The sequence below is a fragment of the Sphingobacterium sp. JUb20 genome, assembly GCF_004342035.1.
GTDB classification, from domain to species: Bacteria; Bacteroidota; Bacteroidia; order Sphingobacteriales; family Sphingobacteriaceae; genus Sphingobacterium; species Sphingobacterium anhuiense.
In genome coordinates, this window is record NZ_SLYV01000008.1 from 1 (window position 1) to 57671 (window position 57671).

The 57671-nt window shown below is 37.9% G+C and carries 40 protein-coding genes and 1 tRNA gene (1 of these 41 running past the window's edge); 26 read left to right on the forward strand and 15 right to left on the reverse strand.

The window, feature by feature from the left end:
- Positions 1 to 117: 117 nt before the first annotated feature.
- A complete protein-coding gene (locus tag EDF66_RS14140) occupies positions 118 to 465 on the reverse strand; it encodes a phage holin family protein (RefSeq protein WP_021190846.1) in 348 nt (115 codons plus the stop codon).
- Positions 466 to 668: 203 nt separating this feature from the next.
- Here EDF66_RS14140 and EDF66_RS14145 point away from each other — a divergent pair, with 203 nt between their 5' ends.
- The 11 genes from EDF66_RS14145 (at position 669) to EDF66_RS14195 (ending at position 18415) form a co-directional block, all read left to right on the forward strand.
- Complete coding sequence (locus EDF66_RS14145; RefSeq protein ID WP_132843423.1) at positions 669 to 1097, forward strand: DUF2147 domain-containing protein; 429 nt, start codon at positions 669 to 671, stop codon at positions 1095 to 1097.
- 137 nt (positions 1098 to 1234) lie between these two features.
- On the forward strand, positions 1235 to 2482 hold the full coding sequence (locus EDF66_RS14150; protein ID WP_132843425.1) for an ABC transporter permease: 1248 nt from the start codon (positions 1235 to 1237) through the stop codon (positions 2480 to 2482).
- A 115-nt stretch (positions 2483 to 2597) separates the two neighbouring features.
- Complete coding sequence (kbl, locus tag EDF66_RS14155) at positions 2598 to 3788, forward strand: glycine C-acetyltransferase (RefSeq protein ID WP_132843427.1); 1191 nt, start codon at positions 2598 to 2600, stop codon at positions 3786 to 3788.
- Positions 3789 to 3866: 78 nt separating this feature from the next.
- On the forward strand, positions 3867 to 5666 hold the full coding sequence (typA, locus tag EDF66_RS14160; RefSeq protein ID WP_132843429.1) for a translational GTPase TypA: 1800 nt from the start codon (positions 3867 to 3869) through the stop codon (positions 5664 to 5666).
- A gap of 251 nt (positions 5667 to 5917) precedes the next feature.
- Positions 5918 to 7522 carry a M20/M25/M40 family metallo-hydrolase gene (locus EDF66_RS14165; protein ID WP_132843430.1) on the forward strand — a complete coding sequence of 535 codons (1605 nt, stop codon included), beginning with the start codon at positions 5918 to 5920 and terminating at the stop codon, positions 7520 to 7522.
- A 259-nt stretch (positions 7523 to 7781) separates the two neighbouring features.
- Positions 7782 to 9479: a GMC oxidoreductase gene (locus EDF66_RS14170; RefSeq protein WP_132843432.1), complete on the forward strand. Its 1698-nt coding sequence runs from the start codon at positions 7782 to 7784 to the stop codon at positions 9477 to 9479.
- 127 nt (positions 9480 to 9606) lie between these two features.
- Positions 9607 to 12408 (forward strand): excinuclease ABC subunit UvrA, encoded by a 2802-nt coding sequence (gene uvrA / locus EDF66_RS14175; RefSeq protein ID WP_132843434.1) that lies wholly within the window; start codon positions 9607 to 9609, stop codon positions 12406 to 12408.
- A gap of 54 nt (positions 12409 to 12462) precedes the next feature.
- Complete coding sequence (gene pafA / locus EDF66_RS14180; RefSeq protein WP_409049540.1) at positions 12463 to 14082, forward strand: alkaline phosphatase PafA; 1620 nt, start codon at positions 12463 to 12465, stop codon at positions 14080 to 14082.
- A 164-nt stretch (positions 14083 to 14246) separates the two neighbouring features.
- Positions 14247 to 14696 (forward strand): RrF2 family transcriptional regulator, encoded by a 450-nt coding sequence (locus EDF66_RS14185; protein ID WP_132843438.1) that lies wholly within the window; start codon positions 14247 to 14249, stop codon positions 14694 to 14696.
- A gap of 145 nt (positions 14697 to 14841) precedes the next feature.
- Entirely contained in the window at positions 14842 to 17622 is a 2781-nt protein-coding gene (locus EDF66_RS14190) for an outer membrane beta-barrel protein (protein WP_132843439.1), read from the forward strand.
- 1 nt (position 17623) lies between these two features.
- The gene (locus tag EDF66_RS14195) at positions 17624 to 18415 is read left to right on the forward strand and encodes a GLPGLI family protein (protein ID WP_132843441.1); all 792 of its coding nucleotides are present in this window, start codon (positions 17624 to 17626) and stop codon (positions 18413 to 18415) included.
- 47 nt (positions 18416 to 18462) lie between these two features.
- On the opposite strand, the gene metG is transcribed toward EDF66_RS14195, so the two are convergent.
- Entirely contained in the window at positions 18463 to 20532 is a 2070-nt protein-coding gene (metG, locus tag EDF66_RS14200; RefSeq protein ID WP_132843442.1) for a methionine--tRNA ligase, read from the reverse strand.
- 99 nt (positions 20533 to 20631) lie between these two features.
- Here metG and EDF66_RS14205 point away from each other — a divergent pair, with 99 nt between their 5' ends.
- Entirely contained in the window at positions 20632 to 21537 is a 906-nt protein-coding gene (locus EDF66_RS14205; protein WP_132843444.1) for an LD-carboxypeptidase, read from the forward strand.
- A 5-nt stretch (positions 21538 to 21542) separates the two neighbouring features.
- Positions 21543 to 21950 (forward strand): DoxX family protein, encoded by a 408-nt coding sequence (locus EDF66_RS14210; RefSeq protein WP_132843446.1) that lies wholly within the window; start codon positions 21543 to 21545, stop codon positions 21948 to 21950.
- 83 nt (positions 21951 to 22033) lie between these two features.
- On the opposite strand, the gene EDF66_RS14215 is transcribed toward EDF66_RS14210, so the two are convergent.
- Complete coding sequence (locus EDF66_RS14215; RefSeq protein WP_132843448.1) at positions 22034 to 24544, reverse strand: family 20 glycosylhydrolase; 2511 nt, start codon at positions 24542 to 24544, stop codon at positions 22034 to 22036.
- A gap of 126 nt (positions 24545 to 24670) precedes the next feature.
- Here EDF66_RS14215 and EDF66_RS14220 point away from each other — a divergent pair.
- The 3 genes from EDF66_RS14220 (at position 24671) to EDF66_RS14230 (ending at position 27612) form a co-directional block, all read left to right on the forward strand.
- Positions 24671 to 24742: transfer RNA gene (locus EDF66_RS14220), tRNA-Glu, on the forward strand.
- Positions 24743 to 25073: 331 nt separating this feature from the next.
- On the forward strand, positions 25074 to 27044 hold the full coding sequence (locus EDF66_RS14225) for a beta-N-acetylhexosaminidase family protein (RefSeq protein WP_132843450.1): 1971 nt from the start codon (positions 25074 to 25076) through the stop codon (positions 27042 to 27044).
- 379 nt (positions 27045 to 27423) lie between these two features.
- Positions 27424 to 27612 (forward strand): hypothetical protein, encoded by a 189-nt coding sequence (locus tag EDF66_RS14230; RefSeq protein ID WP_132843451.1) that lies wholly within the window; start codon positions 27424 to 27426, stop codon positions 27610 to 27612.
- Between the two features lie 487 nt (positions 27613 to 28099).
- On the opposite strand, the gene EDF66_RS14235 is transcribed toward EDF66_RS14230, so the two are convergent.
- The 8 genes from EDF66_RS14235 to EDF66_RS14270 form a co-directional block, all read right to left on the reverse strand.
- A complete protein-coding gene (locus EDF66_RS14235; protein ID WP_243656052.1) occupies positions 28100 to 29338 on the reverse strand; it encodes a thioredoxin family protein in 1239 nt (412 codons plus the stop codon).
- Positions 29339 to 29804: 466 nt separating this feature from the next.
- A complete protein-coding gene (locus EDF66_RS14240; RefSeq protein ID WP_132843453.1) occupies positions 29805 to 31166 on the reverse strand; it encodes a Gfo/Idh/MocA family protein in 1362 nt (453 codons plus the stop codon).
- 347 nt (positions 31167 to 31513) lie between these two features.
- Positions 31514 to 32479: a transporter gene (locus EDF66_RS14245; RefSeq protein ID WP_132843454.1), complete on the reverse strand. Its 966-nt coding sequence runs from the start codon at positions 32477 to 32479 to the stop codon at positions 31514 to 31516.
- A gap of 27 nt (positions 32480 to 32506) precedes the next feature.
- On the reverse strand, positions 32507 to 34231 hold the full coding sequence (locus tag EDF66_RS14250; RefSeq protein ID WP_132843455.1) for an amidohydrolase: 1725 nt from the start codon (positions 34229 to 34231) through the stop codon (positions 32507 to 32509).
- 241 nt (positions 34232 to 34472) lie between these two features.
- Positions 34473 to 35918, reverse strand: a complete 1446-nt coding sequence (locus EDF66_RS14255) for a TolC family protein (RefSeq protein ID WP_132843456.1) — start codon at positions 35916 to 35918, stop codon at positions 34473 to 34475.
- Positions 35911 to 39078, reverse strand: coding sequence for an efflux RND transporter permease subunit (locus EDF66_RS14260; protein WP_132843457.1), 3168 nt, complete (start codon positions 39076 to 39078; stop codon positions 35911 to 35913). Before EDF66_RS14260 ends, EDF66_RS14255 begins: the two co-directional genes overlap by 8 nt.
- 21 nt (positions 39079 to 39099) lie before the next feature.
- Positions 39100 to 40188, reverse strand: coding sequence for an efflux RND transporter periplasmic adaptor subunit (locus tag EDF66_RS14265; protein ID WP_132843458.1), 1089 nt, complete (start codon positions 40186 to 40188; stop codon positions 39100 to 39102).
- A 166-nt stretch (positions 40189 to 40354) separates the two neighbouring features.
- Positions 40355 to 40750, reverse strand: a complete 396-nt coding sequence (locus EDF66_RS14270) for a hypothetical protein (RefSeq protein WP_132843459.1) — start codon at positions 40748 to 40750, stop codon at positions 40355 to 40357.
- A gap of 338 nt (positions 40751 to 41088) precedes the next feature.
- On the opposite strand from EDF66_RS14270, the gene EDF66_RS14275 reads away from it, so the two are divergent.
- Complete coding sequence (locus EDF66_RS14275; protein WP_243656053.1) at positions 41089 to 42201, forward strand: MBL fold metallo-hydrolase; 1113 nt, start codon at positions 41089 to 41091, stop codon at positions 42199 to 42201.
- A gap of 2 nt (positions 42202 to 42203) precedes the next feature.
- On the opposite strand, the gene EDF66_RS14280 is transcribed toward EDF66_RS14275, so the two are convergent.
- Positions 42204 to 43442: a glycosyltransferase gene (locus EDF66_RS14280; RefSeq protein ID WP_132843460.1), complete on the reverse strand. Its 1239-nt coding sequence runs from the start codon at positions 43440 to 43442 to the stop codon at positions 42204 to 42206.
- 282 nt (positions 43443 to 43724) lie between these two features.
- On the opposite strand from EDF66_RS14280, the gene EDF66_RS14285 reads away from it, so the two are divergent.
- From EDF66_RS14285 to EDF66_RS14300, 4 genes are all read left to right on the forward strand, one after another.
- Positions 43725 to 46319: a phosphatidylglycerol lysyltransferase domain-containing protein gene (locus tag EDF66_RS14285; RefSeq protein WP_132771644.1), complete on the forward strand. Its 2595-nt coding sequence runs from the start codon at positions 43725 to 43727 to the stop codon at positions 46317 to 46319.
- A gap of 64 nt (positions 46320 to 46383) precedes the next feature.
- The gene (locus tag EDF66_RS14290) at positions 46384 to 47010 is read left to right on the forward strand and encodes an AcvB/VirJ family lysyl-phosphatidylglycerol hydrolase (protein WP_207898642.1); all 627 of its coding nucleotides are present in this window, start codon (positions 46384 to 46386) and stop codon (positions 47008 to 47010) included.
- Between the two features lie 299 nt (positions 47011 to 47309).
- The gene (locus tag EDF66_RS14295) at positions 47310 to 48347 is read left to right on the forward strand and encodes an LLM class flavin-dependent oxidoreductase (protein ID WP_132843462.1); all 1038 of its coding nucleotides are present in this window, start codon (positions 47310 to 47312) and stop codon (positions 48345 to 48347) included.
- An 84-nt stretch (positions 48348 to 48431) separates the two neighbouring features.
- A complete protein-coding gene (locus EDF66_RS14300; protein WP_021189384.1) occupies positions 48432 to 49013 on the forward strand; it encodes a tRNA-(ms[2]io[6]A)-hydroxylase in 582 nt (193 codons plus the stop codon).
- Positions 49014 to 49071: 58 nt separating this feature from the next.
- Here EDF66_RS14300 and EDF66_RS14305 read toward each other — a convergent pair whose 3' ends face one another.
- A complete protein-coding gene (locus tag EDF66_RS14305) occupies positions 49072 to 49554 on the reverse strand; it encodes a GNAT family N-acetyltransferase (RefSeq protein ID WP_132843463.1) in 483 nt (160 codons plus the stop codon).
- A 323-nt stretch (positions 49555 to 49877) separates the two neighbouring features.
- Here EDF66_RS14305 and rlmN point away from each other — a divergent pair, with 323 nt between their 5' ends.
- Both rlmN and EDF66_RS14315 read left to right on the forward strand, forming a co-directional pair.
- Positions 49878 to 50942: a 23S rRNA (adenine(2503)-C(2))-methyltransferase RlmN gene (gene rlmN / locus EDF66_RS14310; protein ID WP_021189386.1), complete on the forward strand. Its 1065-nt coding sequence runs from the start codon at positions 49878 to 49880 to the stop codon at positions 50940 to 50942.
- Positions 50943 to 51073: 131 nt separating this feature from the next.
- A complete protein-coding gene (locus EDF66_RS14315) occupies positions 51074 to 51769 on the forward strand; it encodes a ComF family protein (protein ID WP_132843464.1) in 696 nt (231 codons plus the stop codon).
- 72 nt (positions 51770 to 51841) lie between these two features.
- On the opposite strand, the gene EDF66_RS14320 is transcribed toward EDF66_RS14315, so the two are convergent.
- Complete coding sequence (locus EDF66_RS14320) at positions 51842 to 52225, reverse strand: VanZ family protein (protein WP_132771640.1); 384 nt, start codon at positions 52223 to 52225, stop codon at positions 51842 to 51844.
- A gap of 180 nt (positions 52226 to 52405) precedes the next feature.
- Between EDF66_RS14320 and EDF66_RS14325 the strand changes: the two genes are divergently transcribed.
- From EDF66_RS14325 to EDF66_RS14335, 3 genes are all read left to right on the forward strand, one after another.
- Positions 52406 to 52759 (forward strand): PadR family transcriptional regulator, encoded by a 354-nt coding sequence (locus EDF66_RS14325; RefSeq protein ID WP_132771639.1) that lies wholly within the window; start codon positions 52406 to 52408, stop codon positions 52757 to 52759.
- Between the two features lie 12 nt (positions 52760 to 52771).
- The gene (locus tag EDF66_RS14330; protein WP_132843466.1) at positions 52772 to 54460 is read left to right on the forward strand and encodes a PspC domain-containing protein; all 1689 of its coding nucleotides are present in this window, start codon (positions 52772 to 52774) and stop codon (positions 54458 to 54460) included.
- A gap of 123 nt (positions 54461 to 54583) precedes the next feature.
- Positions 54584 to 56983, forward strand: coding sequence for a TonB-dependent receptor domain-containing protein (locus EDF66_RS14335; protein WP_243656054.1), 2400 nt, complete (start codon positions 54584 to 54586; stop codon positions 56981 to 56983).
- A gap of 353 nt (positions 56984 to 57336) precedes the next feature.
- Here the strand turns inward: EDF66_RS14335 and EDF66_RS14340 are convergent, their stop codons facing one another.
- Positions 57337 to 57671 carry the 3' end of an MFS transporter gene (locus EDF66_RS14340; protein WP_132771636.1) on the reverse strand. The gene runs 1102 nt beyond the window's last position, so the window shows 335 of its 1437 coding nt (coding positions 1103-1437); its start codon lies off the right edge, out of view — the gene reads right to left on this strand; its stop codon occupies positions 57337 to 57339.

A 57671-nucleotide genomic window follows, 5' to 3' on the forward strand; every position in this document is an offset into this window, starting at 1 on the left:
ACACCTAGTCAAGTACATAAACAAAAAATCCTTACTTGAAATAGTCAAGTAAGGATAATTATCGTTAAATTTATATGTCAACCTATTCTAGGACGCTACATTGAAAAGAATTTTATGTTAATCTTTGCTAGGAAACATTTTTCCAATGATCATTTCTAGCACCGCTACTACAATTGCAAAGAGCGCCGCTGTCCAGAAACCGGAAACATCAAATTTAGATCCGAGTAATGAATCTGTTAATAATATCATAAGTACGGTAATGATAAAAGAAACTAGTCCCAGTGTTAACCAATTTAATGGAAAAGTGAACAATCTTAAAATTGAACCAACAGTGGCATTAACAAATCCAATAACAAGACCTGTTATGATAGCCCAAAGAAAGCTGGCAACATGTACTCCTGGAGATATGTAGGCTGCTAACGCAATCACTACACCTGTAATAAGTAGGCTAATAATGAATTTCATGATATTTATAATTTTAAGTTAATCTTACAAAATTATCATCAAATGCGGTGCCAAATTGTACTCCCAAACGATCGTTTGCTATTCGTCTCTCCCAAATTAAACTTTTGGTACTTTAATGTGTTTAATATAATTAATTGCATATATGTTATGCTTGCATAATATAAATTTTGTAAATTCACATAAACAATTATAACAGAGACAATATGAAAAAGATGATCATGACACTGATGCTGGTATTTACGTCAGTATTAATTTTTGCACAATCTGACCCTATTATTGGAAAATGGCAGAATCCCAGTGGAGAGGGTAGAATAGAAATCTACAAAAAGGGTGAAAAGTATTTTGGTAAACTATATTGGTTGAAAGAGCCAAATGATGCACAGGGAAATATTAAAAAGGACATTAAAAATCCAGATAAAAGTTTACAAAGCAGACAGGTTCAGGGCTTAGAGATTTTGACCAACTTTTCAAAAGATGGTAATGTCTATCAAGACGGTAAAATATATGATCCAAAAACAGGAAAAACCTATAGCTGTAAAATGACCTTACAGGGAACAGATAAGTTAGATATCAGGGGCTATGTGGGCGTCAGTTTATTCGGACGTACTGAATCATGGAAAAGGGTGAACTAAAGCTGTGGTTAAAAATAAAAAGCGCTACTTATTTGTAAAGGCGCTTTTTATTTTAGGGTCTTTAATTATTAAAAACATTGTAAAATTAATTTAATAGCAGTAATTTCAGCAATCTAAATATTAACGATAGAATTGCTATGGCTGTTAAAATGTCCTATTCAGAGAATATAAAACTTGCTCTCCAATCCATTGTAGGCAATAAGTTGCGCACATTTCTGACAGCACTGATTATCGCAATAGGCATTACGGCACTTATAGGTGTTTTAACATCTATAGATGCGATTAAATCGTCTTTAACAGACTCCTTTTCTTCAATGGGGTCCAATTCATTTAATATTCGAAATCGCGGTCTGAATGTCCGTATTGGAAATAGCGGTGAGCAGTCGAAGGTATATTCCTCCATTACATACCGAGAAGCGGTCAGCTTTAAGGAACAATTTAAGTTTGACGCCGTCACCTCGCTCAATGTGAATGTTTCATGGGCAGCAACAGCAAAATATAAATCAGAAAAAACAAATCCTAATATTGGTGTCATCGGATCAGATGAATCCTATTTAAAAACATCCGGATATAACTTGTCTATTGGTCGTAATTTTACGAATCAGGAAGTTTATAAAGGAAGTCCTGTTGTCATTATCGGTGATGAAATATATCAAAAATTATTTAAAGGCACGATCAATCCTATAGGTGAATTTATGACAATCGGTGGGGTGCGTTATCAAGTAATCGGAGTATTAAAAAATAAGGGATCAAGCGCTGGTATGGGCGCTGATAAAGCCTGTTTGATACCTTTGGTAAAAGCAAGAACAGTAATGGGGGGTGTTGAGCCATCTTATACCATTACGATATCGGTTAATGATCCAGTCCGCTTAGAAGCCGCAGTAGGAGAGGCTACTATTGTGTTCCGTAATATACGTGGGTTGACAGCTAAACAAACATCGGATTTTGAAATCACGAAATCTGATGCGGTTGCACAGATCTTACTTCAAAATATGGTTATCATTACAATGGGAGCAATCGTGATTGCATTAATCACATTAATAGGAGCTTCCATCGGTTTAATGAATATTATGCTGGTTTCTGTAACAGAACGGACACGTGAGATTGGAATTCGTAAGGCAATTGGAGCAACCCCTTCGGTGATACGTAAACAGTTCTTAATAGAAGCAGTTGTTATCTGTTTAATTGGTGGGGCCGCAGGAATTATATTGGGCATCGTCATCGGCAACCTGCTAGCATTACAATTGGGTGCATCATTTATTGTTCCTTGGAATTGGATCATATTAGGTTTTACAGTATGTGTTCTGGTGGGTATGCTCTCAGGCTATTATCCTGCATCAAAAGCTTCAAAATTAGATCCTGTAGAAGCATTGCGTTATGAATAGTAAAATTGTGCAAACGGTTTCACATACTTTTGAGGCATTAATAACATAAACTTCATTTATAAGTGGAGTAAATGCTCTTATAAAATCTTATTATTGTAGAAAATTTTGAATTATTATGTATAAAACTCTTCAACCTGCATTGCAGAAAGAATTAGCAGCTATCAAAGAAGCTGGTTTGTATAAAGAAGAACGCGTAATTACTACGCCTCAAGGTGCTGATATTAAAGTAAGCACTGGTGAAGAAGTCATCAATTTTTGTGCAAATAACTATTTAGGATTATCATCACATCCTAAAGTAACTGAAGCAGCAAAAAAAGCAATTGATTCACATGGATATGGAATGTCATCAGTACGTTTTATTTGTGGAACACAGGATATTCACAAAGAGTTGGAAGCAAAAATTTCTAAATTTTTAGGAACAGAAGATACTATTTTATATGCGGCTGCATTTGATGCCAATGGCGGCGTATTCGAACCTTTATTAGGTGCAGAAGATGCGATCATTTCCGACGAATTAAATCATGCATCTATTATCGATGGTGTCCGTTTGTGTAAAGCACAACGTTTCCGTTATAAAAACGCGGATATGGCAGATTTGGAAGTTCAGTTACAAGCAGCTTCTGGCGCGCGTCACCGTATTATCGTTACGGACGGAGCATTCTCTATGGACGGTTCGGTAGCTCCATTAGATCAGATCTGTGATCTAGCAGATAAATATGAAGCATTAGTGATGATCGATGAGTCACACTGTACAGGTTTTATTGGTAAAACTGGACGTGGTACACATGAATTATATAATGTAATTGATCGCGTTGATATCATTACTGGAACATTAGGTAAAGCATTAGGTGGTGCATCTGGCGGTTTTACTTCTGGTCGTAAAGAAATTATTGATATGTTACGTCAGCGTTCTCGTCCATACTTGTTCTCCAATACTTTAGCACCAGCTATCGCAGGAGCTTCTGTGGCAGTTTTAGACATGCTAAGTGAGACAACAGACTTACGTGACAAATTAGAAGCAAATACAGCTTATTTCCGTGAAAAAATGACAGCTGCAGGTTTTGATATTAAGCCGGGATTTCACCCTATTGTACCTGTTATGCTGTATGATGCAAAATTAGCACAAGAATTTGCAACCAGAATGTTGGCAGAAGGAATCTATGTAATTGGTTTCTATTACCCTGTTGTTCCACAAGGAAAAGCACGTATCCGTGTTCAGATTTCGGCAGGTCATGAGATCAGTCATTTGGATAAAGCAATAGCAGCATTCATAAAAGTTGGAAAAGATTTAGCTGTAATCAAATAAAATACACATAGTTATATGAATTTATGATGCAAAATACTTATCTTTGCACCCTGAATTTAAAACAAATTTACTTGCTGGATGCAAAATATTAGAAATATAGCGATTATCGCTCACGTCGATCACGGTAAAACTACGTTGGTAGACAAAATCTTACACTTCACAAATCTTTTTAGAGATAATGATGGTACAGGTGATTTAATTCTAGATAATAACGATCTAGAGCGTGAACGCGGTATTACAATCGTTGCTAAAAACGTTTCTGTTCAATACAAAGGTGTGAAAATCAACGTTATTGACACTCCTGGTCACGCCGATTTCGGTGGTGAGGTTGAGCGTGTCTTGAAAATGGCTGATGGTGTTGTGTTGTTAGTAGATGCTTTTGAAGGTCCTATGCCTCAAACTCGTTTCGTGACACAAAAAGCTTTAGCTTTAGGCTTGAAACCTTTGGTAGTTGTTAATAAAGTAGACAAAGAAAACTGTCGTCCTGAAGAAGTATATGAAAATGTATTTGATTTATTCTTTAGCTTAGATGCTACTGAAGAGCAATTGGCGTTTCCAGTATTATATGGTTCTTCTAAAAATGGTTGGATGTCAACAGATTGGAAAGAGCCTAAAGAAGATGTATCTGAATTGTTAGATGCAATCATCTCTCACTTCCCACCATCTCCTTTTAATGAAGGTACTTTGCAAATGCAAATCACATCTTTAGATTACTCTACTTTCGTAGGTCGTATCGCTATTGGTCGTGTTGCACGTGGAACAATCAAAGAAAACCAACCTATTTCATTGATGAAACGCGATGGTAAAATCGTTAAATCTCGTGTAAAAGAGTTACATACGTTTGAAGGTTTAGGTCGTCGTCGTGTTACAGAAGTTGCTTGTGGTGATATCTGTGCTGTAGTTGGTATCGAAGGTTTTGATATCGGTGATACTATTGCTGATTTCGAAAACCCAGAGCAATTAGAGGTTATTCATATTGATGAGCCTACAATGAACATGTTGTTCACGATTAATAACTCTCCTTTCTTTGGTAAAGAAGGTAAATTAGTTACTTCTCGTCACATCCATGATCGTTTACAAAAAGAATTAGAGAAAAACTTAGCATTACGTGTAGTTCCTACTGAATCTCCTGATGCATGGTTAGTATATGGTCGTGGTATTCTCCATTTATCTGTATTGATCGAAACAATGCGTCGCGAAGGTTACGAATTGCAAGTAGGTCAGCCACAAGTTATCTTGAAAGAAATTGACGGTAAGAAATGTGAGCCAGTCGAAGTATTGGTCGTAGATGTTCCTGCTGAAGTTTCTGGTAAAGTAATCGAATTGGTAACACAACGTAAAGGTGAGTTATTGATTATGGAGACTAAAGGTGAAATGCAACACTTAGAGTTCGAAATCCCTTCTCGTGGTATCATCGGTTTACGTAACAACGTATTGACTGCTACTGCTGGTGAAGCTGTTATGGCTCACCGTTTGAAAGGTTACGAGCCTTGGAAAGGTACAATCCCTGGACGTCAACATGGTGTATTGATCTCTTTAGATAAAGGTACTACAACAGCTTATTCTATCGATAAATTACAAGATCGTGGTAAATTCTTCGTTGATCCAGGAGTAGATATCTACGAAGGACAAATCTTAGGAGAGCATATCCGTGATAATGATTTAACAATCAATATCGTTAAAGCGAAACAATTAACGAATATGCGTGCTTCTGGTACTGATGATAATACGCGTATTGCACCAGCGATCAAATTCTCTTTAGAGGAATCAATGGAGTATATCCAAGGTGACGAATATATTGAGGTTACTCCGCAGTCTATCCGTTTACGTAAGATCTACTTAACAGAAGGTGAACGTAAAGTGAACAAAAAATTCTAAGCTTATCTTAGAATCAAAATAATTGAAAAGCCTTCGAGAAATCGGAGGCTTTTTTTTGTAATATCTTTTTTTCATACAGTCGTTGTAAATTCTCCTTTACTAATTTGACGTTGTCTTTTAGGAATTCTAGGGTGATTTACGTGAGCTATAATCTATCTTCTTTGTAATAAAATGAATGCAAAGTAGCTAATGTCAATATAAATTTCGATTTTTAATCAGCCTTATTAAAAATCCCTACATATTATATTTTTATGAAAAGAACTAATCTCACGTATATTTTATCAAAAAGAGTCTTAGGTTACGCCTTATTTTTTACCTTTTTTGCTCTAGATCATGGATTTGCACAAAATCGATCGCAGCAAGGATCGCAGGTATTAGAGCCTATTGTGCAAAAAATCGTAGCAGAAGCCAATCATAATTCTCAGCTAGAATCGCTTGCGTTTGAACTGTTAGATGTAGTTGGCCCCCGCTTAGTGGGGACTCCAGGCATGACTCGTGCAAATGAATGGGCACTTGCCAAATTTGAAAGTTGGGGCATTACAGCTCAGAATCAAAAGTTTGGCGAATGGAGAGGATGGGAGCGCGGTATTTCACATATCGATATGATCACACCCCGTGTCAAATCATTGGCCGGAACACAGCTTGCATGGAGTCCGAGTACAAAAGGGAAAAGTATACAAGCGGAAGTTATTAGCCTACCAGATGTAAAGGATTCCTTGTCATTTCATAAGTGGCTTCCTTCTGTTAAAGGTAAATTTGTGATGATTTCAATGCCGCAGCCAACCGGTCGTCCGGATCATAACTGGGAAGAGTATGGGACCAAGGAGTCCATTGAACGGATGAAAGTTTCTCGGGACTCTCTTGCAGTTTTATGGAACAACCGTATCAAAGCTTCTGGAGTATCTGCAAATTCTATCCCAGCCATGTTGGAAGATGCAGGTGCCGTAGGGATATTGACCAGCAATTGGTCAAAAGAATTTGGAGCGAATAAAATATTTGGAGCACGGTCATATAAGGCGCCATCGCTCGATATCTCCTTAGAAGATTATGGTATGTTATACCGTTTAACCGAAAAGGGAATCAGTACAAAGATCAGTGTCGAGACTGCTTCAAAGGATCTAGGAAACGTATCTTCCTTTAATACTATTGCTGAAATTAAAGGAAGTCAATTTCCGAACGAATACGTTATTCTTTCAGCTCACCTTGATTCCTGGGAGGGAGGTTCGGGAGCAACAGACAATGGAACCGGAACTATCGCTATGATGGAAGTCGCACGTATTTTGAAAAAGATATTGCCAAATCCTAAGCGAACTATACTAATCGGTTTGTGGGGAAGTGAAGAACAGGGGCTAAACGGCTCGCGTTCATTTGTCTTGGACAATCCAGAGATAATAGAAAATACACAAGCTGTTTTCAACTTAGATAATGGCACAGGCCGTGTTGAGCGAATTAATGGCTCAGGCTTTGTACATGCTTATGACTTTATATCCCGCTGGATGTCTGCTGTGCCTGCACATGTTACAAAAGATATCCAAACTGAATTCCCGGGATCACCAGGAGGTGGGGGATCAGACCACTCATCTTTCGTTGCTGCTGGAGTACCAGCTTTTATGTTAAGTTCATTGTCTTGGGGTTACTTTTCAAATACATGGCATACCAATTTGGATACTTATGATAAGTTAGTGTTTGATGATCTCAAGTATAATGTAATTCTTACTGCTGTGATGGCTTATAAAGCCTCTGAGGAAGCTAAGTTGGTTAATCGGGAGCAGCGGATACTCCCAGCGGGAAGTGACGGTAAGCCGGGTGTTTGGCCCCCTATTAGACAGCCAAGGAGAACAGGAGTTGGATATTAGGTAACGCAAGATATTGTGACCCTGCTAGGAAAAACTTTAAAACTTCAAGATTTAAAGTTTTTTTCTCTCCTTATAGGTATATGATAATACGATCTTCTTTTGAAATATAAGCTATCTATTACCTATAGTTCTTTATGGAACTCAAGTTTTTATATTCCTTTGATATACAGATTTATATTTATTCATTAGATTTGAATTTGTTTAGGATATAGTGTATAGATTATATACCTTTAGAATCAACCACAACCTAAATTTATAAATGAAAAAGAATAATTATTTTGATGCTATCGTAATTGGTTCTGGAATTTCCGGAGGATGGGCAGCAAAGGAATTCTGTGAAAAGGGATTAAAAACATTAGTATTGGAACGGGGGAGAGACGTCAAACATATTAAAGATTACCCTACCGCTTATTTGGATCCTTGGCAATTAGAGCATACCCATCAATTGTCTTTAAAAGAAAGAGAAGAAAATCCGATCGCGTCAAAATGTTATGCTTATAAAGAAGATGCGAAGCATTTTTTCACTTCAGATGATGAACAGCCATACATTCAAGAGAAGCCTTTTGATTGGATAAGAGGTTATCAGGTAGGTGGTAAATCGTTAACTTGGGCCAAGCAAACACAAAGATGGTCGGCATATGATTTTGAAGGTCCAGCGAGGGATGGTTTTGCTGTCGATTGGCCAATTCGTTATGCCGATATATCACCTTGGTATAGTTATGTCGAGAAATTTGTCGGTATTTCAGGTAATTTAGATGGAATTGATGCGATGCCAGATGGAGAGTTTTTGCCAGCATGGGAGATGAATCAGGTGGAATTAGAGATTCAACGAAACATCCAAAGTAAATATTCTGACCGTTACGTCATTGCAGGAAGATGTGCACACCTCACTAAACCAAAACAGATACATATCGATCAAGGTCGAACACAATGTCAAGCTCGAAATCTGTGTCAGCGAGGTTGTCCTTTTGGAGGATATTTTAGTTCCAATGCATCAACCTTACCTTGGGCTCAGAAGACAGGTAATCTTACTCTAAGACCCCATTCTGTTGTTGATTCAATAATTTATGATGATCAGCTAGGGAAAGCGGTGGGAGTTCGCATCATCGATTCCGAAACCAATAAAAGTCTAGAATTTTATGCTAAAGTAATCTTTGTAAATGCTTCTACTATAGCAACAAACCAAATTTTATTGAATTCTACTTCGGATAGATTCCCTCAAGGAATTGGTAATGATAGTGGTATTTTGGGTAAATATATTGCTTTCCACAACTATTTAGGATCACTTAGTGCTACTTTTGAAGGTTTTGAAGATAGCTATTATTATGGAAGAAGACCAACACAACCGATCATACCTAATTTTAGAAATGTAGTAAGACAGGAAATGGACTTTTTACGAGGATATGCTTCATTTTTCGGGGCGCATCGAGGTCGATCCCCAGCAGTTGAATTAGAAGATCAAGTTGGAGGAGTTTACAAAGATGAGTTATGCACTTTGGGGGGATGGAAAGTTGGGATGATGATGCAGGGCGAGACTATTCCACAGGAAAAAAATCATATCCGATTAAGTCTTGATAAAAAAGATAAATACGGCATCCCACAGGTCATTACGGCAATAGCATATGCTGAAAATGATTTTAAATCGCGGAATGATTTCTTTCAGCAAGGAGCAGAAATGTTAGAGGCTGGCGGAGCAAAAAATATTTTGACTCATGACAGTGGCCAGAACCCAGGGCTGGATATCCATGAAATGGGAGGAGCGAGGATGGGTTTGGATCCTAAAACCTCCATTTTAAATAAATGGAACCAAATGCATCAATGCCCTAATGTATTTGTGACCGACGGAGCCTCTATGGTGTCGACAGGCACCCAAAATCCATCATTGACTTACATGGCATTAACTGCAAGAGCAGTAAATTATGCGGTTGCACAAATGAAAAAAGGAAGCATTAAATAGATTCTTTATTAAGAATTTGTAAAATATTGGGCTTTTCTTAGTTCATGTTATTAATAAGGATTTTTAAATCCTTATTTTTGTTTTTATCTGTATGTCAGATTGAAACAAATTAGATTGGAATTTATAAATGGCGAAGACACAGGATAATAGTCCGAAAAATTATATTCAAATAAAAGGGGCAAGAGTCAATAATTTAAAGAATATTGATGTCGATATCCCTAAGAACAAACTGGTAGTTATTACAGGTATGTCAGGCTCGGGCAAATCTTCCTTAGCATTTGACACGCTCTATGCCGAGGGGCAACGTCGTTATGTCGAAAGTCTCTCGTCCTATGCCCGTCAGTTTATGGGAAGGATGAATAAACCTGAAGTTGATTACATTAAGGGTATAGCACCTGCAATAGCGATCGAACAGCGCGTTATTACAAGCAACCCACGCTCTACTGTTGGTACATCGACTGAGATTTATGATTATCTGAAACTATTATATGCACGTATAGGCAAAACCTACTCTCCCGTATCTGGACAACTTGTTACGAAAGATACAGTCTCCAGTATTGTAGATTTTGCAACAGCTTTAGAGGAGGGAACATCTATTACCATTTATGCTCCACTAATTCCTACGAACGACCGTAAGTTAAAAGAGGAACTTTCACTTTTATTACAGAAAGGTTTTGTCCGTATTAAGTATAAAGGTGAGCTACAGAAAATAGAAACGATCATCGATGACAAGAAAGTCGATAATAAAGCGATTAAAGAAGGTGAAATAGAAATCGTTACGGACCGTCTTCGTATCGACTCGGATGACGATACCTTAAATCGTCTTTCGGATTCTATTCAAACAGCTTTATTTGAAGGAAAAGGTAATTGCTCCATAGCCGTAGGAGAGGAATTACATCATTTCTCAGATCGTTTTGAGCTTGATGGAATCTTGTTTGAAGAACCAACAGCTAATTTCTTCAGTTTTAATAATCCATATGGAGCATGTCGCCGTTGTGAAGGATATGGGAAAGTGATTGGTATCGATCCAGATCTTGTTATTCCTGATAAAAGCCGATCTGTATATGATGGTGCTATCGCACCATGGCGAGGAGAGAAAATGGGCGAATGGTTACAGGCACTGATCAAAGTTTCATTAAAGTTTGACTTTCCTATCCATCGTTCCTATTCTGATCTAACAGCGGCACAAAAGAAATTGCTGTGGACGGGTAATAAGTATTTTTCAGGTTTAAATCAATTTTTTCAAGAGCTTGAAGAACAGACCTACAAAATCCAATATCGGGTCATGTTATCCCGCTATCGTGGTAAGACAGATTGTCCAGAATGTCACGGTTCCCGTCTTCGTCAGGATGCAACCTACGTTAAAGTTGGCGATAGGTCCATTACCGATATCGTGCTGATGCCTTTAGATAAAGCATTGGAGTTTTTCCAAGGGTTAGAACTAAAAGGAAATGATCTTTTAATTGCGAAGCGGTTATTATCTGAAATTGAAAGCCGGTTACAGTTTTTATGTGATGTAGGATTGAGCTATTTAACTTTAAATCGCTTATCCAACTCTCTTTCTGGAGGTGAATCGCAACGTATCAATTTAGCGACTTCTTTAGGAAGTTCGTTGGTTGGGTCAATTTATGTCTTGGACGAACCGAGTATTGGTTTACATCCTCGCGATACACAAAGACTTATAGGAGTTTTAAAATCGCTAAGGGATATTGGCAATACGGTTATTGTGGTCGAGCATGAACAGGAAATGATGGAGGCTGCCGATTATCTGATCGATATTGGCCCGGAAGCAGGAATAAATGGTGGTGAATTGGTATTTGCAGGTCACTACGATGATATCATTAAAGATAAAAAAAGTTTAACAGGTCGTTATTTAAGCGGACAAGATCAGATCGTCATTCCGGCTCAACGCCGTACATGGAACAATTCCATTACCGTTAAAGGAGCGCATGAAAATAACCTGCAGGGTATCGATGTGACTTTTCCACTCAATAATTTTACTGTTGTAACCGGTGTTTCCGGTTCTGGGAAAACATCGCTTGTAAAACGGATTTTATATCCGGCTCTGCAAAAAGCGATCGGGAATTATTCCGGTGAGCAGACAGGAGTTTACGATGGAATTGAAGGAGATATTGATCGCGTTGAACAAATTGAAATGGTTGATCAGAATCCGATCGGTCGTTCTTCACGATCCAATCCGGTTACCTATGTAAAAGCTTGGGATGAAGTTAGAGCTTTATATTCAAATTTACCGGCTGCTAAAGCTGCAGGACTAAAACCCGCTGCCTTTTCATTTAATGTGGAGGGTGGTCGCTGTGACGTATGCCAAGGCGAGGGAGAGGTCAAGATTGAGATGCAATTTATGGCCGATATTGTGCTGCCTTGTGAAGCGTGTGAAGGCAAACGTTTTAAACAGCATGTACTTGATGTCCAGTATAAAAGTAAGTCGGTTTCAGATGTTTTGGAATTGAGTGTTGATGAGGCTATTGTTTTCTTTGCTGATCAACCTAAAATCTTATCTAAACTTCAACCTTTACAAGATGTTGGACTAGGTTATGTGAAATTGGGACAATCATCGAGTACACTATCTGGTGGAGAAGCACAGCGAATCAAACTGGCTTCATTCTTAATTAAAGGAAATAACAGTAAGAAAACACTTTTTATATTTGATGAACCAACAACAGGTCTCCATTTTCATGATATTAAGAAGCTCTTGAAATCGTTTGAGGCACTGATCAATTTAGGGAATAGTATTTTGGTTATCGAACATAATATGGATATGATCAAATCGGCAGATTGGGTGATAGATATCGGTCCTGAAGGGGGAGATAAAGGAGGGAAATTAGTTTTTGCAGGACTTCCTGAAGATTTGGTCAAATGTAAAGATTCTTATACAGGGCAATATTTACAGACGCATTTAACGAATTAATTTTACATTTATAGCCTAAACAAAATAAAAGACATGATTAAAAAAATGTTAATAATGATGTGCGTAGGGTTGAGTAGTTTGATAACCTTTGCACAGTCGCCAGAACGTCCGAAATTAGTCGTGGGTCTTATGGTTGACCAGATGCGCTGGGATTACCTGTACCGATTCGCTGAACGCTATGGCGAAGGTGGTTTCAAAAGATTGTTGAATGAGGGATTTTCATGCGAAAATACGCTGATCAACTACATTCCAACGTATACTGCTATCGGCCATAGCTCTGTTTACACAGGATCAGTACCTGCTATACATGGTATTTCAGGTAATGATTGGATTATGGAGCAAACTGGTAAACCAATGTATTGTACTCAGGATGACAATGTCGTTGGGGTAGGTACAACAGAGGCTGAAGGAAAGCAGTCTCCACGCAATTTACTTGCTTCTACCATTACAGATCAATTGAAATTGGCGACCAATTTTCAATCAAAGGTTATCGGCATTGCTATTAAAGACCGTGGCGGGATTCTACCTGCAGGTCATTTTGCTGATGCAGCCTACTGGTTTGAATCTAAGTCAGGTAATTGGATTACGAGCAATTTCTACATGGATAAATTACCAAACTGGGTAACAGATTTTAATAAGAAAAAACTTGCTGAAAAATATTTAAAACAAGATTGGAAACCTTCTTATCCGTTATCGACCTATACATCAAGTATTGCTGATGATAATATTTATGAAGGAAAATTTGCGGGAGAGGCAAGTCCAACTTTACCAAGGGCAACTTCCAAATTGATGGCTAGTGAAGGGTATGAGTTGATTAAGACGACGCCTATGGGAAACACATTGACATTAGATTTAGCTAAAGCAGCTATAGAAAATGAAAAACTTGGAAATAACCCAACGAAAAGTACGGACTTTCTTTGTGTAAGCTTATCTGCTACTGACTATGTGGGGCATCGTTATTCCCTTTCTTCTGTAGAAATTGAAGATATCTATTTAAAGCTGGATCATGAACTTGCAGATCTTTTCAACTATTTAGATAAATCAGTTGGTAAAGGTAATTACACATTCTTTTTAACAGCAGATCATGCCGCATCTTATAATTCACGTTATTTCATGGACATGAAAGGGAACGGAGGATATTTTCCTGGTAGACAGATCTTAACAGCATTAAATGATAATTTGAAAGCTAAGTTTGGTCAAGAAAAAATAGTTAAAAGCTTAATGAACTACCAGGTTCATTTGGATAATGAAAAGATTGAAACTTTAAAACTAGATGAAGAAGCCATTAAAACAGATATCATCAAGTATTTGAAAAAACAGGATGGTGTTGCTTTCGTATTCGATATGTCCAAAGGTGATGTTCTTCAAGCTCCATTAGCGATTCGCGAAAAAGCTATTAATGGATATCATATGAAGCGCAGTGGTGTTATTCAGATTGTTGTTGAACCACAATGGTATGAGGGATCTCCTCGTTCTACGGGTACTACACATGGTACATGGTCGAGCTTTGACTCGCATATACCATTAGTATTTATGGGATGGGGTATCAAACATGGCGTTTCTAATAAAGCTGTAAACGTTACTGACATTGCTCCAACTTTAGCCGCGTTGTTGCATGTTATGGAGCCAAATGGTAGTATCGGTACTCCTATAGTAGAGGTTTTAGGACAGTAATATCGCTTTTAAATGCTATATTACAGGTAAAATTTGTTAGATTTCTGCTATATAAATTTACTGATTGAAGAGAAGAGGGAGGTAAAATTGTTTTATAAGCAATGCAATAAGATTGTAAATAAAACAATTTTATCTAAGTTTGTAGATAAAATTGAATAAATAATATGCTTTCTAAAAAGACAAAATATGCCATTAAAGCCTTAATGGTTTTAGGTAGGAACTACGGTAAAGATCCCATGCAGATTGTAAAAATTGCAGAGGAAGAAAACATTCCGAAGAAATTTTTAGAACAGATATTGTTGGAAATGCGTAATGCCGGGATTTTGTATAGTAAGAAAGGTGCAGGAGGTGGTTACAGTCTAAATAAAGCACCAGAAGATGTTTATTTGTCCCAGGTGATGCGATTGATCGACGGACCTATTGCCTTATTACCTTGTGTCAGTCTTAATTTCTATCGCTCATGTGATGAATGTACCACAGAGCATGCCTGTGGTATACGCGATACTTTTGTTGAGGTTCGTAATGCAATGTTACAAATACTAAACGATACGAGTGTTGCGAGTCTAATAAATAAGGAAAAACAATTAAACCTAGACACTACAGAAAATAGCTAGATAAATTAAACTTTTTACTGAAAAGGCCGAATTATTTGATTAATTCGGCCTTTTTTATTTTTAACGAAAATTTAACAAAAAGCATACGACGTTATCGTATTAAAACTATATCTTTAGTTTTTAATATCATTATAAACCGAACCTAATGGCCAAATTCTATTGGAGCATATTATTATTATGCTCATTTATGCTGACCAATGCAACACATGCACAAACAAAAGTATCGGGAGAGATTGTAGATTCGAAGGATGGGGGGAAACTTGGTAAAGCGGCTGTTGTATTATTAAATGCGAAAGATTCCGTTCTTGTCAAGTTCGTGAGAACAAATGAAAATGGATCCTTTTCCTTTCCTAAAATTGATACAGGAACTTATCGGTTCATTGTATCCTTTCCTCAATATGTGGATGTTGTCAAGGATGTTACTGTAGGTCAAGAGCCCATTGCTTTTGGAACTATTAAATTATCAAAAGCCGCATTGCTTTTGGAAGAGGCACAAGTGACAGGTAGAATCCCTGTTGTCATTAAAGGGGATACCATTGAATATGATGCAGGAAGCTTTAAAGTCGAAAAAGATGCTAAAGTGGAAGATCTTTTAAAAGTGTTGCCCGGTATGACCATGGATGCAAACGGAAAGATTACGGCTAATGGAAAAGAAGTGAAGAAAGTATTATTGGACGGAGAAGAGTTCTTTGGTGATGATCCGACGCTCATCACGAAAAATATTCGGTCGGATATGGTCAGTAAGGTACAGGTGTATGAAAAGAAATCAGACCTGGCAGACCGTACAGGTGTTGATGACGGCGAACGCACGCAGACTATTGATATCAAGTTAAAGGCCGATAGTAAGAAAGGAATGTTTGGGCAAGCTACCGTGGGTGGCGGTACTGATAACTACTATGGGGGCAAAGTGATGGTCAATAAATTTAAAGGGAGCCAGAAAATAGCTGTATACGGTATTGCAGCCAATGATGGTATGGTGGGTCTAGGCTTTGAGGATGGACAGAAGTATGGCACAGGGGGTGGTAATGTGGAAGTAATGGATGGAGGAGGGATTATGATTTCGGGTGGAGATGGTGCGGAAGGTGGGTTTGATGGCAGATATTATGGAGGGGGAGTACCCAAAGCACTCAACTTTGGGGCAAGTTACTCGGATAAAACGGCAAATGACAAACATAAGATCAATGTCAATTATAAACGTAATCAGCTGAATGTAGATAATACAAGAACTTATTTTGAACAAAATAACGTTCCTGACCAAGTTCGTATTGACAATTCAAGAACGGCTTTGGAAACTGAGAATAGGACAAATGCGGCAAACCTGAGGTATGATTACAAATTGGACTCACTGACCGATATGACTGTAAAGATGGGGCTCAATAAATCACAAGGGGATAATTTTTCAGAGACATTTGCTGACCAAAAAACTTTGGAAGGACAGGGAATCACAGAAACATATTCTAAAAACAATTCGAGAACAGATCAAGAAAAGTATAATTTAGACGTTCTACTCACCAGACGTTTTAAGAAAGTAAGAAGATCATTGACTTTGGCAGTTAATACGAATACTGATCAGAATAATGGGAAAACAAATTATTTTTCAAGCGTATATCTTTTTAAAGATGCTCGTACGGATACCATCGATCAGTTTAAAAGAAATAAAAATAAGAATACGAATATTGGAGCTTCGATGACTTTTACCGAACCTCTTTCGAAAAGATTGACGGCGGCTTTAGGTTATTCATTCCTAAATAATAAATCGGAGACACTGAATCAATCTTTCAATAGAGATTCGGTTACGGGTGAGTATACCGTTTTAGATCAGAAAGTACTTAATGATTTTGATTTTACAAGTATAAAAAATGGTCTGAATACATCTTTGAATTATAAAGACAGTAAGTTAACGGTTAATCTAAGCAATCAACTGGATTTTGAAGACGTGAAACGCAAGTATAATAATTTAGGAACTGTGCTTCAGCGTGATCAAACGTCAATTCGTCCAAGTTTATCGACTAATTATCAGATTACGAAAAGTAAAAGTATTAATTTCAGGTACTCGGGAAGGACATTGCAACCTTCATTGACGCAAATAGAACCTTTAAAACAAAACTCGCAGCAGCTGGTGACCTACCTCGATAATTTTGATTTAAAAGCTGGTTTCTCGAATAATTACAGTTTAAACTTTAATTCTTATAAGCAACTGAAGGATCAAAGTATCTATGCCTATGTAAGCGCAACACAGGGAAATAATACGATTTCGAGTAGAGTGAGGTATTATGATAACGGTACACAGGATGTTCAATCTGTTAATATTGACAAGGCGAATTGGAGCTTATATGGAGGGTCAGGATACCGCTTTGTCATTCAGAAAAAATGGGGGCTTAATATGAATTTAGGAGCTAATGCCGAATATAGTAGTCAGTATAGCTACATGTCTTTAGAGAGGGAAGAACCGCGCTTAAACCAAAATGAAAGTTGGAGCTTTTCCCCGAGTATTGGATTAAGTCGCTACAAAGCTAATAAGTTAGATTTTTATATCAGTATTAGTCCGGGGGTTGAAAATTTAAGTTCATCTTTACAGCCAGAATTAAGCAGAACAACTTTTAAAATGAATTCTTATGGCAATGTAACTTATTACCTCCCGAAAGATTTTAAAGTAGGACTTAACGTTAATCAAAGCTATCAGAGCTCGACTCAAACCCTGCAGTCTATTAATATCGTTAATATGAATGGTTATATTTCAAAGAAATTCTTTAAAGATAAATCGTTAGAGATGCAGCTTTATGTAAACGACATCTTAAATAAGAATAATGGTATTAATCGATACCAAAATGGTACATCTTTTATTCAGTCGAGTAATGATGTATTGCGCCGTTATGGTATGTTGAAGGTGATTTATAATTTTACAACAATGAAAGGAGGAAAATAAGATGAATAAATATATTGTAGTACTGTTTTTATTGGTGGGCTTTATGATGCATGCATCTGCCCAGTACGCTTTTTTTCCGAGCAGTGGAACCGTTACTTTTGAAAGGAAATTTCATTTACATAATTTTTTAAAACGCAATTTTTTGAATAAACCAGATCTGGATGGTTGGGACAAGATTAGTGTGGAGCAGGCCATGAAATCTGGTCCTGTAGAGATGATTACGCATCATAGTTTAAAATTCTTTGATGATGAAACCGTTTTTGAGACTGTGCAGGAGGATTATCCGCCGAATTATCGTAATTACTCTTGGTACAGCCCCTTTATTACTGATTCCAAAACCTATATCAATGTTAAAGAGAGCAACTTCCTAAAGTTATTGCCTTTCGGAGATGAAGAATTATTAATGAAAGATTCATTGCCCAATGTGAAGTGGAAGTATACGGATGAATATCGTAATATCGCAGGTTACGATTGTCGCCGGGCAAACGGGATTATTCAAGATTCTATTTATGTGGTGGCATTTTTTGCTGGGCAGATTCCCATTCCAACAGGTCCAGAACTTATTCATGGTTTACCTGGGATGATTTTGGGTGTATCCATTCCGAGCATGAACATTAATATTTTTGCAACAAAGGTTGAATTAACCAATACGCCAGTTTCCAATGTGCTGACCAAGAAAAAGAAAGTGGTTGCGGAGCCCAAGACCGCCATTATCGCAAAACTAAAATCTTCTGTCTACGATTGGATGGACGAAAAGGAATTTAATAAAAAGCTGAAAGCGATATTATTTTAAACAAGAAAGGGAACTCATCGTTCCCTTTCTTGTTTAAATATAGTTCTTTATCTAATGGTACTACCCGGTTTGATTGCCGAGGTTGGATTCACAAAATCCAAGCGGCCATCAGCATCCTCAGCCATTAAGATCATCCCTTGAGAGGTGATTCCTTTGATATCGCGAGGTTCCAGATTTACTAAAATAGATACCTGTTTGCCAATGATTTCTTCCGGAGAGAAGAATTCTGCAATCCCAGATACAACCGTACGTTGGTCAATACCAGTATCAATTTTGATTTTTAATAATTTCTTTGTTTTAGCAACTTTCTCTGCTTCTAAGATCGTACCCACACGAATATCAAGTTTCGTAAAATCTTCGAAAGCAATATTGGCTTTAGCCGGTTCAGTTTTTACATTTGCCGCTGCATTTGCAATTTTTGCCTGCGCCAATTTGTTCAATTGAAATTCAACCTGCTCATCCGTGATTTTTTCGAACAATAGTTGTACTTCACTCAATTGATGACCATCAGTAATTAAATCCGCTTTACCTGCATTTGTCCAATTTGTACTTGGGAAATCAAGCATTTCGAAAAGTTTTGTAGCAGTTTTCGGAAGGAAAGGCTGTGCTAATACCGCTAAGTTTGCGACTATTTGTGTGGCCACATTCAGAACCGTTTTTACACGTTCCTCATCCGTTTTAATCACTTTCCAAGGTTCTTCATCTGCTAAATACTTATTTCCTAAACGAGCAACATTCATAAACTGTGCTAATGCCTCGCGGAAACGATATTGCTGTATAGATCCGGTGATTGCATCAGGGAATTTTGCTAATTCAGCAAAAACATTTTGATCAACTTCATTTAACGGAGAACCACTAACTACTTTGCCATCAAAATATTTGTGAGAAAGTACCATGACACGGTTGACAAAGTTACCAAAGATAGCAACCAGTTCATTGTTAACTCTAGCTTGGAAATCCTTCCATGTAAATTCACTATCAGATGTTTCAGGAAGAATAGAAGTCAATACATAACGTAATTCATCTTGTCTACCCGGAAACTCTTCTAAATATTCATGTAACCAAACAGCATGATTACGAGAGGTCGATAATTTGTCGCCTTCAAGATTTAAGAATTCATTTGCTGGTACGTTATCCGGTAAAATATATTCACCATGTGCATGTAAAATCGCGGGGAAGATGATACAGTGGAATACGATATTATCTTTTCCGATGAAATGGATTAAGCAAGAGTCATCTTCAGGATTTTCTTGTTTTTTCCAATAATCTTCCCAGTTTTTACCATGATCAATAGCCCATTGCTTGGTAGCAGAAATGTAGCCTATCGGAGCATCTAACCAAACATAAAGTTTTTTACCAGCAGCCTCTTGAAGCGGAACATCTACTCCCCAGTCCAAATCGCGGGTCATCGAACGAGGTTGTAAACCCGATTTTAACCAAGATTGGCACTGACCAAAAACATTTGATTTCAAAACGTCTTTTTTACCTTCGATCAACCATTTCTCTAACCAAGGTTGGTATTTATCTAGTGGCAAGTACCAGTGTTTTGTTTTTCTTAATACCGGTGTTTTTCCGCTCAATGTCGATATTGGATTGATTAAGTCTGTTGGACTTAATGAAGTACCACATTTCTCACACTGGTCACCATACGCACCTTCGGACTTACAGTTAGGGCAGGTACCAACAATATAACGATCAGCTAAGAATTGATGAAAATCTTCATCATAGTATTGTTCCGAGAATTTCTCAACGAATTCACCTTTATCGTACAAATTCGTAAAGAATTCTTGAGACAACGCATGGTGGATAGGTTCGGAAGTGCGGTGATAGATATCAAATGCAATACCGAACTCTTCAAAGCTCTCTTTAATTTGTGAATTGTACTTATCAATAATTTGCTGTGGTGTGATACCTTCTTTTTTTGCACGGATGGTAATCGCCGCTCCATGTTCATCAGAACCACAGACATAGACAACGTCTTTATCGTTGAGACGTAAATAGCGCACGAAAATGTCGCCAGGAATATATGCGCCGGCCAAGTGACCAATATGCAAAGGACCATTAGCATAAGGCAATGCAGATGTAATGGTGTAACGTTTTTTGGATAAATTACTCAATGCTATACAGTAAATTAGTAGTTAGCGAAATAAAAAAACACTATAAATGTTTGTTTCTTTGACAAAGATAATTCAATTTGCGGTATTAAAATAAAGATTATGACGAAAATACCTGAATTTCTTAAAGCAGGCGATAAAGTCGCAATTGTCTGTCCTGCAAGTTTTATTCGTGGAAATATAGATGCTGCCTTTAAAATTTTGGAATCATGGGGCCTGGAGGTCCTTTTGGGAAAGACTGTCACAGCCGCTTACCATCAATTTGCGGGCGATGATCATGAAAGAGCTGCCGATTTGCAATGGGCTTTGGACGATGAGTCTATCAAAGCTGTTTTTGCGGCAAGAGGTGGATACGGCTGCGTGAGGATTATTGATCAACTTGATTTCTCACTTTTTCAAAAACAGCCTAAATGGCTTGTTGGATTTAGTGATATTACTGTTTTACATAGTCATATTCAACAGCAATTTGCCATTCCTACCATACATGGGCAAATGCCAAAATCTTTTGAAGCAGGTACCAAAGCATCTTTAGATACCTTGAAGGCCGCTCTCTTCGGGCAGTCGGTAGATTACAGCTATGAGCAGAAAGAATTTCCAAATAGAGTAGGAGAAGCAACAGGAATACTTGTTGGAGGAAATTTAGCTATTCTACTATCCGTACTGGCATCTGAGTCAGATGTCAATTACGATGGTAAAATCTTGTTTATCGAAGATGTCGGAGAGACTTTCTACAGTGTCGACCGTATGTTATGGGCATTGAAGCGGGCCGGGAAATTTAAAAAATTGAAAGGCCTGATTGTCGGCGGTTTTTCCGGAATGAAAGATGCTGATCCTTCATTTGGACAGTCTGTCTCTGAAATTGTGATGGACAAAGTAAGGGATGCAGATTTTCCAGTAGCATTCGCTTATCCTGCCGGCCATATTGATGATAATCATGCATTAATTTTTGGGAAGAAGGTGAAATTAAAGACCACAAAAAATAAGGTTTCATTAACATATATCGATTAAATATTATGGCACTATTTCAAAATTTAGGAAAATATAAAGATTTCGGTTTATTGATCATGCGTGTTGGTTTAGGCGTGATGATGATTGTGCATGGTTTCCCTAAAATGATGGGCGGAGTAGAGGCATGGGCTAAGCTTGGGGGGTCTATGGGAGTATTAGGCATTCATTTCTTACCCATTTTTTGGGGATTTATGGCAGCCGTTACCGAAGGAGTAGGAGGTTTGTTTTTATTGATCGGCCTTTGGACTAGACCTACTTTACTTTTTTTAGCGTTCACGATGATTGTTGCGGCTCTTGTTCATTTCGGAAAAGGAGATGGCATTAAAGGAGCCTCTCATGCCATTGAATTATGCTGTGTTTTTATTGGTCTATTATTTATCGGTCCGGGAAAGTATTCTGTTGATAAGAAATAAGACAGTTGAACTTATTGTAACAAGAGAAGAGGCTTAACACATCATGCGTTAAGCCTCTTCTTTTGTTCTGTGAACGTTCTATTTTAGTATGTCGAAACAATCCCCAAGTCTCCGATCGGAGTGATTACTCTAAACTTGTAGGTTGACTTGCTATTAAACGGAATAGCTCCTTTATATTCTTTTGATTTTAAAGTAGGTTCCGTGTTATCTTCACTGTAGTAAATTTTAAAACCAGGGTAGTCGGTGTTGGCTGTTAACTTTCCATCGATCAATTTTACTCCGACAGCAGGTACACGATAATGATACCCTTTATTTAATTTATCTAATTTCTTCAATTCATCATTACCTAACTTCTGCATAAATCCAGCATAGCTTTTTTGGTAAGTCTGATGATCAAAATTTTCGCCATTTTCCCAGCTTTGTTCCGGAGCCCATCCACGATCGGCAACTGCCAATAAGCGTGGAAAAATCATTTCTTCAAGACGCGTATCGTTATTTATTTTTTCAGACCAAAGTCCAGCTTTAACACCCAAGAAGTTTGCTTTGCCTTTTTCCGTTAAATGCACCTTATTTTTTGCGAAATCTTTCGGTAACTCGTTTCCTGAATTGTCTTTGAACAGGTTAATAAAATAGTTTTCCGGAGCAAACGAGTATGTTTTGTTAATATCAACCAATCCTACCCAGCTATGTCCCGGCTCAGCAAAGTTATGGTCCCAGGTCATGTCCAGATAGTTGTTATAAGCAGAAGTAAAGACAACTTTGTAACCTGCATTCGCTAGGCGGTACGCTAAATCTTCCTGTCCACCACCGATCAGGTTATTCCAGACGTTTAAGTTGATGTTATGATCGGCCAGTGCTGGATTTACATCCATTCCCTTTCCGAAATTTTTCATCCCCATTTCTTCCCAACCTGACATGATCAATCCTTTAGAGTGGCATAATTCATTAATACGGTTAATGTAATATGGCCACACATCATGCACGGATGTGATGTTATTTTCTTTCATGAAAGCTTCGATCTTTGGAGATTTTTCCCAGACGCCAGCAGGGGTTTCATCCCCGCCTAGATCGATGATCTTTAAAGGTACGCCGGCTTGTTCATGCATTTTTTTCACTTCATCGATTACCTTACTTAAGAAATGGTACGAAGAAGGTAAGGCAGGATTTAAAACGTTGTCGTTCCAGTTCTGTGCAGAGTTGTATACCGATAGGTCTTCCGGATCATGTAATAAATATTCTTCCGCACCTTTAAGGTCTCCTGCTTTTTTAAGTTTATTGTAACGCGCTTCCATTGATTTTATAGCAGCACGTGCATGTCCCGGAGTTTCAATTTCTGGAATGACATCAATATGTCTTGCCGCGGCATAACGTAAAATCTCGATATAGTCCTGCGTGCTTAGATATTGTTTTTCTTTTGCTACCGCTCCAGATCCATAGGCCGGTTGTATGGCTTTTCCATCTTTAAAGTTGGCAGAGCGTACACTACCGACCTCAGTCAATTCAGGTAGTCCTGGAATTTCTAAACGCCAGCCCTCATCATCGATGAAGTGGAAGTGAAATTTATTCAGTTTGTACTGCGCCATTGCATCCAAAATACGAAGTACCTCAGCTTTGCTATGGAAATTACGTGCCACATCCAGCATGAGACCACGATACGGGAAACGGGGCTGATCTTTTACCTGAGCATATGGGAAATTCAATGACTTATTCGTCGTGCTCCATGCTGCGGCAGGAATTAAAGATTTTAATGACTGTAAACCGTAGAATGCACCCGTTGCGGTACTTGCTTTAATTTCGATTCCTTTGCTATCAATATTCAATGCATAAGCCTCATCTTCAAAGCCTGCAGTTTTAACGATCTTGATTTGAGCGTCTTTACTCGTGCTTTTCTGTGCCTGTATTCCTGTTTGTTCTTTTAAGAACTGTATGAATAAACCCGCTTCATTATTAAAATCATTATCGCTATTGATTGAAACGGTATTTGTCAATTTAAATGACTTTGTTTTATCAAAGCTTGCTTGCGCCGGTAGCGGAAGAATATCCTGCTGTGAGCCTTTAGAAAGAAGCTCATTGCTCGCAAACTTCTGTTCTAAATAGGCTTTACGCTGTTCTGCCGTAAAGGTATTGCGCTGCGCTTCATAGTTTTTGATGTCCGCATAAGTATCTTTACCATCATAGCTTACGTAAAGCCCGATTGGTCCATCTGTATAATTTATCAGGCCACCGAGTGTTGTAAAATTGATTTCAATGGTATCTTTGGGCTGTAACGTTAGATTGTTTTTTGCAAATTCAATCTGGAATAAATCTCCATTACGATGTGACAATTTAAAACGTGAATCAACAGATTTTGCATCTATTCCACGGATGAAATTAAACCATAGTGACCAATCTTTAAGTGCAATTTGCTGACTGTCTGTGTTTTTAATGATTAATTTAGACGTCGGGTTTTTCTTTAAACTTATTCCTGTTGGAACTTCCCAGCGTACTGAAATCTTATTTTCAATGTTTGCAGGAGTCTGGGCAAAGAGATTTGCTGTCAACAATGCCATTGTAGTAGACAGCCAAATGGACTTTTTATACGGTTGATAACTCATGAATCTATAAGTTGTTTAGTTTGTTGTGTGATCTAAAGATACAATTTTTAGAGAAATAAATAATTTTTCATTTTTATTTTGAAATATTCAATAACCTTTCTATATTTGCACACCGAAACACAAAAAGGCCCGTTCGTCTAGGGGTTAGGACGTTAGATTTTCATTCTAGAAACAGGGGTTCGATTCCCCTACGGGCTACAAAAAAGCGACTTCAAAAGAGTCGCTTTTTTTATGCGCTTTATTTGGCATATGTCCTATTTTATGCCAAAGTATTTTGTGTGATTTCTATAAATTAATACCCTATTTAATTCTATTTTTTTCATCAATTAATCTATCCCCAAAGAAGCAGATGTAGCATCTTTTTATTCTCTATCTGTGGCATCGTTGTCATACTAATCAATTTAAATTTAAGATGCGCGTACGGGGAGTTTGATTATGTAATAAATCACATACATGGAAGTTATATGGGTGAATTATATTATTTTTGGAATTTATGCTATTAATTAGCATAGAAATTAAACTTAATTTAATGATGAATAAAAAAATTATATATGGTTTATTAGGGGCAGTTATTTTAAGCGGAAGTTTAAAATTGGGGTATGCTCAGCAAAAGAATTTTGAAACCGCTACGGTATCAACCCTTCCTTCTATATTTCCCTCACCTGTGTTTATGGAACTTCAAGGCGAGAGCTTTCCTCTTGGACAGACCATTACTTTAGTTGCATTACCAGAGGTTAGTGAGTATACTAAGACCACAGTAGAGAAGATGCTGAACAAGGCAGGAGTGAAGAATGTGAATACAACCCAAAAGATTCCAAAGTCAATTCGAGGTACAGTAGTGGTTCTAGGGGAGAGCAAAAGTGGGGACGGAACAGCACTTCTTAGCAACAACCAGGCAATTTTAGATTCTCATAAAGAAGGTTATGTAATTTCTAGTGGAAAAAAAGATCAAGGTTTTTTAATATCACTAATGGGGCATGATGCGCATGGTCTATTTCATGCCACACAAAGCTTCGCACAGTTAATCACAAGCGCTTTCTTTCCATCACTATTGATTCAAGATTACCCAGCTCAGCCTATCCGCGGTTCGGTGGAAGGGTTCTACGGGAAACCCTGGACTATGCTAGAGCGCGAGCAACATTTATTATTTTTATCCTCTGTTAAAGCCAATACCTACGTATATACGCCAAAAGATGATCCTTACGCTAGAGATAGATGGAGAGAACCTTATCCTGCAGACACATTATCAGAACTTGGTCGTATAGCAAAGATTGCAACCGATAATCATATCAACTTTGTTTATGCAATATCGCCTGGTCCAACAATTTGTTTTTCATGTAAAACAGATTTTGATCTATTAAAAGACAAAGTAAATGCGTTAAGAAGCGTGGGTGTGCGTAGTTTTTATTTGGCGTTAGATGATATTGAGTATCAAAAATGGAACTGTAATCAAGATTCGATCACTTTTGGAAAATCTGGCCCCGAAGCTGCCGCTGTAGCACAATCTTCATTATTAAATAAATTGCAGGACTATATCAAGGGAGTAGATCCTGAGGCGCCAAATTTAATTATGGTTCCCACAGAGTATTATGATGCTAAAGAAACTCCGTATAAAGCCGCATTACGTAAAAATTTAAATCAAGATATCGTTGTTCAATGGACAGGAACTGATGTCGTTCCACCATCAATTTCTATAAATGATGCAAAAGCCGCTACTAAGGTGTTTGGAAAACCAACATTGCTCTGGGATAATTATCCTGTAAATGACTATGCCGAATCTAAAGGAAGACTTCTTTTAGCACCATATGATAGAAGGGAAGCGGGGTTATCAAAACAGCTTGCCGGCATTTTGTCCAATCCAATGAATCAGGAAGCTGCTAGTAGAGTGGCAATATCGGGAGTGGCTGCTTTTGCTTGGAATGATCAAGATTACGATGCTTCTCGTACTTGGACATTTGCTGCGCGTCAATTAGCTGGAAATAATCCAAAAACCACTCAGGCATTATTGCTGTTTTTCGATACCCAGCACTTAGCCCCAACATTTGGAACACACCCTTGGCAAGTGCAAGCACCAGCATTAAAGTTAATTTTAGATAAGTTTAGAGATGCTCTTTCTTATGGTAATAAAGATGACCGTGCGCAGGCTATTAAAAATCTACTAAATCATGCTCATGAATTTAGAAATACTCCAAATATTATTCGCTCAGGAACAATTGATAAGGGTTTTGTCCGTGAAGCTGGACCGTGGTTAGATGCGATGGCAATATGGGGAGAGGCTTTAGAATCTGTTGTCCTAGGTTTGCAGGAGGTAGAAATGGGTAAAAGTAATAGTATCGGTTATTTTGATAAAGCTCAAGAACTCGCTAAAAAGGCGGCGGTTATTCCCTCAACACCAGGTGCGACTCGCTTTGAAGGGCCAGTTAAAATAGCAGACGGAGTATTGGATGTATTTATTAAAGATGCACCCAAATTACTTTATATAGCAAAAGGTAGTAAGTAGATCATACTTTATGTTCACTATTTCACGAATGTTCACGTTCCATGAACATGTGTGAAATAGTGAACATTTATTTGTTTTATCTTTCTCATGGGGCATTTACCGGCCATTGGAATAACTCTTAAAAATCTTATCAGAAGTCAATTTGTGGAAAATGAGGCAGTTCTAACAAGTATTCCCTGAATTTGACTAATTTTATACGCAGCGCGTAGCGAATCTTAGCTGGACAAATAATCCGTTTGATTATGCGTATCGATGAACCCAGCGAACGGAACTATTATATCAAGGAGGCCACAGGTGAAGAATAAACTAATGATGACTTGACAACGAGATGTTCAGTAATTAAACTGCGATAATAAAGAGTCTGGTTAAGTGCCAAATAATGAAGAATTGGCGCATTCCAAGTAAGCTAGGAAGTCGTCAGTTTTATGCTTTGTGTGCAACGGAGCATGTCTTCGCGCTATGGCGTAGCGGTTTCGACGATGGAGAAAAGCATTTATACCTAGGTCGATGTGATTTAGAGGGGCGGGGAAATGGCTTGGACACTCGGGGAAATGAGAAACACTGGTGACTGTGTGGCTTCGCAATATGTCTAAGAGTTTTTGAGGTTCATGAAAGCGGGAGGAGGAAGGACTAAGTGATTCACCGAGATGACGGATTAATATGGATACTCGGGAAAATGCATCGGAATGGTGGCTGTATAATTTTGCCACGTGGCGAAATGGTCAAGTGCGTCCGGAGATTCCTTTCGCCATACCGCGAAATTGACCATGGAATTTTTTTATGAAAAGTTTTTTTTCTAAAATCTCATGATATAAATAGTTATTCGGAAGTAGACTTCATCTCAAATATTGACAAATAAAATTTAGATTGCATATCTTTTTTTTGATGATCCTTACCTCGATTTTGGGTTTCAATTGGATTATTCAGAGTGATAGATGAATGCAATGCTCATTTAACTTTTTGATAAGCAAATAGTTGTAAGCTAATTATTCCTATTGAAATAAAAAAGTCCAGATCAACTTCGTCGATCTGGACTTTTTGTTTTGGGATATTGTTTATTCCCAAGTTTTTTCGCCTTTTTTCATTTTTTGAAGCGTTGCTATATAATCCTCTTTTTTATCGTTTGCAGTCAAAAGTGATATCGCTTTCTCTTGTGTTTTGATTGCTTGATCTTTGTCACCTAGACGATAAAGAAGGTTGGCAAAGGTATCTAGATACATCGGTGTATCTTTTTCTTTCTCTAGTGATAATTTGCTCCATTCTGAAGCCGCTTTTAAACAAGCTGGGTCATCACAGTTTTCAAAGATAGACCAAGCCATCTGGTTTAATTCCATTGCTGTGACCGTCGAACCGTATTTGGCAATATACTTATTAAAACTATCTCTCAATCCAGGATAGTTTTTAGTATAAGAGAAATAACGCGGTTGCATTTCCAAACTCGTTTTTTCGGTATTGACTGTAGGGTATTTCTGAGCCAGTTCTTTTTCTATAGCAGCAAAATCTACATCTTCCTTAGCCAGTATTTTGGTATTGACAGCTTCACTGATCAATAGCTTACCTAAGAAATCATTTGCTTTAACCTTCTCGCTGATGGCATCAAACTTGGTTGGGTTATCTTTTATTAAGTTAAATGCTTTCGAATCCTTAATGCTCGCAGAAGAAATCAATAACTCTAAATTGTCTTTTGTAAAGAGCTGATCTGTTGATAGCGAAGATAATACAATGCTCTCAGCCTTTGCCTGTGTTTCTTTATCATAAGCTTCTTTTGCCACTTGGGCCATAGCTTTTGCAATCGTTGTATTTTGTGGATCAGCATTGAATTTTGCCAATAGGGTTTCATACTGGGTATTCGGATCCAATGCCTTTTGAGCTTTAGCAATAAATCCATCCGCATCACCGCCCCCTACAATTCGGTGTACAAGCTTGCCTTTTGAATCAAAGATCAAGAAAGTAGGATATGCTACTACTTTATAATCTTTGGCAAAACGATCTGCTTCCGCGTACCAGGATTTTACTTCTTGATTATCCCCTTCGGTCTTATCCATTTGGATTTTGGCATTGATAAATTTGGCGTTGAAGAAATCACCTACCTTCGCCTGTGGGAAGATTGTGCTTGTCATGTACTTGCAGGGGCCACACCAAGTGGTGAAACAATCGACAAAAATAAATTTGTTTTCCTTGGCTGCCTTTTCTTTAATTTGATTCCAATTGAGACCATGCTCAAATTTAACACCCTTGCTCTGAGCGAATAGTAATGATGGAACCAAGAATAACATTAAAATTAATTTTCTCATAATCAGTTGATATTTATATGTGAATTTACTGAAATAAAAGCTTATCAAAAAATATTACAAAAAATCTTCAGAACCCGTAGAACCGAAACGGCGGATTAATCAATAAGTAAATGCTCGGAATATCATAACCCAATTAATAATGGTCAGTTCCCTGAATTTGACCAATTCTCTACGCAGCGCGTAGCGAATCTTAGCTGGACAAATATCCATTTGATTATGCGTATCGATGACCCCAGCGAACGGGACTATAATAAAGGGGGCCACAGTTGATATACACTCACTATTCTCACCAATCGTTCATCTGAAAAGAATTCCAATTTGATCATTGATTCATATAGAATAATCCCTTAGTACTAATTATGAGTCAATACTTTTTTTTAGTTTCAATAAGCAAAAAAATATTTGATGATTATTAAGATTTATGCTAATATACAATTTGAGTACACCAGTTTTCTAAGTTTAAGATTTATCCCAAAAATGGATGTTTCCAAGGTGCCCGGTAAGGTCTTCTTAATAATTTGGTTGCTTCAGGATCATCAATACATTTTTTTTTAATAGGGTCGTAGACCAATGGTCTGTTCAATAACATGGATAGATTGGCCAGAATACAACTTGCCGTTGAGATATGTCCTTCTTCAATATCAGCAATAGGGAGATGGTCATTTTCAATCGCAGATAAAAGATTCAGCATATGTTGACGGGTAGCAGGAGCGGTGTGCAGTTCGATTCTGGGTTCATTGAGATCTGCTGGAAATTTTTCTTTCTCATAAACCACATCCATAGCAATGCGCTCTCCTTTACCAACCGGAATAAACTCATATTTCATGACACTGCCTTTTAAAGTACCTTTTTCTCCATAGATAACAAATGCCCAAGGGTATTCTGGATCTGCAGGAGTTCCCCAGGACCGCATCTGCCAAACGCAATTTAAGTCAGGATATTCAAATATAGCAGTCTGTGTATCCGCAATATTGGATTTTCCGCCTTTTTGCACAAATATCCCGCCTGTTGAAGTAATCTTTTCCGGCCATTTAAGTCCTAAAAGCCAACGAACAGTGTCGAACATATGCATACCCATATCGCCGGTAATACCATTACCATACTCCATGAAAGTGCGCCACCAGCCACCATGTGGTAAACCATCATAAGGACGCAATGGAGCCGGGCCTGTCCACATTTCATAATCCAGAAAGTCAGGAACAGGTTCTACTGCAGGATTTCCATTTTTACGCATATGATAATAACAGCATATCTCGACATGTGATATTTTACCAAGCAGTCCTTGATCTATGATTCTGTTTTTAGCATCTATAAGGTGGGCTGTACTTCTTCTCTGTGTACCTACCTGTACTTTTTTATTGTGTTTTCTTGCTGTGCTCAGTATAGCTTCGCCTTCCAGAACATCAATGCTAATGGGTTTTTGGAGATAAAGATGTGCCCCTGAACGTATGGTGTCGATTGCTTGTTGCGCATGCCAGTGATCGGGAGTTCCGATGAGTACCAGATCCAGTTTATGTGCGTCGAGCATTGCTCTGTAATCATTGTAAAGTTTTGGTACTTTTCTGGATATTTGGCGTTCACTGATCAATTTTCCAGCTTCTTCCAGATGTTTGCTGTCCACATCACAGATTGCTACAACATCAATATCGCGTACCTGCATGAGTCTAAATAGATCGCTTTTCCCGTACCAACCTGCTCCAATCAATCCGACCCGCATATTTTTAAGTGTACTTTCAGAGGAAACCCCTTTTGCTTGTAGAGCAGATAAAGTTAAAACAGCAGTAGCACCTTGAATAAATTTTCTACGGTTCAGGTTGAAATTAGGCATAATTTGTTGGTTTATGGTTTATTAAGAGAAAACAAAGAACTGGTCAAAATGTTTATTTTATTATTAATTTGCAATAAATTACAACATTCTCCGATCCCTAATCCGTCCATTATATGTCCGTGTAAAACCAAATATAATCTTAGTCTATATTTTAATAGATCAGTCTCTTTGTTCCCTGTGTAACATGATAAGAAGGTATAAAATTGATTACGTTTTTTAACGATCAAGAGTATATTAATAAAAAAGGTTGAACGGGATAGAAATCACCTGTTCAACCTTTTGTTCAATCACTTTTTTACAAATAGATCCTTTAAGGCGATAGTATCGTCAATCCGGATTCAAATTATCTAGTGAGATGCACTTTTTGAAGGTATTAAAATATTAACACCAGCCTGTACAGCCATACCTCCGAATCGGCTTTCTGTTGCAAAGTTTTGGGTTATACGTGCCATTGCTCCAATTTTTTTAGGTACAATCCAGTAGGAAACAAAGCCACCAACTCCTGCTGTCTGATCTGATAAGAAACTACCTTCAGTTCCTTTATCATCGGAAACCTGTTTGGTGTAGTGGCCGAATACACCAACTTCATCGCCACGGCTGTTGAGCAGATAAGAACCTCCGAGATCGACAGTAAGATGGCTTCCCTCTTTGAAGTCAGTATCTTTTTGCCATTGATTGATCTCGAATGTTGGCGCAATACTCAGATTGATTTTGGGTTGCGGTTTGTATTGTAAAGCCCCTCGAATATTGTGAGACCAGTAACCATGACCGCCGTTGTCTAAACTATTGTGTTCATATTTTCCGGTGGGAGCCCACACGCCGTAATTTAACGCATATTTGAATTTTCCATCTTTCCATGAGAGCCAGATCGGCTGGATATACATATCACCAAAACCAAGACTTTTATTGGTGAAGTTATAACGGCCAGCGCCTGTCTGTTGCGAATAATAATCTAAAGCAATGCTTGCCGTGGGGCTATTAAGGGTTGGAATGATCATCATACCCCAGTCTGCATTTAAGATTTTACCTTTGCCGCCATAAATAGCCATTAAGATAAATGAATGGGTCTTGACATTTTGCTCGATATTAAGAGTCGTCGGATTGTTCGGTGTCGGATTGATCAGCTGATCCGATTTATTCCCCTGCTTATTATAATAGTTCATATTGGCATAGCCATACCATACCGGAATGATAAAGCCCGCATGTGGGGCAAAATAATCATTTGGATTAAAGGATGAACCATTGTAATGTCCTTGAGCAAAGCTACTGGTACTCACAAATAGCAACAGTAATAAATTGATTATTCTTTTCATTGGTATAAGTTTTCTTAATATGCGTAGCTATCGTTTAAATACTGTCTTACCTTCCTTGATTGTTTCTAAGACCTGAACAGAGCGTAATTCTTTCGGATCAATGGTCAAAGGATCTTTATTTAAAATAACAAGATCTGCAAGTTTTCCTGCTTTTAATGAACCCTTTATATCCTCTTCTTGGTATTGATAAGCGGCATTGATGGTGATCGCTTTTAGCGCATCGATAACCGGAATACGTTGATCTGCACCCAGGACCATACCCGAGCGTGTTATTCTATTGACAGCAGAATATACACCTGTTATCAGATCCGGTGGCGTTACAGGAGCATCATGGTGTATGGTAAATGTGATACCAGCATTTTTTGCAGCGTTTGCAGGACTTATAAAAGCAGCTCTTTCAGGCCCGAAGACACTGCTGTAGTGCCAATCACCCCATAAGTAAACATGTCCAGAGAAGTATGAAGGTATGACACCCACTTCTTTAATTTTGGCAATATGGTCTGGTCTGCTATTTTGCACATGAATGAGTGTGGCACGAATTTCTGGTTTATAAATACCTTCTTCTTTTAATTTTCCTATTACACGCAGTGCCTGATCAATAGCGGCATCGCCGTTCACATGTAGCTGAGCGGTGATGTTTTTTGAGAAAATCGTTTTTAAATCTTCATAAAGAACTTCATCCGTAAAAATTGGGAAGCCTTTATAATCTTTGTTTTGTCCTTCAGGAGGAACTAAGTAGGGTTGTGTCAACCAAGCTGTTTTACCTTGTGGAGAGCCGTCATCCGAAAATTTGAAACCTCCAAATTTGAGGTTATTTTCATATTTCATGTAATGTGGTAAAAATGATTCCCACTCCTTTTTGTTGGCTTCAAAATCAGGAAAATAAACGATATCTGCCTTTATTAGCTTCTTGGCCGCCGCTTCTCGAAGTAAGGTAAGTCCTACACCCATAGTTCGACCATCACATATCGTGGTTTGTCCGTAACTAAACCATTCATCCTGCGCCGCTAAAAAATCTTTAAGGGACTGTGATAAACCATCTGTTTCGGTCGGTTTTGGTAAAAGTGAGGTTAACTTTATTAGTGCCGTGAAACTGGCATTTTCTTCCAATTTCCCATTTAGACGATGGGTTTTTGGATCGCGTCCGTAATGTCCTCCCTGCGGATCTTTAGCATCTTCAGGAATCTGTAGTAACTTGAACATAGCCGTATTGATAACGCTGGCATGACCTGAAGTGTGAATCACGATTATGGGATTTGTTGTACTTACAGCATCCAGTTCAGCACGTGTCGGATGTCTATGCTCACTAATAATCGCGTCGTCATATCCATTCCCCATCACTGGAGTAGTTGGATCCAGCTGATGTTTTTTGATATAATCCTTTAGTGTGGTCTGCAGTTCTGCAATACTGTTTACTGTACCGTAAGGAGTTGGAGAAAGGTCAACAGCCTGAGACATGCCTGCTCGCGAAGTAACATGGCTATGTGCATCAATAAATCCGGGCATTAACGTTTTGTTTTCTAAATCTACTTCAGCGGTTTTAGAACCAGCATAATTCATGGCTTTTTTCTTCGTACCTGCAAAAAGAATTTTCCCATCCTTAATAGCAAGCGCTTCCACTTGAGGATTACCGTCTTCCATGGTTAAGATGGGACCTCCGTAATAGAGGATGTCCGCATCATTCTTAGTGCTTTTACAACCTGTAATGATCAAAGCAAAAAAGATGATGTTTATATTGTATTTCTTCCACATAGCGTTAGTATTAGTAAATTAACTTTTTCTAAACCTTTATTGAATTTAATCAATAGTTTCTACTATAAACTGTTTTTTGCTTTTAAAGTTTTAAAAATTATGGCTGAAGCACAATAAAACAGCGTCGTAGTTGGAGAAGACAAGTGGCTCTTAATTTCATGATAAAAAACTATAAAGCAAAAGGGCCTACAGATTAACTGTAAGCCCTTCAATGTCTGCTTTTTTACCTTAAGTATTCTTCTTATTTCCACCCCCCGCCAAGGTCACGGTAGGTATTTGCGACAGTATTCAACTGATCTTTTTTTGTTTTAATCAGCTCTAACTTTGCTTCTAATGCATCTCTCTGGGTCATCAGTACTTCGAAATAATCAACCCGGGCAGATTTAAACAAATCATTAGAGATATCGTTTGATTTTGTTAAAGCGTCTACCTGCTGTGATTTAAGATCATAGCTTTTTTGCAGATTGCTGATCTTGGAAAGATGGTTTGAAACCTCGGCATAAGCACTTAATATCGTCTGCTGATAGTTGTACATTGCTTGTAGCTGCAGTGCACTAGCCTTGCTAAATTCAGCTTTAATACCATTTTTATTGATCAAAGGCATAGCAAGTTCTCCAGCAAGCGAATATAACATAGACTCCGGCATTTTTACAAAATAGGAGGGTTTGAAGGCCTCTAAACCTAAAGTTGCAGAAATGTTAAAAGAGGGATAGAATTCTGCACGGGCAACTTTAACATCCAATTTTGCAGCCGCTAGATCCAATTCTGCTTTTCTGATATCTGCTCTATTGGCTAATAACTGGGAAGGAATACCACTATGAACCGCGGGTGATATCATCGTTAGAAAGCTGTTCTTATCCCGTGGGATCTTTTGCGCAAAGCGTCCCAATAAAAGATTAACCCTATTTTCAGTTTCCTGAATATCCTGCTTGATCTCGTACGCTAAGCTTTGCGAATTGAGCATTTCAGCTTTGAATTTCTGAACCGCAAGTTCGGTTGATCTTGCGGCCTCTTTTTGTGCTTGGATAACCTCTAATGCACTCTTTTGGAGCTTGATAGTTTCTTGTACGACGTCGAGTTGGTTATCTAAAGCAAGTAACTCGTAATAGCTGTTGGCCACTTCAGCAACTAAATTTGTCAAAACAAAGTTTTTCCCTTCCATCGTGGAGAGATAGCGGGCTATTGCGGCCTTTTTTTGATCATGCAATTTACCCCAGATGTCTATTTCCCAGTTTCCGGTAAGAGCAGCTTCATAATTCATGAGCGGATCAGGGAATTTCTTTCCGGGTGCGATATCAGTACTCGCATCCCCTGCACCCTGACTTGTATAGCGTCCAACTTTTTCGACACCGCTTCCGATTCTCGCTTCAACAGTAGGAAGTAATTGTCCCTGTTTAAACCGAACTTCGCTCTTCGCAATTTCTATCTCTTGCAAAGTGATCATAAGCTCCTGATTGTTTTTCAAAGCTGTATCAATCAGACTGCTCAGGTAATGATCTGAAAAGAAGTCACGCCATGGCGTAACAATCATGTTTGAACTGTCTTGAGATGAAGCTGTCGAGTCATTAAACGCTACAGGAAGTACCTTGTTCTCTTTTACAATTGGAATAGCGGGTACTTTACAGCTTGCGACTATAAAGCACAAAACGGCTATTCCGATCCACTTTCTTATCTTAATATTATACATTGTGATCGATTTCTTCTGATAATGGATTCTCGTCTTCGTAAGACGTTAATTTACTTTTCGACGCAATTTTTCCGAAAATATAGTATAGTCCAGGTATGATGAGTAGACCAAATACGGTTCCTATGAGCATACCGCCGGCGGCAGCACTTCCTATGGTTTTATTTCCAATAGCTCCAGGTCCTGTAGCAAATACCAGCGGAATAAGACCCGCAATAAATGCAAAGGATGTCATCAAGATCGGACGGAATCGCACCCCAGCTCCCTCGATTGCCGCAGCAAGAACCGAACTGCCGGCATTGTGCTTTTGTACCGCAAATTCAATGATCAGTACCGCATTCTTACCGAGCAAACCAATGAGCATAACCATGGCTACCTGCGCATAAATGTTGTTTTCAAGACCTAATACTTTCAGTAAGAAGTATGCGCCAAAAATACCTGCAGGTAAAGAAAGTACAACTGCAAGTGGTAAGACAAAGCTTTCGTACTGCGCTGCTAAGATCATGTAAACGAAAGTCAGACAGATCAGAAAGATATAGACCGCTTCGTTTCCGCGGGAAACTTCATCTTTTGAAATTCCTGCCCATTCGATACCGTATCCTCTTGGAAGGGATGCTTTGGCTACTTCAGTAACAGCCTTAATCGCCTCACCACTGCTATATCCAGGGGCCGCAGAACCGCTGATCTCTGAAGAGTTGTACATGTTGTGTCTTGTAATTTCGGAAAGACCATATACTTTTTCCAATGTCATAAATGCCGCATATGGAACCATCTCATCCCGATTATTTTTCACATACAGTTTCAGGATATCATCCGGCTGTGCGCGATATTGCGGCAATGCCTGTACCATGACCTTATACTGCCGATCATATTTGATAAAACTGGTTTCGTAATTACTTCCTACCAATGTGGATAGTGTACTCATCGCATTGTCGATCGTAACTCCTTTTTGTTCGGCTTTTTCGTTGTCGATATGCAACATAAACTGAGGGAAACTAGCGCTGTAAAAGGTAAAGACAGATGCCAGTTCGGGGCGTTTACTCAATTCTTTTACAAGATCTTTACTTACGGTTTCCATTTTTTTGAAGTCACCAGAACCTGCTTTATCCAAAAGGCGCAATTCAAATCCACCTGCGGCACCGTATCCGGGTACTGCCGGAGGTCCAAAAAATTCAATCGTAGCTCCGGTAATATCTTTTGACTTTTCTTCGAGTTCGTGCATCACGTCCTGAACAGAGTTTTTACGGTCTTCCCAACTCTTTAAGTTGATCAGACAGGTTCCAGTATTAGCTCCGGTACCTTCAGTTAGAATTTCATAACCCGCCAGAGAAGAAATCGATTTTACACCTTCAATCCCCATACCTATTGCCTGAAGTTTTTCGGCAATTTGATTGGTACGTTCTAGAGTAGACCCCGGAGGAGTTTGAATAATGGCATAAAACATGCCTTGATCTTCATTTGGAATGAAGCCAGAAGGTAGGCTATTGTTTAAAAAGAAGATCGCAGAACAAAATGCTGCCAAGAGTACGAATGTGACCAGTCTTTTATTAACGATCTTACGAAGTAGATCTTGGTAACGATTAGCTCCTTTTGTGAAAAGATTATTGAAGCTTGTCAAGAACCTATTTAATGGCGTTTTTTTCTTTGGATGTCCATGTTCATTTTTTAGGATCATGGCGCAAAGCGCAGGTGTAAGTGTTAGCGCAACCACACCAGATAAAATAATGGCTGTGGCCATGGTAATGGAGAACTGCTTGTAAAAGATACCAACAGGTCCTGACATGAATGCTACTGGAATAAATACTGCCGCCATAACCAGTGTGATGGCTACGATAGCCCCGCTTATCTCATGCATCGCTTCTTCCGTCGCTTTGAGAGGTGACAGATTTTTTTCCTCCATCTTGGCGTGTACAGCCTCAATGACGACAATGGCATCATCGACCACAACCCCAATAGCCATGACCAGTGCAAATAGGGTAATGAGATTGAGGGTAATTCCAAACATGGACATAAAGGCAAATGTGCCGATCAAAGAAACTGGAACTGCCATGGCAGGAATAAGAGTAGACCTCCAATCTCCTAAAAAGAGAAATACCACAATACCAACGAGGACGAAGGCCTCAAGAAGGGTATGGATGACCTTTTCTATTGATGCATCAAGAAATTTGGAAACATCATAACTGATCTCGTAATCCATGCCTTTTGGAAAGCTCGTTTCTTTGATTTCTGCTAATTTGCTTTTTATGTTTTTAATAACATCACTCGCATTACTTCCATAAGACTGTTTAATAACAATAGCTGCGGAAGGTCTACCATTTAGCGTAGAATAGATATCATACATCGAGCTTCCAAATTCGACATCAGCAACATCTTTTACACGCAGTACTTCACCGCTAGGATTTGATTTCAGAATGATGTTTTCATAACCCTCTTTGGTATTGAATCGACCTGGATATTTGAGTACATATTCAAATGCTTGTGATCTCTTTCCAGAGCTTTCGCCCGTTTTACCAGGAGAAGCTTCTAAACTTTGTTCATCAAGTGCTTTTAGTACTTCATCAGCAGATATTTTGTAAGCCAGCATACGATCTGGTTTTAACCAGATACGCATGGCATATTCTCTGTTACCTAAAATGTCGGCAACTCCAACACCATCAATCCGTTTCAGCTCTGATAGGATATTGATATCACCGTAGTTGAAGAGGAAGTTTTGATCGGCTTTGGGGTCCTTACTGAATAAATTGACGTAGACGAGCATGTTAGACTCTTCACGGGTTATTTTTACACCTTCTCGAACGACTAAAGGCGGTAATTTATTGATAACAGAGGAAACCCTATTTTGTACATTGACCGCAGCGAGATTGGGATCTGTTCCCAGGTTGAAAATAACCTGAATAGAAGCCTCTCCGTCATTACCTGCATCTGAGGTAATGTATTTCATGCCGGGTACACCATTGATCGCACGCTCTAGGGGGATCAATACCGATTTTACCATCAGCTCGCCATTTGCTCCGGGATACTCCGCCGTTATGTTTACTTTAGGTGGAGAGATGGACGGAAATTGCGTGATGGGCAGTTTGAGCATTGACAATATTCCAAGAAACACAATAATCAAGGAAATGACGATGGACAGAACTGGTCTATGAATGAATTTATTAAACATCGTTAATTTTTTAGAGGTGAATTATTGAGCGTGTATTTGCAAATGGGACATAACCTCCTGTGGCGCTACAAATTCGAATTTTATCTTATCGTCATCTTTAACCTTCTGAACGCCATCGATCAATATTTTATCTGTGGACACCAGTCCCGAAGATATAACATACAGATCAGGAAGGTCATTGCTAATGGTGATGTTTCTAGATTTAACAACTCCATTTTTGTCAATGACAAAGACATAGGTTTTATCCTGAATCTCGTAAGTAGCTTTTTGTGGGATTATCAAGGCATGTTTCAGCGGTACAAGCATTTGTACGCGCCCTGTCTCACCGTTTCTAAGAAGTTTATCTGGATTAGGAAAGCGTGCCCTAAAAGCAATACTTCCTGTTTCATTATTAAATTCACTCTCTATGGTTTCTACTTTTCCTTTGTATTTCAGTAACTGATTGTTTGCAAGAAGTAAATTCACTTCATTGTTGGCTCTATTTTCCGTATTCGTCTGGTAGTCTAGGTATTCAGATTCAGATACATTAAAATAAGCATACACCTGACTGTTGTCGGATAAACTGGTAAGAAGTTCACCTTCATCGACCAAACTACCAAGTTTCAAGGGAATCCGGTTGATAGTTCCTGCGAAAGGAGCCCGAATCTCGGTTGCCGTTACATGAAGTTTTGCCAATGACATTTCTGCTTTGGCCTGATCAACTTTCGCTTGTGCCAATGCCAATTCATTTTTAGAAACGATGTTCTTATCTGCTAATGCTTTCGTATTTTCAAGTTCTATTTCTTCCGCTTTAACTTGTGCCTGCGTTTTGAGATACTCAGCTTCGTAGAATTTAGGCATTATTTTAAATAAAAGCTGACCCGCTTGTACAGTCTGGCCTTCATCGACATAAATCTGTTGTAAGTATCCTTTTTCAAGACCTCGGATCTCGATATTACGGATCGATTGAATCTGGGAGACATAGTTTTTAGTGAGGGTGGTATCAATTAATATTGGATTGGTTACTTGATACTGGACGTTCTCAATCTTTTCTTCTTTTTTTGGGGAACAGCTTGTTAGGACCAATAAGGCATACAGACCTATAAGCATGCCTGTGCTAATTCTTTTCATGGATGAAATAGTTATTAATATATTGTAATAAATTGGGTAATATTCCAGGACGGAAGAGACTCTTCAGAACACAATGCTAAACAACAGTACAGATAGCGATTGGAAAATATACCATGCTATGATGCCTATTTAAGCTATTTTTTTTAATGCTGAAGAGTGGGAGATATCACAGGCGAAGGACGCGCTGTAAAATGTATTTGTTTGTAGAAGTAAAATGCTGTGTCTTAAAAACCGATAGGAGGTTCTTTAAATTTTTAAGAACAAAAATCAGTGCCAGTGCATAACTGAGCAAAGCAATGTTTTTGAAAACAGTAATCGTATGCGATTCAAAAACAAGTTCATCTTCGACATCATCTTCTGTCATTTCATATGTGCGTTCATTTAACGCTTTACTGAAGATGGAATGGATATGTGAACTTTTTATTTTTGTTTCAGGAGACTTACCTAGGAAGGAAGAAACAGCCTCTGTGTTGCTATGAAAATGACTGTTGGTCAAAACAATTCCATCTCCCTGTAATAGGAATAAATTGAAGATCAGGACCAGTAAATACAGCGCTCTCATATTTGCGGTAAAAGTAGTATCAAGAACGACATGTTACACCATATTAACACTTTTTAACTGTCAGCTTTTTGTAAAAAAATAAGCTTATGATTTCGAGATAAAGTATAATGTTGGGTTATCCGTTTAATATGCTGTGGGATTTTATTCATGATATCAAGTCAAAGATTGAATTTCAGATTCTATATTTCCGCTTTATCATCATTCTAGATCGTGGTTAGCTGGATTTATAAGTGGATCACGATCATGACTTCAAATAAGGAAGTTTCCAGTAAATGAATTTGTATCGTGTCATTCAATAATAACAGTAAATAATACAAATTTATCTAAGTTTGGTTGAAATGAAGATCGGTAAACGTTTAAAGATAGTTCTTGCTAGTGTAATTATATTAATTGTAATGGGTAATGTTTATTTAATGAGGCCTCTTTTTGGAGGAAAAATCAGCGGAACACGTCTGGAACGTGTTATGAAGTCTCCGAATTTTAGGGATTCGCAATTTCAAAATTTGGAACATACTCCATCATTGAAAGAGGGCGAAAGCTTTGTCGGAGCGATGTATGCTTTTTTATTTAAAGATCGTGCTATTCGAAGACCTAAGATGCCACTTCCGGTTATGAAGCAGGATCTTAAAAATTTACCCGATGCTGATTTGCTTATCTGGTTTGGACACTCTTCTTATCTCCTGAAGATTGACGGTAAGATCATTGTTGTAGATCCCGTCTTTTCGGATAATGCTTCTCCTGTTCCAGGAAGCAATAAGCCATTCAATCTATCGTATGTTTATCAGGCTGATGATTTTCCGCCGATTGATCTTTTGTTAATTAGCCATGATCATTATGATCATCTGGACTATAAAACCATGATACAGTTACGTTCAAAAATTAAAAATGTGATCTGTGGTCTTGGCGTTGGCGCCCATTTCGAGCGATGGGGATTTGCTGAAAATAAGGTTACGGAATTGGACTGGTATGATGAGACATCTTTTGAAAAGGAGTTTAAGATAGTTGCCACACCTGCACGTCATTTTTCAGGAAGAAAGTTTAAGCGTAATACAACACTTTGGACATCATTTGTTTTACAGACAGAAAAGTATAAGCTGTTTTTAGGTGGAGACAGCGGCTATGGGAAACATTTTAAGACTATCGGCGATAAATATGGCCCTTTTGATTTAGCGATCCTGGAAAATGGTCAGTATAATGAAACATGGCGTTATATCCATTCCATGCCCGACGAACTTTTAAAGGAGGTTGTTGATCTTCAGGCTAAACATTTTCTACCAGTACATTCTGGCAAGTTTGCATTGGCACTGCACGACTGGAAGGAACCGCTTTCTCTGGTCAGTAAGTATGCGGAAGCAGCAGAAATTCCTGTGTTAACACCCAAAATGGGAGAGATTGTTTATTTGCAACAGCTAGATAAACGATATGATAAATGGTGGGAAGGGCTTAAATAAGCTTATTTCTTATTCTTTTCAGCTATCCACAAGGATAAGTATTTTGTGCTTAATAAAGAATGGTGGAGGAGCAACTGTCCCATAAAATTCTGTTGTCGATGGGCCTGAAGCTGTGCTTTGATGAAACGGATGGTCATTAGAAAATCGTCTTCAAACCTCGTGCGTGAATATCGCTGATTAATGATGGTGATACCGTTTTGCTGTGCTTCTAACCAGATTGTTTTATTGTTATATAGTTCGATAGCTTTTTCAACAAATAGTTGCGGTTCATTTGCGATAAACCCGTTCCATGGCAGGTCTCCCGACATTGCTTCAGCTCCAATAGTTGTTGTTACAGATGGGGTTCCCGTTTGCATAGCATCTATAAATTTACCTTTAACACCGGCGCCAAATTGAATAGGAGCTAATAGGACACGGTGTCTGGACATGGTATCTTGGGCATGGTCTGCTCTTCCATGAACAAAGAATCGTTCCTTAGAATTGTTAAGTTGAAGTACCTTTTGACTTGGATAGGCACCGTAGATATTCAGACTTACTTTAGGAAGCTGCTTCCTGAGCAAGGGCCAAATTTCGGTTTTTAAATACTGTACTGTGTTCCAATTCGGCTCATGTATAAAGTTGCCGATAAACATAAAGTCAGCACGGTTTTCATAAGTCTTCCAGCTCGCTATACATGCTTCATCAATTTCTTCTTCCAAAAAGGGTAGGTAATAGAGGATGGATGGATTGATCGCAAACTGATTCGTCAATAATTGCATCTCAAGTTCGGAGATAATGAGCGAGATATCCGAGCGTAAGATTGCGGCAACTTCCCGTTTCGCAATATCGGAATACAATAAGGTTTGATCAAACTGTTCACCATTTTTAGCATTGGACTGGCGGGCGTGTCTTAAGAAGTGTAAATCTTCGGTGTCGAGTATTCTGACAGCATCTGGACACTCTTGTGCTACCCGCCAACTGTATTGCTCTTCGGTCATGAAGCGGTCGAATACAACAATATTGGGATTAAGATCTCGAACGAAATCATTGAAGCTAGCATCATTCAGTTTGATCTCCACTTCATTAATACCCATAGCAACTAGATCAGCACTATATGGAGATTTAGATGCGGCACTTGAAAAGGTGATGGTGTTATCATTTTTTTGAAAACTTTTTAGTAGCTGTATCATACGAAATCCAGCCGCAGAAGAACTTGGTTCCGGCCAGACTAAACCTATAAAAAGTATTTCTTGTTTTTCCATCGATGGAAATTTACACAAAAAGCACAATACTCTATTCATTATATTTTCAATTGATTGTTTTTCATCTTGTAATATTATTTACAAAAAGAAACTTAGCTCAAAAGGAAAATAAGGGGATGGTGTTGAATACATTTTTTTCTACAATTTGATTCTTGCCGTTATCAGGCTATCTGTTGTCATATGGAGATAAATTTATCTACGTTTAAAACAATGGTCACAATTTATTTATTTAAAGAGGGTAAATACTCGTTATATTTATCATAGATAAAATAGCATACTCATATGAAGAAATCATTGCTAAGTGGTATCCAAAAGCTGTCTCCAAAAACGTACTGGAAGGAGCTATTGGCTATTTTTATTGTATTGTTGGCGTTTGTTTTTTTTAGAAGCGAACGTAAAGAAATAGCCTCCATAGGTCCCCAGCTGGCTTCAGCAGATTTTAATTGGTTAATAGTTGGGTTTGGAATCACTTTATTATATATTTTGTTACAAGGAGTGATGTATATTTTTAGTTTCCGATCTATCGGATTGAAACTGAATCTATGGGATGCGGTTGAACTCTTTTTAAAAAGGAATCTACTGAGTGTATTCCTTCCGGCCGGAGGGGTCAGTTCATTGGCCTATACCACTTCGCAGTTACGAAAGAAACAACTTAACTCGACCAAAATTCATCAATCAGGCGCCATATATGGGTATGTCGGGTTACTGACTGTTTTTATTATTGGTGTCCCTATTATTCTGTATACTGTTTTTGATCATAAAAACTTTGATAATGCCTGGATATCTTTGGTCGTACTTGGTTTGTTACTCGGTTTATCCTTTCTGTTTTTCTGGTCGATTAGAGTAAAAAATGGATTGTATAGATGGCTGGAGATTAAATTTCCGAAGCTGATCGGTAATATTCATGAGCTGTTTTCGGCACATATTCACAAAGGATATCTATGGATGACCATTCTGGTTTCTGTCGCTATTGAGTTCTGTGGTATTGCCCATGCATTTATTAGCATGTATGCGCTGCAGACACATGTTTCGTTTGAAGCTGCAGCTGTGGCCTATACCATTACAGTCGTCCTGATGATGGTCTCTCCCTTTTTGAGAGGCTTAGGCGCTGTAGAATTTACGATGTTATATATCTTTACTTCTTATGGTTATAGTAAAGAAGAAGGCTTAGGGCTGACAATTATCTATCGGTCATTTGAATTTTGGTTGCCCTTAATTTTTGGAGTTTTTTCTTTTATCTGGCGTGGAAGGCAGATCATTGCACGAATTTTACCCGCCATTGCTATTTTCTTTTTAGGGATCATCAACCTCATCTCGGTAGCAACCCCGCCATTGGTGGAACGGATGCGGCTTGAAAAATATTACCTTCCTATCGAAGCGATGCATGCATCTAAGTTGATGGTATTGGTTTTAGGACTTGGGTTGATGGTGAGTGCCGCTTATCTGATTAAGGGCTACAGATCGGCTTTTTGGATTGCTCTCATATTTTCTTTTCTATCCTTACTGGGACATATTGGTAAGGCACTAGATTATGAAGAAGCATTGGTGTCCTTGTTTATTATTGTTTTACTGGTTACGAACCAAAAGCAGTACCGGATTAAGACCAATAAAAATTGGATGCGTATCGGTTTTGCCACCTTTTTCATTGCCTTGACAGGGGTGTGTTTGTTTGGGTTTGTCTGTTTTTATGTGATTGACAAAAAGCATTTTGGCGTTGATTTTACCTGGCAGCAGTCTATATATCATACCATGCAGAGTTTTTTGTTATTTAATGACGAACTCAACCCGTTAACAACTTTTGGTCAGGAGTTTTTGAATATTACACACTTTCTGGGTCTATTTTCATGGATGTTGTTGATCTATACTTTCTTGTGTCCTAGGATTATTCATGAAGAAGATCATGAGCAGAACGTACTGGATAAGGCGAAGCGTTTACTCAAATTGTATGGAGGGTCGCCGATGGATTATTTCAAAATTGCTCCAGATAAACAATTGTATTTTTCTGAGCGGACAGATGGTTTTGTCTCTTACCGTATCAGTCAGGCTTTCGCGATTGTTTTAGATGAACCTGTATGTGCATTTGACGATAAAGATGAAGTAATTGCAGAGTTCGAACTTTATTGTACCTCTTTGGGGTTAAAGTCCGTGTATTACCGCGTTGATGAAAACAGCTTGCCTTATTTTCTGGAGCTTCGAAAACGGAAGATCATTATAGGGCAGGAGGCCTTGATGGATGTTGCATCATTTTCTTTAGAAGGTAAGAATAGAAAATCGCTTCGAAACTCTTTAAATAGCTTAGAAAAAAAAGGGTATGCGACTGTTTTGCTAACCGCCCCGCAGTCGGATGCGATTGTAGCTGAACTGAAGGCTGTTTCTGATGAATGGCTTATGGTGTTCGATAAGAAAGAAATGATCTTTTCGCAAGGACAGTTTGAGGCAGCAACAATTGCTGAACAAGATGTTATAGCGGTAAAAGATGATCAAAATAAGATTGTCGCCTTTTTGAATATTATACCAGATTTTACTGAAGGGGAGTGTACGTATGATCTTATCCGTAAAGTGGAGCATGCTCCCGGAGGATGTATGGATGCTCTAATTATAAATCTGGTTGATTATGCCCGGAAAAAAGGTGCTAAATATATCAATCTGGGAATGGTACCGATGAGCGGTATTGAGTCTCCAGATAACCCTGCAGAGCAGATTATGAAATTTGCGGCCGACAAAGTGGGCTCTTTTAAACACTATCAGAGTTTGAGAGATTTTAAAGAAAAGTATGCGACGATCTGGGAAAATAAGTATTTAATTTTTGGCAATGATTTTGACCTATTACAGTTGCCTCAAGCTTTGTCTAAAGTAATGAAGCCAGATAATGAATAGGATACAGATGGTACGCAATAAATTAGGGTTATTTATCCTCTTGTTTTTGTTAAAATTAACAGTAATGGGACAGCAGAAAGATATCCCGCTTAAGATTTGGAACAGTAATGCAAATAGCCCTATTGTCCTTTATCTAAGTGGTGATGGTGGTCTTAATAGTTTTTCAACAAGTTACTGCGAGCTCTTGGGGAAACAGGGATATACAGTAGGTGCTGTAAACTCGAAGAGCTTTTTTTGGGATAAGAAATCCGCAGATCAGATTGCGAAGGAACTAAGCAGCACTCTTGAAAAATTATTGGTAGGTAAAAAGAATCACCTCGTTTATTTTGTCGGATATTCCTTTGGTGCGGATGTTATTCCTTTTTTGGTTAATAAATTAACCGCAGAATGGAAGGAGCGATTGCAGGCTGTGGCACTTCTGGAACCATCAACTTCTACTGATTTGGAGATTCATGTTTCAGACCTGTTTGGGAGGAGCGAGGTTAAAAGAAGTATGGATGTTGTTGCCGAGATCAATAAAATGGTCAATGTTAGAACGGCTATTTTGCTTGGTGAAGATGGAGTGAGTTTTCCGATTAAGAATATTCGGTTAAAAAATTTAGAAACTATTTATATGAAGGGGAATCATCATTTTGATGGTCATGTGGCAGATGTCGTAAAAGCAACAGTAAAGCATTTTGCATTAAAGTAATCTGTCTAAAAAATGACTTATACAATGGCTATGCTTATTCATTTTTTTAAGTGTTGTCGCTTAGATGGATCCACAAAGATTGTTCTGCGATCTTCTTTAAAGGCATGGTAGTATTATTCAGTTAGCTTCTGGATTTATTTGTAGTTGATTGTTGAACATGTACGCTCATTTTCTTTTAGTTTGATGGCTGTACTGTCATCATGTTTTCAAAAAAGTATTTTCTAGTTTTTTCTTGTTGTAGATCAATTTTTAAGAGATAGAAAATCGATAAGTTTGTTTAATCTTAAAAAAAGAATAATATGGAATTAGGAATAGGAATGTTTGGCGATTTGCATATTGATCCCAAAACAGGGCAAATACAATCTTCACAGGAAAAGTTACATCAGATTATTGAACAAATAAAATTGATGGATGAAGTAGGGCTGGATTTTTTTGGAATGGGTGAGCATCACCGTCCGGACTATGCTGTTTCAGCTCCAGAAATTATATTAGCGGCAGCCGCTTCTGTTACTAAAAATATAAAATTAGGGAGTGCAGTTTCCGTGTTAAGTTCTGCAGATCCTGTTAAACTTTTTCAAGACTTCGCGACAGTTGATGTTTTATCAAATGGACGTGCGGAGATTATGGCAGGAAGAGGATCATTTATTGAATCATTCCCTTTGTTTGGTTATAATTTAAATGATTATGGAGCATTATTTGAAGAAAAATTGGACCTATTGGTCAAACTAAATAATCAGGATACGATTAATTGGACAGGTAAATTTCGTCCTACATTAGTAAATCAACAGATCTTTCCAAGACCTGTTCAACCTAAATTACCAATTTGGGTTGCGGTAGGAGGTACAACTTCATCTGTTATTCGCGCTGGGAAATTAGGTTTACCCGTTATGTTTGCTATTATTGGAGGAACGTACGAAGCTTTTAAGCCACTGGTAGAAATGTACCAACAAGCTTATGCCGATAACGGTCATGATATGGCTAATTTTCAGGTAGGTGTACATATGCATGCTCTTTTTGGTGATCATTCACAACAAGTTGCAGATGCGTACTATCCTATTTATGCAGCACAAATGAACCGCATAGGCGGCGATCGTGGATGGCCACCATACCAACGGACTCAATATGACTTTGGACGTTCATCACATGGTCATTTAATTATTGGAGATGCGGACTATGCTGTAGATAAAATCTTAAAAATTCAGGAATCTTTAGGATTGACGCGCTTTTCTGCACATATGGATGTTGGTGCACCAAATCATATTGATATGATGAAAGCAATTGAGGTTTTTGGAACAAAGATCGCTCCTCAGGTTAGAGTTGCCCTTAATAAGGGATAATAAGACCTTGGTTAAAGTAGTATTCAACATTTTTATATCGGAGAGATATGCTTAACTTTGTGTTTTAAAAATAGAGAGGACAAAATGTTAGGATTGAAATTGTTAACGGATCCGAGGTGGGCAAATATTGCAGAAGGAAATTTAGAAGAGATTCTGACTGATCATGCTTGGTGCGAGCAAAAGGCAGCTTCAAATGCTATTTCATTAATTATGTACAATTCGGAACATGAAGAATTGGTGCATGAATTGACAGCGATTGCTATTGAAGAAATGCAACATTTCCAAATGGTCATTGATATTATTAAAGAAAGAGGCTATACGTTGGGTAAAGAACGTAAAGATGATTACGTGGGACAACTGATGAAATTCAATAAAAAGGACGGTTCCCGTAACATGGCTTTTATAGATCGTTTGTTATTTGCGGCCATGATTGAAGCTCGAAGCTGTGAACGCTTTAGAGTATTGTCTCAAAATATAAAGGATGAGGAATTAGCGAAGTTTTATCATGATCTAATGGTTTCTGAGGCAAATCACTATACAACGTTTCTTAATTTCGCACGTCAATTCTCAACGGATGTCGATGTCGATAAGCGTTGGAAAGAGTGGTTGGAATTTGAAGGAAATTTGATCCAATCGTATGGAACGAAAGAAGCCATACATGGATAATAAATAGTAATCTATTGTGCAAGAGCCCCATTTTTATTAGAAAAATGGGGCTCTACGTTTATATTAGTGCTGACCGCCGCTCTAAAATGCAGTTGTCCATCCAAATTCCGTTTAGCTGGGCAACTTTTTGCTGCGTGCCTAATAATTTAAATCCGAATTTTTTGTGCAACAAGATACTTTTATCATTTTCAGGAAAAATAAAGGACATGATCGTCCAAATGCCCGCGTTTTCAGAAGTGTCAATAATATGTTGCATCAATACTTTGCCAATTCCTTTGCCTTGATGATCCTGATCGATATAAATACTTAATTCGGTTACACCATGATAGCCTGTTCGCTGTAGTACAGGAGATAATGCTACCCAACCGATTATAGTATTGTTCTCAATGGCAACAAAGCGCATATTTTCGAGATGATCTTTATCCCAATCTTTCCAAGAACTAGTTTTTGTCGCTAAAGTGATGTTTCCTGCATCGATTGCCTGCTGGTAAATGCGGGCAACATCGGGATAATGCTTCTGTTCGAGTTTCTGTATTTCCATCTGTAGCGTGAGCTTAAGGTATTATATTCTGATACTTCTTTTGAAGTTGATCAAAACTGATGATTCAAAACTAGGAAAAGTTTTGCATCCATTCGAGCGGGAATGTATATTTTATCTGTGATCTAAATCTCGTATGAACGCATTATAAACTTGTTTTTCATTTAGTTAAGAAGAATTTTTTTAAAAGTTGGTCAAGAACGATGTTGGCTCCGTTAGCATTTGTATCCCTTTGATCGCAAGTAATAATTTATAATTCAGCGAGTTCTGATTTTTATGACATTATAAAAATAAGTTTTTTGTAGAAATAACCTTACCTTTGCGCTGTGACTGAGAAAAGTAAAATAATTGATATTCGTAGTCTGTCGATAGATCAGATTAAAGAGAAGCTTACTGAAATGGGTGAGCAAGGGTTCCGTGCAAAGCAAATTTACGAATGGATTTGGGCAAAATCCTGTGTGGATTTTGATTTGATGAGCAACCTAAGTAAACCTTTACGGGAAAAGCTAAAAGAGAATTTTGTTATTCGTGCTGTTAAAGTCAAACAATCACAGGTCAGTTCTGATAGAACTATCAAAAGTAGTTTTACTTTGTATGATGGAAATGTGATTGAGGGTGTATTAATCCCTGCTCCAGAACGTATGACTGCTTGTGTGAGCTCTCAAGTTGGATGTAGTTTGACCTGTAAATTTTGTGCCACGGGTTATATGGATCGTAAACGTAATCTGAATGCAGATGAAATTTATGATCAAGTTGTTTTGATCGCAAAACAAGCAGAAGAGAAATATCAGCAACCATTGACCAACATTGTTTATATGGGGATGGGTGAACCACTCTTGAACTATGCGAATATGATGAAGTCGGTAGAGCGTATTACCTCGCCAGATGGATTGAATATGGCGGCAAAACGGATCACAGTTTCTACCGCTGGTATTGCTAAAATGATTAAAAAATTAGGGGATGACGAAGTCCGATTTAATTTAGCATTGTCTTTACATGCCGCAAATGATAAGAAGCGTAATGAGATCATGCCCATCAATGAGCAAAATACATTAGAAGCATTAGCAGATGCATTGAAGTATTTTTATGCGAAGACAAAAAGTCCAATAACCTTTGAATACATCGTTTTTGATAATTTTAATGATGAGCTCGAGGATGCTAAAGAGTTGGCAAGATTTTGTAAAAATGTTCCTTGTAAGGTTAATATTATTGAATACAATCCTATTTCTTTAGCAAGTTTTGTCAATGCCGATGCCGATAAGATTGAGGTATTTGCTAATTATCTGAAAAATCAAGGTATTATTACGAATGTGCGTAGAAGTCGTGGTAAAGATATTGATGCCGCTTGTGGTCAGTTAGCAATTAAAGATAAAGAAGCTCAAGAGGCTTAACAATAAGGAATTATGATATACCTCTTCTCAATAATATTTATTGACGATAGAGATCTGATAAATTTGTTTTATTTATAATTTTAATTGTAAATAGAACAAATTTACTTAAGTTAGTATAGGCATAATCAAAAATGAGAAACCAATTATTTCTTTATTTATCAGACTTTTTAGCCTTATTTTTCCCAAAAATTTGTGCAGGCTGTGGTCATGTTTTAGTTAGTCAAGAAAGGTATATCTGTACTTCTTGTCTATTTCATTTACCTATCACAGATTTTCATTTAGATACTAATAACCAAGTTGCGCGCCAATTGTGGGGAAAATTTCATTTTGAACATGCCTCGGCTCTATTTCTGTTGCAGCAGGACTCGCGGGTAGAGCGGATACTTTATCAAATCAAATATGCCAATCAACCTCAACTTGCATATTTCCTTGGAAGGAAATATGGTGAGACGCTGTCTAACAGTCACACTTTTCAGGATGTTGATGTCATTGTGCCCGTTCCTTTGCATAAAAAGAAGTTGAAGAAAAGGGGGTATAATCAATCCTTTTATTTAGCAAAAGGTCTTGGTATTGCATTGTCAAAACCCGTTTTGGAACATGGATTAACGCGAGTTGGCGAAGGGACAAGTCAAACTAAAAAATCAAGATTGGAACGATACGACAACGTTCAAGATGTGTTTTTTTGCCCAGATGAAACTATTTTAGCAGATAAACATGTGCTCTTGGTAGATGATGTACTGACCACAGGAGCTACATTAACCGCCGCCGCGGAAAAACTTATTGCGGCGGGTTGCCGGATTTCTGTTCTGACCTTAGCGAGGGCTTAGCATACTTCAGATAACTACTTCACAGTTAATTTCTAAACAGTATCTGATCTAGAATGTTAAATATTTGATCTGTTACTTTTTACGTCTCACGTAAAAAAGCAAGTAAGCAAAACCCGACATACCAATGCCTACGCTATCTGCAAAGAGATCCCACCAATCACCAGATCTATAGGTGAATATATACAATTGCAATGCTTCAGTCAGTAAGGCGAAAAGGATACCTAAAATACTTACAACAATAACGGGAAGCCATTTTGTAGGGCGACCTTTGAACTGAACCAATACACCATTATAAATTAACGTACAAAATACGAAAAACATACCTGCGTGAACGAGCTTGTCCATCCCTGGATAGGAAGGAACTTTCTCAAAACTTTGTCCTGGCATACAACACAGTGCTATAACCACTACAGCCCAAAGCATTACCCACTTATAATCTAATAATAATCTTATCATGCACTCCTTATAATCAATTTTCGTGCTAAAATAGTGATAAATATAAGAAAAGTGAAATAATGTATTTAGACGTATGTAAAAATTATCTACCTGATTTACAGTGTTTTACTTTTATTTTTGAAATTTATATAGTACTATGTATTGCATAGTACATAATAAAACATATATCTTTGTATTGTTATGATAGCTGAAAATACACAAATACAGATGCGGAAAGGAATACTGGAATATTGTATTCTTTCTATTATTTCCCGAGGGGAAATATATGCATCGGATATCATCAGCGAACTGAAAAAAGCACAGCTCTTGGTTGTAGAGGGAACTTTATATCCTTTGTTGACGAGGCTTAAAAATAACGGTTTGCTGAGTTATATATGGAAGGAATCAACTTCTGGACCTCCACGTAAATATTATGAAATCACAGCAGAAGGAATACAGGTTCTTGAGCGATTGGATGTTACATGGAAAGAACTGGTTTTTGCAGTGGAGACATCTCTAGCGGACAGAATTAATACAATTGACAAATCAATATAACCTATAAATACCATGAACAAGACTATAATTATCAATATAAATAGTATCGTTTTTCATATAGAAGAGGACGCATATGATGTGTTGCGCAATTATATGATTGATATTAAAAAGCATTTCGGAAGTTCGGAAGACAGCAAAGAGATTTTGGAAGATATCGAAAATCGTATTGCAGAGATGTTTACAGAGAAGATTCAACTCGGAATCAAAGAAGTACTGAATATGGATGATGTCAATGCTGTCATCGCACAGATGGGAAGTGTGAGTGATTTTGAGATCAACGATACGGATCAACAGTATTCAGATCAAAAAACAAATCAGGCATACAGCACTTTTCGTACGGGTAAAAAGTTGATGCGTGATCCAGAAGATAAGGTAATCAGTGGTGTGTGTAGTGGTCTGGGACATTATTTTGGCATAGAGGCTCGATGGATTAGACTTTTATTTGTGTTATTCGTTGTAATCTTCGGTTCAGGATTTCTGGTGTATATTATCTTGTGGATTGTAATGCCAATCGCAATTACCAGAGCAGATCGTATGGAAATGCGCGGAGAGTCGCCTAATATCCAGAATTTTAAACGAAGTTTTGAAGAGGAATTGAGCGGTCTAAAAGAGAATTTTTCTGGTGCCGGCAACACATTCAATAGAGGTGTAGAAAATGCTGGAACAGCATTTGGAGAGATCATTAAAATCTTTGCAAAAGTGATCGGTCTGATCGTTGCTTTTTCAATAGGCTTAAGCTTAATATCGCTGTTAATTGCCTTGATCTTTTTTAGCTTGGGTATAGCAGGCGTAACGGACCGCGGGATTATTGAACCGTTAAATTTGATCGATCCTCAGCAGGCTCCATGGGCATTAACGGCAGCATTCTTGGCTATTGCAATTCCATTTGCAGGTTTATTTTACCTCATTATTCGCTTGTTGTTTGACCGCAAGCCGATGAATAATTACTTAACGACTTCTTTATTTCTAGTATGGTTAATTTCTTTAGGTAGCATTATCTATTATGCAGGTTCGGTGGCTAAAGATTTTAGAGAAGAAAGTATGATCGTAGAAGAAAAACCTTTGGCTCCAAGATCTATCTATCGTATCAATGCCCGTGATGTGCGTGTCATCAAAATAAATGGAGATCACGGCCGTTCAAATCTAAAAATCAGAGGTACTAACTTATCCGAATATCTTCAGGATGATATCCGAATTCGATTTGAAAGGGTAGATTCAACGCAAATGCCTTATATCAAATATGAGTATTCGGCAAAAGGAGCTAATTATAATTTGGCGACTAAACGTGCGTCTGCAATCAATTATAAAGCCGTTCAGGATAGCGCGAACATTATTTTTGATAGTCACTTTAAATTAGGTGAGAAAGAATTGTATAGAGATCAAAAAGTGAATATTACGATCTACCTTCCAGTTGGTGCAAAAGTAATGCTGAACAGGGATTTAGAGCGCAATTATGCAGATATATCTTACTGGGAATGCTATGAGCGTTATGAAAATGATGACATTAAAGAAACGGAATGGGTAATGACAAATCTGGGTTTGAAATGTGCTCTACCTGAAAAATCTGAATTTGCACCTGAAGCGGAAGATGAGACGGATGAAAATGTGGTAACTGTAGATACTGTAGTGAGCAGAAAAGATACCATTATCAGTATTTCTCCTACTGGTGTGGTGGTTGAAACAAAAGGAAAGAAAAAATAAATAATAGGTGCTTAGCACCTATTATTTTAATAAAACTCGCAAACTGTAACATTATACGATAACCGCATACTAATTATTCATTACACCTATTTTGAATATAACAACCTAAACAATACAATGAAAATGAAACTAATATTAACAATCTTATTTGCAATCAGTAGCCAATTGCTTTGGGCTGCTATTGGAATATCGGGTAAGATCGTAAATGAAAAAAATGAACCTATGGGCGCAGTTACAGCCTATCTGATCAATAGTACTAATGATATTATCTTAAAAACAGCAATTACGAAAGAAGATGGGCAATATGCTTTTGAAAATGTTGCTGCAGGATCTTATTATGTGGAAGCAAGAATGATCGGGTACAGTGTATCCCGATCTGCAGTTATTGCTTTTAATAAAACACAGCAACAGATAGCAGATTTGAAATTGAGTCCCAGTACAAATGCCTTAGCTGAGGTGACGATCGAAGGCAAGAGGCCATTAGTCGAAAATAAACAAGGGAAATTGATTTTAAATGTCGAGAATTCGCCTTTAGCTGCGGGTAATAATGGACTCGATATCGTACAGCGCGCTCCTGGAGTTAGTTTGGACAACGACAATAATCTGCAGTTAATGGGGCAGTCTGGAGTAAAGGTTACTATCGACGGCCGACAAACTTATATGACTGGAGAACAATTGACTACGCTTTTGAAAAGTACTGATGGAAATCAGATCAAATCTGTTGAAGTAATCAAATCACGTAGTGCGAGGGACGATGCAGAAGGTGCTGTGGGAACGATCAATATCGTGATGAAAAAAAATAAGATGGAGGGATTTAATGGTAATTTCTCTGCCACAGCAGGATTAGGACAGAAGTTTAGAGGTAATTCGGCCTTATCTTTAAATTACAAAAAGAATAATACAACCTATTTTGGATCTTATTCTTATAGTGATGATAAATATGTCAACAGACTAAATATAGAGCGTATCATTTCTAATGACGGCATCGAGACTTTATTTGATCAAAAATCAAATCTGCATATTAAAGATCGTACGCATACATACAAATTTGGCATAGAGCAGAAAACTTCCGATCGGAATGTGATGTCTTTACAATTTAACGGAAGCAATAATGTGGAGCTTAATGATAACGATAGTAAATCTCTCATTGGACCTTTAACGACAATTGATTCTACGTTGATCTCTATGACACAGTTCAAAGAGGGTTTTAATCGTTATTCACTTAATTTCAATAATGAGTTTAAGATCGACTCGACAGGTAAAAAATTGGTACTGGATTTAGATTGGAGTAAATTCAAAAATAGTAAAAAGGCTGATTATGATAATAGATTGTTTGATCAAAACGATCAATTGATACGTGATCCAGAACTATTGCGAAGTGAGATGCCAATAGGAATTGATATATACGTCGCAAAACTGGATTATAATCAACCGCTGAATAAAACCTCGAATATAGAAACCGGTGTGAAGTATTCAAATGTGAAATCTGATAATAATCTTCTGTTTGAAGAGCAACTGGATAATGTCTGGACAAATATCGTCAATAGATCAAATCATTTTGTTTATAAAGAGCAAATTGCCGCAGGTTACTTTGATTATGATAACCAGATCGGTAAATGGGGTATTAAGGCCGGTTTAAGAGGGGAATATACAATGTCTGATGGACACTCCATTACAGAAAATAAACAGGTTAAACGTAATTACTTTGATCTATTCCCTTCAGCTAATTTGAGTTACGATGCGCATGAAAACCATATTTTCTCTTTGGGATATTCACGTAAGATCACAAGACCTAATTATCGACAACTCAATCCTTTTGATTACTTTATCGATAAGTACACTTCTGAGCGTGGTAATCCTTACTTAAATCCACAGTATGCAAATGAGTTGAATTTGAATTATACTTTATATAAGAAATATACGGTTACATTGGGTTACAATGCGCAGACCGATGCTATCGTGGAAAGTATGGGCCAAGATTCAATTAAGAAAACAACTTGGGTAACGCGTGAAAATCTAGGAAAAAATAATTCGGCATTTTTGAATTTAAGTATGCCAGTTCAGATTGCAAAGTTCTGGTCTTCCTACAACAATATCACGGCTGTATACATGAATTTTGACGGAGCTATTGCAGGAGCGGTGGTAAACAATTCAAGTTTCCTTTTTCAGGTGAATTCAATGAGTACATTTAAGCTGTCACCTTCATTGTCTGCAGAGATGAATCTACGCTACTTTTCACCTTTTACTTATAACATTTATAAATTGGAAAGTCGTTGGGATGCACAAATTGGCTTTACTAAAAACTTTAAAGACAAGAGAAGTTCGCTTAAACTCGCAGTCTCCGATGTCTTTAATACCAGTAATCAAAACCTATCAACGAATTTCTCATCTTTCAATACAAAGATCCGACAGAATCAGGACCGAAGAGTGGCACGTTTAACCTACTCTTATAAGTTTGGAAATTTGAAAAATGTGACTAAGAAAAAGAGCACGGATAATGAAGAAAAACAGCGTGCCCAATAATAGATAGTTTCAATGTTTATGTAATATGTTGACCGTAAGTATGAAAATACTTGCGGTTTTTTTTGCAATATCATCACTCAGATCATACCTGTTTACAACAGTATTCGGATAATCTCACTATTTTATCTCGCTATTAAATATAAGATGGCTTGCTGCTATTTTGAGAGAAAATTAATGAGCAGCTGTGTGCTTGATACATGGTCAATTTAAGATCTGTATGGAGTTCGTGTTGGTAGACTTATTCCAGATTGAAAAAAATACAGGAGGGATAGAATATCCCTCTTGTAAATAATATTCTAACGTTGAAGTTACGGAGTTTCCTTCGATGTTGATTCCACTGTTTGTGTTATTTATTATAATTCTACAATTTTCATTTTAGGAACTAACGCTTTCATTCCTGCCCACGCAATAAGATAAGCGACCGCACAAAATGAGAAGATAATGAAATATCCAGCTGGTTCACCTTCAAATCCCATGAATTTCAGTTGAGTTTCTTTAGCATAGTCAAAAAGAACACCTGATATTTTATTAATAATAAAGGCTCCTAAGCCTCCTGCTAATCCTCCGATACCGGTAATAGTGGCAATAGCTTTTTTCGGAAACATGTCTCCAACAGTAGAAAAGATATTTGCAGACCAGGATTGGTGTGCAGCACCAGCAATTCCAATAAAAATGACAGGAACCCAAT

Bases quoted from the DNA above. Each gene is read 5' to 3' on its own strand.
- EDF66_RS14140 (WP_021190846.1), bottom strand. From the start codon at position 465: ATGAAATTCATTATTAGCCTACTTATTACAGGTGTAGTGATTGCGTTA.
- EDF66_RS14145 (WP_132843423.1), top strand. From the start codon at position 669: ATGAAAAAGATGATCATGACACTGATGCTGGTATTTACGTCAGTATTA.
- EDF66_RS14150 (WP_132843425.1), top strand. From the start codon at position 1,235: ATGGCTGTTAAAATGTCCTATTCAGAGAATATAAAACTTGCTCTCCAA.
- kbl (WP_132843427.1), top strand. From the start codon at position 2,598: ATGTATAAAACTCTTCAACCTGCATTGCAGAAAGAATTAGCAGCTATC.
- typA (WP_132843429.1), top strand. From the start codon at position 3,867: ATGCAAAATATTAGAAATATAGCGATTATCGCTCACGTCGATCACGGT.
- EDF66_RS14165 (WP_132843430.1), top strand. From the start codon at position 5,918: ATGAAAAGAACTAATCTCACGTATATTTTATCAAAAAGAGTCTTAGGT.
- EDF66_RS14170 (WP_132843432.1), top strand. From the start codon at position 7,782: ATGAAAAAGAATAATTATTTTGATGCTATCGTAATTGGTTCTGGAATT.
- uvrA (WP_132843434.1), top strand. From the start codon at position 9,607: ATGGCGAAGACACAGGATAATAGTCCGAAAAATTATATTCAAATAAAA.
- pafA (WP_409049540.1), top strand. From the start codon at position 12,463: ATGATGTGCGTAGGGTTGAGTAGTTTGATAACCTTTGCACAGTCGCCA.
- EDF66_RS14185 (WP_132843438.1), top strand. From the start codon at position 14,247: ATGCTTTCTAAAAAGACAAAATATGCCATTAAAGCCTTAATGGTTTTA.
- EDF66_RS14190 (WP_132843439.1), top strand. From the start codon at position 14,842: ATGGCCAAATTCTATTGGAGCATATTATTATTATGCTCATTTATGCTG.
- EDF66_RS14195 (WP_132843441.1), top strand. From the start codon at position 17,624: ATGAATAAATATATTGTAGTACTGTTTTTATTGGTGGGCTTTATGATG.
- EDF66_RS14205 (WP_132843444.1), top strand. From the start codon at position 20,632: ATGACGAAAATACCTGAATTTCTTAAAGCAGGCGATAAAGTCGCAATT.
- EDF66_RS14210 (WP_132843446.1), top strand. From the start codon at position 21,543: ATGGCACTATTTCAAAATTTAGGAAAATATAAAGATTTCGGTTTATTG.
- EDF66_RS14215 (WP_132843448.1), bottom strand. From the start codon at position 24,544: ATGAGTTATCAACCGTATAAAAAGTCCATTTGGCTGTCTACTACAATG.
- EDF66_RS14225 (WP_132843450.1), top strand. From the start codon at position 25,074: ATGATGAATAAAAAAATTATATATGGTTTATTAGGGGCAGTTATTTTA.
- EDF66_RS14230 (WP_132843451.1), top strand. From the start codon at position 27,424: ATGAAGAATTGGCGCATTCCAAGTAAGCTAGGAAGTCGTCAGTTTTAT.
- EDF66_RS14235 (WP_243656052.1), bottom strand. From the start codon at position 29,338: ATGAGAAAATTAATTTTAATGTTATTCTTGGTTCCATCATTACTATTC.
- EDF66_RS14240 (WP_132843453.1), bottom strand. From the start codon at position 31,166: ATGCCTAATTTCAACCTGAACCGTAGAAAATTTATTCAAGGTGCTACT.
- EDF66_RS14245 (WP_132843454.1), bottom strand. From the start codon at position 32,479: ATGAAAAGAATAATCAATTTATTACTGTTGCTATTTGTGAGTACCAGT.
- EDF66_RS14250 (WP_132843455.1), bottom strand. From the start codon at position 34,231: ATGTGGAAGAAATACAATATAAACATCATCTTTTTTGCTTTGATCATT.
- EDF66_RS14255 (WP_132843456.1), bottom strand. From the start codon at position 35,918: ATGTATAATATTAAGATAAGAAAGTGGATCGGAATAGCCGTTTTGTGC.
- EDF66_RS14260 (WP_132843457.1), bottom strand. From the start codon at position 39,078: ATGTTTAATAAATTCATTCATAGACCAGTTCTGTCCATCGTCATTTCC.
- EDF66_RS14265 (WP_132843458.1), bottom strand. From the start codon at position 40,188: ATGAAAAGAATTAGCACAGGCATGCTTATAGGTCTGTATGCCTTATTG.
- EDF66_RS14270 (WP_132843459.1), bottom strand. From the start codon at position 40,750: ATGAGAGCGCTGTATTTACTGGTCCTGATCTTCAATTTATTCCTATTA.
- EDF66_RS14275 (WP_243656053.1), top strand. From the start codon at position 41,089: ATGAAGATCGGTAAACGTTTAAAGATAGTTCTTGCTAGTGTAATTATA.
- EDF66_RS14280 (WP_132843460.1), bottom strand. From the start codon at position 43,442: ATGGAAAAACAAGAAATACTTTTTATAGGTTTAGTCTGGCCGGAACCA.
- EDF66_RS14285 (WP_132771644.1), top strand. From the start codon at position 43,725: ATGAAGAAATCATTGCTAAGTGGTATCCAAAAGCTGTCTCCAAAAACG.
- EDF66_RS14290 (WP_207898642.1), top strand. From the start codon at position 46,384: ATGGGACAGCAGAAAGATATCCCGCTTAAGATTTGGAACAGTAATGCA.
- EDF66_RS14295 (WP_132843462.1), top strand. From the start codon at position 47,310: ATGGAATTAGGAATAGGAATGTTTGGCGATTTGCATATTGATCCCAAA.
- EDF66_RS14300 (WP_021189384.1), top strand. From the start codon at position 48,432: ATGTTAGGATTGAAATTGTTAACGGATCCGAGGTGGGCAAATATTGCA.
- EDF66_RS14305 (WP_132843463.1), bottom strand. From the start codon at position 49,554: ATGGAAATACAGAAACTCGAACAGAAGCATTATCCCGATGTTGCCCGC.
- EDF66_RS14315 (WP_132843464.1), top strand. From the start codon at position 51,074: ATGAGAAACCAATTATTTCTTTATTTATCAGACTTTTTAGCCTTATTT.
- EDF66_RS14320 (WP_132771640.1), bottom strand. From the start codon at position 52,225: ATGATAAGATTATTATTAGATTATAAGTGGGTAATGCTTTGGGCTGTA.
- EDF66_RS14325 (WP_132771639.1), top strand. From the start codon at position 52,406: ATGATAGCTGAAAATACACAAATACAGATGCGGAAAGGAATACTGGAA.
- EDF66_RS14330 (WP_132843466.1), top strand. From the start codon at position 52,772: ATGAACAAGACTATAATTATCAATATAAATAGTATCGTTTTTCATATA.
- EDF66_RS14335 (WP_243656054.1), top strand. From the start codon at position 54,584: ATGAAACTAATATTAACAATCTTATTTGCAATCAGTAGCCAATTGCTT.